General features: G+C 69.9%; 51 protein-coding genes, 1 tRNA gene and 1 pseudogene (1 of these 53 cut by a window edge). 30 read left to right on the top strand and 23 right to left on the bottom strand.

Annotation, left to right across the window (positions count from 1 at the left end; translation table 11 throughout):
* A protein-coding gene (locus ACFYQA_RS30840; protein WP_388924798.1) for a M6 family metalloprotease domain-containing protein crosses the window boundary here: on the bottom strand, positions 1-953 show its 5' portion. It extends 367 nt beyond the left edge of the window; only the first 953 of its 1,320 coding nucleotides appear in the window; its start codon is at positions 951-953; its stop codon lies beyond the left edge, outside the window.
* Positions 954-1,237: 284 nt separating this feature from the next.
* Here ACFYQA_RS30840 and ACFYQA_RS30835 point away from each other — a divergent pair, with 284 nt between their 5' ends.
* Together ACFYQA_RS30835 and ACFYQA_RS30830 are read left to right on the top strand one after the other, a co-directional pair.
* Positions 1,238-1,882: a TetR/AcrR family transcriptional regulator gene (locus tag ACFYQA_RS30835; RefSeq protein ID WP_388924795.1), complete on the top strand. Its 645-nt coding sequence runs from the start codon at positions 1,238-1,240 to the stop codon at positions 1,880-1,882.
* Between the two features lie 217 nt (positions 1,883-2,099).
* On the top strand, positions 2,100-3,647 hold the full coding sequence (locus ACFYQA_RS30830; RefSeq protein ID WP_388924792.1) for an MFS transporter: 1,548 nt from the start codon (positions 2,100-2,102) through the stop codon (positions 3,645-3,647).
* Between the two features lie 163 nt (positions 3,648-3,810).
* On the opposite strand, the gene ACFYQA_RS30825 is transcribed toward ACFYQA_RS30830, so the two are convergent.
* Positions 3,811-4,356 (bottom strand): MarR family winged helix-turn-helix transcriptional regulator, encoded by a 546-nt coding sequence (locus ACFYQA_RS30825; RefSeq protein WP_388924790.1) that lies wholly within the window; start codon positions 4,354-4,356, stop codon positions 3,811-3,813.
* Between the two features lie 148 nt (positions 4,357-4,504).
* On the opposite strand from ACFYQA_RS30825, the gene ACFYQA_RS30820 reads away from it, so the two are divergent.
* Positions 4,505-5,290 carry a dioxygenase gene (locus ACFYQA_RS30820; RefSeq protein ID WP_388924787.1) on the top strand — a complete coding sequence of 262 codons (786 nt, stop codon included), beginning with the start codon at positions 4,505-4,507 and terminating at the stop codon, positions 5,288-5,290.
* Between the two features lie 197 nt (positions 5,291-5,487).
* On the opposite strand, the gene ACFYQA_RS30815 is transcribed toward ACFYQA_RS30820, so the two are convergent.
* On the bottom strand, positions 5,488-6,000 hold the full coding sequence (locus tag ACFYQA_RS30815; protein ID WP_388924784.1) for a GNAT family N-acetyltransferase: 513 nt from the start codon (positions 5,998-6,000) through the stop codon (positions 5,488-5,490).
* A gap of 221 nt (positions 6,001-6,221) precedes the next feature.
* On the opposite strand from ACFYQA_RS30815, the gene ACFYQA_RS30810 reads away from it, so the two are divergent.
* The 5 genes from ACFYQA_RS30810 to ACFYQA_RS30790 all read left to right on the top strand — a co-directional run bounded on the left by ACFYQA_RS30810 (position 6,222) and on the right by ACFYQA_RS30790 (position 12,879).
* A complete protein-coding gene (locus ACFYQA_RS30810) occupies positions 6,222-7,220 on the top strand; it encodes an RNA polymerase sigma factor RpoD/SigA (protein WP_388924781.1) in 999 nt (332 codons plus the stop codon).
* 383 nt (positions 7,221-7,603) lie between these two features.
* Positions 7,604-8,368 (top strand): TetR/AcrR family transcriptional regulator, encoded by a 765-nt coding sequence (locus tag ACFYQA_RS30805; protein ID WP_388924778.1) that lies wholly within the window; start codon positions 7,604-7,606, stop codon positions 8,366-8,368.
* A gap of 428 nt (positions 8,369-8,796) precedes the next feature.
* Positions 8,797-9,558 carry a DeoR/GlpR family DNA-binding transcription regulator gene (locus tag ACFYQA_RS30800; protein WP_386400230.1) on the top strand — a complete coding sequence of 254 codons (762 nt, stop codon included), beginning with the start codon at positions 8,797-8,799 and terminating at the stop codon, positions 9,556-9,558.
* A complete protein-coding gene (pfkB, locus tag ACFYQA_RS30795; protein WP_388924775.1) occupies positions 9,555-10,502 on the top strand; it encodes a 1-phosphofructokinase in 948 nt (315 codons plus the stop codon). Before ACFYQA_RS30800 ends, pfkB begins: the two co-directional genes overlap by 4 nt.
* 166 nt (positions 10,503-10,668) lie before the next feature.
* A complete protein-coding gene (locus ACFYQA_RS30790; RefSeq protein WP_388924772.1) occupies positions 10,669-12,879 on the top strand; it encodes a fructose-specific PTS transporter subunit EIIC in 2,211 nt (736 codons plus the stop codon).
* A 682-nt stretch (positions 12,880-13,561) separates the two neighbouring features.
* Here the strand turns inward: ACFYQA_RS30790 and ACFYQA_RS30785 are convergent.
* Together ACFYQA_RS30785 and ACFYQA_RS30780 are read right to left on the bottom strand one after the other, a co-directional pair.
* Positions 13,562-14,317 carry a DUF6227 family protein gene (locus tag ACFYQA_RS30785; protein WP_388924769.1) on the bottom strand — a complete coding sequence of 252 codons (756 nt, stop codon included), beginning with the start codon at positions 14,315-14,317 and terminating at the stop codon, positions 13,562-13,564.
* Between the two features lie 349 nt (positions 14,318-14,666).
* The gene (locus tag ACFYQA_RS30780) at positions 14,667-15,692 is read right to left on the bottom strand and encodes a P1 family peptidase (RefSeq protein ID WP_388924766.1); all 1,026 of its coding nucleotides are present in this window, start codon (positions 15,690-15,692) and stop codon (positions 14,667-14,669) included.
* A gap of 97 nt (positions 15,693-15,789) precedes the next feature.
* Here ACFYQA_RS30780 and ACFYQA_RS30775 point away from each other — a divergent pair, with 97 nt between their 5' ends.
* Entirely contained in the window at positions 15,790-15,966 is a 177-nt protein-coding gene (locus ACFYQA_RS30775; protein ID WP_386400238.1) for a hypothetical protein, read from the top strand.
* Positions 15,967-15,993: 27 nt separating this feature from the next.
* Here ACFYQA_RS30775 and mscL read toward each other — a convergent pair whose 3' ends face one another.
* From mscL to ACFYQA_RS30745, 6 genes are all read right to left on the bottom strand, one after another.
* Positions 15,994-16,482 (bottom strand): large conductance mechanosensitive channel protein MscL, encoded by a 489-nt coding sequence (gene mscL / locus ACFYQA_RS30770; RefSeq protein WP_388924763.1) that lies wholly within the window; start codon positions 16,480-16,482, stop codon positions 15,994-15,996.
* A 141-nt stretch (positions 16,483-16,623) separates the two neighbouring features.
* A complete protein-coding gene (locus ACFYQA_RS30765; RefSeq protein WP_388924761.1) occupies positions 16,624-17,133 on the bottom strand; it encodes a hypothetical protein in 510 nt (169 codons plus the stop codon).
* Between the two features lie 372 nt (positions 17,134-17,505).
* Positions 17,506-18,348: an S-methyl-5'-thioadenosine phosphorylase gene (locus tag ACFYQA_RS30760; RefSeq protein ID WP_388924758.1), complete on the bottom strand. Its 843-nt coding sequence runs from the start codon at positions 18,346-18,348 to the stop codon at positions 17,506-17,508.
* A 78-nt stretch (positions 18,349-18,426) separates the two neighbouring features.
* Positions 18,427-18,765: an FmdB family zinc ribbon protein gene (locus tag ACFYQA_RS30755; protein WP_388924755.1), complete on the bottom strand. Its 339-nt coding sequence runs from the start codon at positions 18,763-18,765 to the stop codon at positions 18,427-18,429.
* A gap of 342 nt (positions 18,766-19,107) precedes the next feature.
* Positions 19,108-20,400 (bottom strand): MFS transporter, encoded by a 1,293-nt coding sequence (locus tag ACFYQA_RS30750; protein WP_388924752.1) that lies wholly within the window; start codon positions 20,398-20,400, stop codon positions 19,108-19,110.
* A 441-nt stretch (positions 20,401-20,841) separates the two neighbouring features.
* A complete protein-coding gene (locus tag ACFYQA_RS30745; RefSeq protein WP_388924749.1) occupies positions 20,842-22,368 on the bottom strand; it encodes a potassium/proton antiporter in 1,527 nt (508 codons plus the stop codon).
* A 245-nt stretch (positions 22,369-22,613) separates the two neighbouring features.
* Between ACFYQA_RS30745 and ACFYQA_RS30740 the strand changes: the two genes are divergently transcribed.
* Entirely contained in the window at positions 22,614-25,460 is a 2,847-nt protein-coding gene (locus ACFYQA_RS30740) for a penicillin acylase family protein (RefSeq protein ID WP_388924746.1), read from the top strand.
* Between the two features lie 82 nt (positions 25,461-25,542).
* On the opposite strand, the gene ACFYQA_RS30735 is transcribed toward ACFYQA_RS30740, so the two are convergent.
* Positions 25,543-26,190: a 5-formyltetrahydrofolate cyclo-ligase gene (locus tag ACFYQA_RS30735; protein WP_388924743.1), complete on the bottom strand. Its 648-nt coding sequence runs from the start codon at positions 26,188-26,190 to the stop codon at positions 25,543-25,545.
* 92 nt (positions 26,191-26,282) lie between these two features.
* Here ACFYQA_RS30735 and galU point away from each other — a divergent pair, with 92 nt between their 5' ends.
* From galU to ACFYQA_RS30700, 7 genes are all read left to right on the top strand, one after another.
* Positions 26,283-27,194, top strand: a complete 912-nt coding sequence (gene galU / locus ACFYQA_RS30730) for a UTP--glucose-1-phosphate uridylyltransferase GalU (RefSeq protein ID WP_388924740.1) — start codon at positions 26,283-26,285, stop codon at positions 27,192-27,194.
* A complete protein-coding gene (gene glp, locus ACFYQA_RS30725) occupies positions 27,191-28,513 on the top strand; it encodes a gephyrin-like molybdotransferase Glp (protein WP_388924738.1) in 1,323 nt (440 codons plus the stop codon). The genes galU and glp overlap by 4 nt, the downstream gene beginning before the upstream one ends.
* Before the next feature lie 84 nt (positions 28,514-28,597).
* A complete protein-coding gene (gene moaC / locus ACFYQA_RS30720; protein ID WP_388924735.1) occupies positions 28,598-29,161 on the top strand; it encodes a cyclic pyranopterin monophosphate synthase MoaC in 564 nt (187 codons plus the stop codon).
* Positions 29,158-29,700 carry a molybdenum cofactor biosynthesis protein B gene (locus tag ACFYQA_RS30715; protein ID WP_388924732.1) on the top strand — a complete coding sequence of 181 codons (543 nt, stop codon included), beginning with the start codon at positions 29,158-29,160 and terminating at the stop codon, positions 29,698-29,700. The genes moaC and ACFYQA_RS30715 overlap by 4 nt, the downstream gene beginning before the upstream one ends.
* Before the next feature lie 59 nt (positions 29,701-29,759).
* Positions 29,760-30,368 (top strand): GNAT family N-acetyltransferase, encoded by a 609-nt coding sequence (locus ACFYQA_RS30710; protein WP_388924836.1) that lies wholly within the window; start codon positions 29,760-29,762, stop codon positions 30,366-30,368.
* 180 nt (positions 30,369-30,548) lie between these two features.
* Positions 30,549-31,865: a gephyrin-like molybdotransferase receptor GlpR gene (glpR, locus tag ACFYQA_RS30705; protein ID WP_388924729.1), complete on the top strand. Its 1,317-nt coding sequence runs from the start codon at positions 30,549-30,551 to the stop codon at positions 31,863-31,865.
* An 81-nt stretch (positions 31,866-31,946) separates the two neighbouring features.
* A tRNA-Ala gene (locus ACFYQA_RS30700) sits at positions 31,947-32,020 on the top strand.
* 204 nt (positions 32,021-32,224) lie between these two features.
* On the opposite strand, the gene ACFYQA_RS30695 is transcribed toward ACFYQA_RS30700, so the two are convergent.
* The 3 genes from ACFYQA_RS30695 to ACFYQA_RS30685 all read right to left on the bottom strand — a co-directional run bounded on the left by ACFYQA_RS30695 (position 32,225) and on the right by ACFYQA_RS30685 (position 33,508).
* On the bottom strand, positions 32,225-32,470 hold the full coding sequence (locus ACFYQA_RS30695; RefSeq protein WP_388924726.1) for a hypothetical protein: 246 nt from the start codon (positions 32,468-32,470) through the stop codon (positions 32,225-32,227).
* On the bottom strand, positions 32,467-32,946 hold the full coding sequence (locus ACFYQA_RS30690; RefSeq protein WP_388924723.1) for a hypothetical protein: 480 nt from the start codon (positions 32,944-32,946) through the stop codon (positions 32,467-32,469). Before ACFYQA_RS30690 ends, ACFYQA_RS30695 begins: the two co-directional genes overlap by 4 nt.
* Positions 32,947-33,211: 265 nt before the next feature.
* Complete coding sequence (locus ACFYQA_RS30685; protein WP_388924720.1) at positions 33,212-33,508, bottom strand: GntR family transcriptional regulator; 297 nt, start codon at positions 33,506-33,508, stop codon at positions 33,212-33,214.
* A 158-nt stretch (positions 33,509-33,666) separates the two neighbouring features.
* On the opposite strand from ACFYQA_RS30685, the gene ACFYQA_RS30680 reads away from it, so the two are divergent.
* From ACFYQA_RS30680 to ACFYQA_RS30665, 4 genes are all read left to right on the top strand, one after another.
* Positions 33,667-34,023, top strand: a complete 357-nt coding sequence (locus tag ACFYQA_RS30680; protein ID WP_388924717.1) for a hypothetical protein — start codon at positions 33,667-33,669, stop codon at positions 34,021-34,023.
* Positions 34,023-34,397: a hypothetical protein gene (locus ACFYQA_RS30675; RefSeq protein ID WP_388924714.1), complete on the top strand. Its 375-nt coding sequence runs from the start codon at positions 34,023-34,025 to the stop codon at positions 34,395-34,397. Before ACFYQA_RS30680 ends, ACFYQA_RS30675 begins: the two co-directional genes overlap by 1 nt.
* A gap of 124 nt (positions 34,398-34,521) precedes the next feature.
* Positions 34,522-34,869 (top strand): hypothetical protein, encoded by a 348-nt coding sequence (locus ACFYQA_RS30670; protein WP_388924711.1) that lies wholly within the window; start codon positions 34,522-34,524, stop codon positions 34,867-34,869.
* On the top strand, positions 34,866-35,192 hold the full coding sequence (locus ACFYQA_RS30665) for a hypothetical protein (protein ID WP_388924708.1): 327 nt from the start codon (positions 34,866-34,868) through the stop codon (positions 35,190-35,192). Before ACFYQA_RS30670 ends, ACFYQA_RS30665 begins: the two co-directional genes overlap by 4 nt.
* A gap of 135 nt (positions 35,193-35,327) precedes the next feature.
* Here ACFYQA_RS30665 and ACFYQA_RS30660 read toward each other — a convergent pair whose 3' ends face one another.
* Positions 35,328-35,804 carry a GNAT family N-acetyltransferase gene (locus ACFYQA_RS30660; protein ID WP_388924706.1) on the bottom strand — a complete coding sequence of 159 codons (477 nt, stop codon included), beginning with the start codon at positions 35,802-35,804 and terminating at the stop codon, positions 35,328-35,330.
* An 80-nt stretch (positions 35,805-35,884) separates the two neighbouring features.
* Between ACFYQA_RS30660 and ACFYQA_RS30655 the strand changes: the two genes are divergently transcribed.
* Positions 35,885-36,694 (top strand): exodeoxyribonuclease III, encoded by an 810-nt coding sequence (locus ACFYQA_RS30655; protein ID WP_388924703.1) that lies wholly within the window; start codon positions 35,885-35,887, stop codon positions 36,692-36,694.
* Between the two features lie 259 nt (positions 36,695-36,953).
* Here the strand turns inward: ACFYQA_RS30655 and ACFYQA_RS30650 are convergent, their stop codons facing one another.
* Positions 36,954-38,396: a PLP-dependent aminotransferase family protein gene (locus ACFYQA_RS30650; protein WP_388924700.1), complete on the bottom strand. Its 1,443-nt coding sequence runs from the start codon at positions 38,394-38,396 to the stop codon at positions 36,954-36,956.
* 158 nt (positions 38,397-38,554) lie between these two features.
* Here ACFYQA_RS30650 and ACFYQA_RS30645 point away from each other — a divergent pair, with 158 nt between their 5' ends.
* Complete coding sequence (locus ACFYQA_RS30645; RefSeq protein WP_388924699.1) at positions 38,555-39,046, top strand: cupin domain-containing protein; 492 nt, start codon at positions 38,555-38,557, stop codon at positions 39,044-39,046.
* Positions 39,047-39,137: 91 nt separating this feature from the next.
* On the opposite strand, the gene ACFYQA_RS30640 is transcribed toward ACFYQA_RS30645, so the two are convergent.
* Positions 39,138-39,758 (bottom strand): MerR family transcriptional regulator, encoded by a 621-nt coding sequence (locus tag ACFYQA_RS30640; protein ID WP_388924833.1) that lies wholly within the window; start codon positions 39,756-39,758, stop codon positions 39,138-39,140.
* Positions 39,759-39,988: 230 nt separating this feature from the next.
* On the opposite strand from ACFYQA_RS30640, the gene ACFYQA_RS30635 reads away from it, so the two are divergent.
* From ACFYQA_RS30635 to ACFYQA_RS30620, 4 genes and pseudogenes are all read left to right on the top strand, one after another.
* Complete coding sequence (locus tag ACFYQA_RS30635; protein WP_388924696.1) at positions 39,989-41,533, top strand: flavin-containing monooxygenase; 1,545 nt, start codon at positions 39,989-39,991, stop codon at positions 41,531-41,533.
* Positions 41,530-41,778 (top strand): annotated as a pseudogene (locus ACFYQA_RS30630) (alpha/beta fold hydrolase); the annotation flags it as partial. The gene ACFYQA_RS30635 and the pseudogene ACFYQA_RS30630, both read left to right, overlap by 4 nt.
* Before the next feature lie 107 nt (positions 41,779-41,885).
* Entirely contained in the window at positions 41,886-42,845 is a 960-nt protein-coding gene (locus ACFYQA_RS30625) for an SDR family oxidoreductase (RefSeq protein ID WP_388924693.1), read from the top strand.
* Positions 42,846-42,925: 80 nt separating this feature from the next.
* The gene (locus ACFYQA_RS30620) at positions 42,926-43,111 is read left to right on the top strand and encodes a hypothetical protein (RefSeq protein ID WP_388924690.1); all 186 of its coding nucleotides are present in this window, start codon (positions 42,926-42,928) and stop codon (positions 43,109-43,111) included.
* A 58-nt stretch (positions 43,112-43,169) separates the two neighbouring features.
* Here the strand turns inward: ACFYQA_RS30620 and ACFYQA_RS30615 are convergent, their stop codons facing one another.
* A complete protein-coding gene (locus ACFYQA_RS30615; RefSeq protein ID WP_388924687.1) occupies positions 43,170-46,622 on the bottom strand; it encodes a S41 family peptidase in 3,453 nt (1,150 codons plus the stop codon).
* A gap of 273 nt (positions 46,623-46,895) precedes the next feature.
* Here ACFYQA_RS30615 and ACFYQA_RS30610 point away from each other — a divergent pair, with 273 nt between their 5' ends.
* Positions 46,896-47,495: a TetR/AcrR family transcriptional regulator gene (locus ACFYQA_RS30610; RefSeq protein ID WP_388924684.1), complete on the top strand. Its 600-nt coding sequence runs from the start codon at positions 46,896-46,898 to the stop codon at positions 47,493-47,495.
* Positions 47,496-47,652: 157 nt separating this feature from the next.
* Positions 47,653-49,929, top strand: coding sequence for an MMPL family transporter (locus ACFYQA_RS30605; protein WP_388924681.1), 2,277 nt, complete (start codon positions 47,653-47,655; stop codon positions 49,927-49,929).
* Positions 49,930-50,315: 386 nt separating this feature from the next.
* On the opposite strand, the gene ACFYQA_RS30600 is transcribed toward ACFYQA_RS30605, so the two are convergent.
* The 3 genes from ACFYQA_RS30600 to ACFYQA_RS30590 all read right to left on the bottom strand — a co-directional run bounded on the left by ACFYQA_RS30600 (position 50,316) and on the right by ACFYQA_RS30590 (position 54,730).
* On the bottom strand, positions 50,316-53,174 hold the full coding sequence (locus ACFYQA_RS30600) for a tetratricopeptide repeat protein (protein WP_388924678.1): 2,859 nt from the start codon (positions 53,172-53,174) through the stop codon (positions 50,316-50,318).
* A 49-nt stretch (positions 53,175-53,223) separates the two neighbouring features.
* Complete coding sequence (locus ACFYQA_RS30595) at positions 53,224-53,541, bottom strand: trypco2 family protein (protein WP_388924675.1); 318 nt, start codon at positions 53,539-53,541, stop codon at positions 53,224-53,226.
* Positions 53,542-53,839: 298 nt separating this feature from the next.
* On the bottom strand, positions 53,840-54,730 hold the full coding sequence (locus tag ACFYQA_RS30590; RefSeq protein ID WP_388924830.1) for a DUF4231 domain-containing protein: 891 nt from the start codon (positions 54,728-54,730) through the stop codon (positions 53,840-53,842).
* 212 nt (positions 54,731-54,942) lie between these two features.
* Here ACFYQA_RS30590 and ACFYQA_RS30585 point away from each other — a divergent pair, with 212 nt between their 5' ends.
* The gene (locus ACFYQA_RS30585) at positions 54,943-55,665 is read left to right on the top strand and encodes a hypothetical protein (RefSeq protein WP_388924672.1); all 723 of its coding nucleotides are present in this window, start codon (positions 54,943-54,945) and stop codon (positions 55,663-55,665) included.
* 54 nt (positions 55,666-55,719) lie between these two features.
* Here the strand turns inward: ACFYQA_RS30585 and ACFYQA_RS30580 are convergent, their stop codons facing one another.
* Positions 55,720-56,328, bottom strand: a complete 609-nt coding sequence (locus ACFYQA_RS30580; RefSeq protein ID WP_388924669.1) for a TIR domain-containing protein — start codon at positions 56,326-56,328, stop codon at positions 55,720-55,722.
* Positions 56,329-56,524 lie beyond the last annotated feature (196 nt).

Genomic DNA, 56,524 nt, shown 5'->3' with positions numbered 1-56,524 from the left:
CCCGGCTCGGCCAGCGGCGTCAGGGCGTACTCCCGTGTGCCCGTGCCCGCCGCGCAGTGCACCTGGCGTGGGTCCAGCCAGCCCATTTTCCATTTGTGCCAGCCGAGCAGGTCGTTGTTGGCGCCCCAGTCCTCGCTCATGATGTCCCAGTGGCCCACGGCTCCGCCGCCCTCGGCGGTGTAGAGGTCGGGCAGGCCGAAGACGTGGCCGTTCTCGTGCGGGAGGACCCGGTAGCCGGTGCGGTCCAGGGAGCCGGAGCCGTCGTCCTGGCGGGAGTAGACGAACGACGCGTTGGCGACCGGGACGCCGTCCGCGGTCGGGGCCTCCGGGTTGCCCGCGAAGGTGACCGACAGGACGGTGTCCAGGGCGGAGGGGCCCGCGTTCGGGGTCATCAGTACGTTCACCAGGTCGTACGACCGGAAGTCCACCTTCGGGTCCGCCGCCGCGACGAGATCGTCGACCAGCTTGCGGTAGCCGGGGTCGAACGGGGCGCCGCGCTCTATGCCGTACTCCCGGAAGGACTTGGGCATCCGCAGCCAGTCCGGGATCGGGCTCTCGGGGCGGTAGTCGAGGCGGCCGTACGAACTGGTGCGGAACCACTCCTGGGTCTGCGGGAAGAACTCCCGGTAGCGGTCGAGGGCCTTGCCCTCGCCGGGGGCGTCCGAGAAGTCGATCATGAGGGTGAGGGCGTGGACGGTACCGGTGGAGGGGACGTACCCGTCGATCGTCGGGATGCCCTCCGACATCTGGACCTCGCGGGCGCTGCCGATCATGCAGGGGCCGTGCGCGGAGGAGCGGGACAGAGCGCTCGGTCCGGCACCTGAGGTCGAGGGGTAGGGGGAGAGGCGGCCGTTGCCGGCCGATGGGGCGACGGCGAGGGTCAGGACGGTCACGGACGTCAGAGCGGCCAGTCGGCGCGGGGATATCCGGCTGCGGGTCGACTGCGGCTGCATGCGGGGGACCTCCGCGCTCCACACGGCAGCCACCGGTCTCCGGCTGCACCCTTTTGATCACCCTCCGTCGGGGGGTGCACGGGCGCGCGTTGGAGGGGCCGATCGTGCGAGCGGTCCGGCAGACACGCAGAGAACGTGACTCAGGTCACATGAAAAGCTTCCGATGGAGGGAAATAACCGGGGACTGCTTCCCCGTTTAGACCTGTGTTCACGCGAAACGGGGAATCCTTCCCCGGATCGCGACAGCAGCTGTGACAGCAGTAACAGTGACCTAGGAGTGCATCGTGCAGACCGCCGCTTCCGTATCGCCCAAGGCGTCCAGGCCCCGCGCCGATGCCCTGCGCAACCGGGAACGGATCGTCACCACCGCCCGGGAGATGTTCGTCGAGTTCGGCGCCGACGTGCCGTTCGACGAGGTCGCCCGCCGGGCCGGCGTGGGCAATGCCACGGTGTACCGCAACTTCCCCGATCGTGAAGCGCTGGTGCGCGAGGTCGTGTGCTCCGTGATGAACCGTACGTCGGAGGCGGCCGAGCAGGCACTCGCCGAGACCGGGGATGCCTTCGAGGCGCTGGAGCGGTTCGCGCACACGGCCGCAGAGGAGCGGATCAGCGCGCTGTGCCCGATGCTCTCCAGCGCCTTCGACCAGCACCACCCCGACCTGGAGGCCGCACGTGTACGAGTCGAGACGCTCGTCGCGCAGATCATGGACCGAGCGAGGGCGGCCGGTCAGCTCCGTGACGATGTGGGGTTCGGTGATCTGCTCATCGGTATCGCCCAGCTCAGTCGGCCGCCGGCCGGTACGGGCTGCCTGAGCGCAGACCGGTTCGTCCACCGTCATCTTCAGCTGTTCCTGGACGGGATGCGGGCCCCGGCCCCCAGTTCCCTGCCGGGTGCGACCGTCACCGTGGAGGACCTGCGCGCGAGCTGAACGATCCCTGACCAAGATCCCGATACCGATCCCGATCCCGATCCCGATTCAGATTTCGATCCACCCCGAACCACTTCAACAACTACCTCAGTAACGACTTCAGTAGCCGGCCCGGCGGCCGTCCCCTGGGCGAGTCGTTCCGTCACGACACCGTTTTTCATCGCAAACTGCGAATTTTTCCGTCATGAAATCCCGAAGTCCCGAAGTGGGTACCCCCATGTCTGAAACAGCCTCAAAAGCTCCCGGCGTACCGGATACCAACCGCTGGAAGGCGCTCGTCTTCATCGCGCTCGCCCAGCTGATGGTCGTCCTGGACGCCACCATCGTGAACATCGCCCTGCCCTCCGCCCAGCAGGACCTGGGCATCTCCGACGGCAACCGGCAGTGGGTCGTCACGGCCTACGCCCTCGCCTTCGGCGGACTGCTGCTCTTCGGCGGGCGGATAGCCGACCTGTGGGGCCGCAAGCGGGCGTTCGTGCTCGGTCTGGGCGGCTTCGCGGCGGCCTCCGCGCTGGGCGGCGCGGCCACCAACGAGGTCATGATGTTCGGCGCGCGTGCCCTGCAGGGCGTGTTCGGCGCGCTGCTCGCGCCGGCCGCGCTGTCCCTGCTCGCGGTGATGTTCACCGACGGCAAGGAGCGCGCCAAGGCGTTCGGCATCTACGGCGCGATCGCCGGTGGCGGTGGCGCCGTCGGCCTGATCCTCGGCGGCTTCCTCACCGAGTACCTGAACTGGCGCTGGACGTTCTTCGTGAACATTCCGTTCGCCGTCGTCGCCGCGCTCGGCGCGTACTTCGTCATCCGTGAGCCGCGCGGCGGCCGCAACCGTTCGCCGCTGGACGTGCCCGGCGTGGTGCTGTCCACCCTCGGTCTGGTCGCCCTCGTCTACGGCTTCACCCGTGCCGAGTCCGAGGGCTGGAGCGACTCGCTGACGATCGGCATGTTCGTCGCGTCGGCCGTCCTGCTCCTGGCGTTCGTCCTGGTCGAGTCCCGGGTCGAGGCGCCGCTGCTGCCACTGCGTGTGGTCACCGAACGCAACCGCGGCGGGGTCTACCTCTCGCTGGGCCTGGCGATCATCGCGATGTTCGGCCTGTTCCTCTTCCTCACGTACTACCTGCAGATCGTCCAGGACTACTCGCCGGTGAAGACCGGGTTCGCCTTCCTGCCGATGGTCGTGGGCATGATCACGGGTTCCACCCAGATCGGTGCCCGGCTGATGACCAGGGTCCCGCCCCGGCTGCTGATGGGCCCCGGCTTCCTGGTCGCCGCCCTCGGCATGCTGATGCTGACCCGGCTGGAGGTCGACACCTCCTACGCCGCCGTGTTGCTGCCCGGCATGCTGCTGCTCGGTCTCGGCATGGGTACGGCGTTCATGCCGGCCATGTCGCTGGCCACCCTGGGCATCGAGCCCCGGGACTCCGGCGTCGCCTCCGCGATGGTCAACACCTCGCAGCAGGTGGGCGGCGCGATCGGTACGGCCCTGCTGAACACGATCGCCGCCTCGGCCACCACGTCCTACATCGCCGACCACATCGGCGGCGCCGCGAGCCGGTCCCAGCAGCAGTTGGTTCAGCTCGAAGGCATGGTGCAGGGCTACACCAGCGCGATCTGGTTCGCTGTCGGGATCCTCGTCCTGGCCGCGGCCATCGCCCTGACCCTCATCAACGCCGGCCGCCCGGGGAGCACGGTCACCGGCTCCTCCGACGATGGCTCCAGGGTCGCCGGGGGTGCCGAGGAGGACGTGGCGGTGCCGATCATCGCCCACTGACGGCCGGCCGCGCGGCCTTCACCAGCCACTGGCCTTCACCGCCCACCGCCGGCCCTCACCGGCCCTCACCGGCCCTCACCGGCCAGTACCTTCGGGCCACCCGTACGGAGGGGGAGGGGACGCCTCCTCCGTACGGCTTCCAGGACCTGCCCCGGTTCCGCGCTCAGCGGAGCCAGGGCAGGTCCGCACCCGCTTCGCTGGGCTGCAGACCCTCGGCGACGATCTCCATGATCTCGCCGAGGACCTTCTGCTGTCCGGGGGTGAGCCGGTCGAGGAACGCCTGCCGCACGGCCTCCACATGGCCCGGCGCGTTCCGGCGCAGCACCTCGAACCCTTCGTCCGTCAGTACGGCGAACTGGCCCCGCTTGTCGGACGGACAGTTCTCGCGACGCACCCAGCCGCTCTTCTCCAGGCGGGCCACGGCGTGCGAGAGCCGGGAGCGGGTGATCTTCGCCAGCATCGCCAGTTCGGTCATGCGCAGCCGCCGTTCCGGCGCCTCGGCGAGCTTGACCAGCAGACTGTAGTAGAGGTGCGGCATGCCCGCGTCCCGCTGGAGCTGGCGGTCGAGGTGGTCCTCCAGGAGGGTGCTGGCCTCGATGTACGAGCGCCAGACGCGCTGTTCCTCGGCGCTGAGCCAACGGGGTTCGTCGGTGCCTGCCGGGCCGGGTGCCGAACCCGGTGCCGCTGCGGAAGTGAGTGCCGTCGTCATGTACTCCACTGTAAAGCCCTTCTCCTTGAATGTTAAACAAAATTGCGCTAGGGTCTGGGGCATAGGTTGAGGTTTCAAGTAAAAAGCTTCATCCGCCCACCAGCCAAGCCAGCCGGATCTGCACCGATCGCCGGAAGGAGTCGCAGCCATGACCGCCGCCACTCAGGAACGCATGCCCGCCCTGTACCTCAGCCATGGCGCCCCGCCCCTGGCCGACGACCCCATCTGGCCCGGTGAGCTGGCCGCCTGGTCCGCCGGCCTGCCCTGCCCGAAGGCGATCCTCGTCGTCTCCGCCCACTGGGAGGAGGCCCCGCTCGCCCTCGGCGCCACCGAGACGGTCCCCCTCGTCTACGACTTCTGGGGCTTCCCCGAGCACTACTACCAGGTGAAGTACGGCGCCCCCGGCGCTCCCGCGCTCGCCGACTCCGTACGCAAGCTGCTGCGTGCCCCCGGCATCCCGGTCCAGGACGTGCCCGACCGTGGGCTGGACCATGGCGCCTACGTCCCGCTGGTCGAGATGTTCCCCGAGGCCGACATCCCGGTGCTCCAGGTCTCCATGCCGACCCTGGACCCGGTGAAGCTCATGGACATCGGACGCAGGCTCGCACCGCTGCGCGACGAGGGCGTACTGATCGTCGGCTCCGGGTTCTTCACCCACAACCTGGCCGCGCTGCGGCAGGGCGGCATCCCCAGGTGGTCGACCGAGTTCGACGACTGGGGGCACCGGGCGCTGGACGCCGGTGACGTGGACGGGCTGCTCGACTTCACCCGCAAGTCCCCGGCGGGCATGCTCGCCCATCCGCGTACCGAGCACTTCGCACCGCTCTTCGTGACCATGGGCGCGGCGGACGCCGCCGGTGACCTGGACACGCAGAAGTCGGTGATCGACGGGTTCTGGCTGGGGCTGGCCAAGCGGTCGGTGCAGTTCGGCTGAGGACACCGGGGCCAGGCCGGGCCCGGCTGGGCCGGGGTCTGCGCCCGGTCCTCGGACGGCCACTGGCTCCTGGACGGCCGTCGGCTCCCGGACGGGACGACCACCGGCTCCCGGACCGCTGCCGGTTCCCGGACGGCCGTCGGCTCTCGCGTGCCGGACCCCCGGCGGCCGCCGGCCGTGGCGCCGGCGGCCGCCGGCTACAACTCCTTCTCGTACCAGGCCACGTCCCAGTAGCGGCCGAACTTGCGGCCCACCTCGCGGTACGTGCCCGTGTGCCGGAAGCCGAGGCGCTGGTGCAGCCGGGTGGATGCCTCGTTCGGCTGGGCGATGCCCGCGTAGGCGCGGTGCAGGTCCTCGCTCGCCAGGGCCTCGAGCAGGGCCGTGCAGAGCAGAGTGCCGATCCCGCGGCCTCCGGCGTCCGGGGCGACGTGGACCGTCGTCTCCACCGACGTCGCGTAGGCGGGCTTCGCCCGGAAAGCGCTGGACGTGGCGTAGCCCAGAACCCGCTCGGAGTTCCCGGTTGTGGTCGCGGCCGTGGCAACCATCAAGCGGTACGGGCCGTCTACAGGGTGGGAGAGCAGCCAGGGGCGGCGTTCTTCAGGGGTGAGGACCGTGGTGTCGAACGTGATGGCCGTCTCGCGCGCGTACTGGTTGTACAGATCGGTGAGCGCTGTCAGATCACCCTCGGACCCTGACCTGGGCCTTCGCATACTCCGACGCCATCTCGCCCTCCTGCGGCTCGACAGGATACTGCATGATCAGAAAATTCGAGGGTCGGGTGGGGAATTCTGTCCGGATTCCAGTCGTTGTTTCCAACAGATGCCGGGCACCCGAGCAGAGTCCGAAGTGAGAGATCGAGACCCTGGACCTGACGTACGTGCCGGGCATCCGCAGAACCGCCCGCCGACCTCATCACCGTAAGGGAGCAAGCATGGCAACCCGTGCCGTCGCCCGTCGTAAGTCCGCCTCCGGCGAGACGGCCGACTCGGCAAGCAGTGTTCGCGCCCATCGTGGCGAGATCGCCGACCGTGACCTGGTCGGTATGTACCTCGACGAAATCGCGCGCACACCGCTGCTCGACGCCGCCAAGGAGGTCGAGCTGTCCCAGATCATCGAAGCGGGTGTGTTCGCGGGGCAGATCCTTGATGGCACCGAGGAGAACAAGGTGGGGGCCACCACCGAGGAGCTTCAGAAGCTGTACGACGCGAGCGAGCTGGCCAAGGACGTCTTCATCCGCTCCAACCTCCGCCTGGTCGTCGCGGTGGCCCGCCGCTACCCCCGCAGCGGTCTGCCCCTGCTCGACCTGATCCAGGAGGGCAACGCCGGCCTGGTGCGCGCGGTCGAGAAGTTCGACTACCGCAAGGGCTTCAAGTTCTCGACCTACGCCACCTGGTGGATCCGTCAGGCCATCACGCGGTCGATAGCCGACCAGTCCCGCACCATCCGCCTGCCCGTCCACCTGGTGGAGGAGCTGGGCCGGATCCGGCGCGTGCAGCGCGAGTTCAACCGTGAGCACGGACGGGACCCGGAGCCCGGTGAGATCGCCGCCGAGCTCGGTTCCACACCGGAGCGGGTGACGGACGTGCTCGACTGGGCCCGCGACCCGGTCTCGCTGAACATGCCGGTGGACGACGAGGGCGAGACCCAGTTCGGCGACCTCCTCGAGGACACCTCGGCGGTGTCGCCGGAACAGTCGGTGCTGACGCTGCTGCGCAGCGAGGAACTGGACGACCTCATCGGCCGCCTCGACCAGCGCACGGCCTCCATCATCAAGATGCGGTACGGCATCGATGACGGCAGGGAGCGCACCCTGACGGAGGTCGGCAAGCAGCACGGCCTGACCCGCGAACGGATCCGCCAGATAGAGAAGCACGCGCTGATGGAACTGAAGAAGTTGGCCCGCGACACCGGGTTCGACGCGGCGGCGTAGAGCCGATGCGGGGCCGGTGCAGGGCCCTTGGGGGCGCCGGGTGACGAAATACGGCGCAAACATGACGTCCTGACACCGCTTCAATCCGCTGGGCCAGGGAACAAGAATGCAGAGCGCAGGAATTCGGGTTACGAGATCCGGGGACGGAAAATCTCCGTCGGAAGATCTCCGGGTCTCGGCCTCCTGGACGACTCTCCTGAACCACGTCCCGTCGCACCACCCCCCCGGCGCCGGGACTTCCCAAGCCGGGTCCGGCACCCTCCCCCCGGGTGCCGGACCCGGTTTTCCCTTGTGCGGGACGGGAAAGCGGGCCACCCCGAACCTGAACCCCGGGGTGGCCCGCCAGATGGCAGATTGTGCCACATGGGCATACCCTGCCGGGCGTGAGCAGCAGCACCCCACCGTTTCCTCCTGTCTCGTTGACCGAGCGGCGCAAAGCCGAGACCCGGATGGAGATCGCCCGCGCGGCGGCCGGTCTCTTCGTCCGCCAAGGGCTGAAAGCCACCCGGGCCGAGGACATCGCACAGGCGGCGGGCATCGCCCCGCGCACCTTCTACCGGTACTTCGCAGCCAAGGAAGAAGCCGTCGTCCCGCTCTACGAGGCCGGCGCCCGGCGCTGGGTGGAAGCGGTGCGGGCGGCGCCGCCCGGGACGTCCGTACCGCAGGCCCTTGAGGACGCCGTGCGGTCCACGCTGAGGCCGGGTGCGGGGATGTCGTCGGATTCCTGGGTGTGGGCGCGCACCCTGATCCGGCTGGCCCACTCGAACCCCTCCCTGCGCAGGGTGTGGGCGGAGGTCTGCCAGACGTCGGAACGCGCGCTGGCGGAGGTCCTGGCGGCACGGGTGCCCGTCGGCGCGGCAGCCGGCGACAACGATGCCGAGCATGCCGACCGCGCAGCGCACGTGGACGACGCAGGTAGCGCCGACAGTGCCGACAGTGCCGACAGTGCCGAGCGGGTCGACGGTGCTGCCGTGGACGCGCGACTGCGCTTTGCCGCCGCCGTCGCGATCGCCGCCGTACGCGCGGCCGTCGAGGCCTGGGCGGCGGACGAGGGTACGGGCGAGGACCCGCCGGGGCCGGCGGAACTGGCCGTGGCCAACCTCGCGGCGCTGCGGGACTTCCCGTGGGACGCTCTGACGGAGTCCTGACGGTTTCCGGATGACGTCCTGACGGGACGGCCGCTGCCGCGCGCCCTGGAGGCCGCCCGGCAGCGGCCCCTTCTCATGCCGCCCGAGCATCCCTGCCCGCCCGAGCCGTCCTCATGCCGCCCACTGACCGGCCCGAACCGCCCGAACCGCCCGGGGTGCCCGAGTCGCCGAAGTCTGCGGACTTGCCGATGGTGGAAAGGGGTGGGTCGAACTCGTGTCCTACTTGAATTCAGGCCTTCCTGTTCGAACCCTGCTCGAATCCTGGCCGCGCTGGCCGCGCTGGTAGGCGCGCCGGAGGGAAAGGGTGTCGAGCGCGGCCCAACGTCCGTTCATGCCCGATTAGGCCCGTTCTTGTTTACTTTCCGGGGTACTCGTCGTAACCTTCAAGGAAAGCCACACGTTCGGGCATGCTTCGGAGGTGAGTGGACATGTACGCACCAGAGCGACAGCAGGAGATTCTGCGGCTCGCCCGGGACGGCGGCCGGGTGGATGTGGTTTCGCTGGCCGAGCAGTTCCAGGTGACGGCGGAGACGATCCGCCGGGACCTGAAGGCCCTCGACCGCGCGGGAGTGGTCCGCAGGGTGCACGGCGGGGCCATCCCGGTCGGACGCCTGGACTTCGAGCCGGACCTCGCCGAGCGCGAGACCACGGCCGCCGGTGAGAAGGACCGCATCGCCAGGGCCGCCCTCGCTGAGATTCCGAACGAGGGCACGATGATCGTCGACGCCGGTTCGACGGTGGCGTTGTTCGCCGCCGCCCTGCCGGTGGAGTTCTCGCTCACCGTCGTCACCCACAGCCTGCCCATCGCTGCCCGGCTCGCCGACCACCCCGGTATCCAGCTGCACTTGGTCGGGGGCCGCGTACGGCACCGCACGCGGGCCGCCGTGGATGCCTGGGCGCTGCGCGCGTACGGCGAGATCCGCGCGGACGTGCTGTTCGTCGCGGCGAACGGCTTCTCCACCGGACACGGCCTGACCACCCCCGACCTCGCCGAGGCGGCGGTGAAGCGCGCGGCCATGGCAGCCGCCCGCCGTGTGGTGCTGCTCGCCGACTCCTCCAAGCACGGCCAGGAGCACTTCGCCCGCTTCGGCGGCCTGAACGACGTGGACCTGCTGATCACCGACAGTGGGCTGAGCCCCGAAGACGCCCTCGCGATCGAGCGCGGCGGCACGGAAGTAGTGCGTGCATGATCCTCACCGTCACCCCCAACCCGTCCCTGGACCGTACGTACGAGGTGCCCGCGCTGGAGCGTGGCGAGGTCAACCGGGCCACCGGCGAACGTGTGGACCCGGGCGGCAAGGGTGTCAACGTCTCCCGCGCCGTCGCCGCGGCCGGCCGGCGCACCGTCGCCGTGCTTCCCCTGGGCGGCGCACCGGGCGCCGTGGTCGCCGAACTGCTGGACGCGCAGGGCATCGAGGTCGCGCCGGTGGCGGTGGCCGGGGCCACCCGGTCCAACATCGCGCTCGCCGAGGCGGACGGCGTCCTGACGAAGATCAACGCGCCGGGCCCGGAGCTGACCGCGGCCGAGCAGGAGCTGCTCCTGGAGACCGTCCACCGGCAGTCGCGGGGCGCCGACTGGATCGCCTGCTGCGGCAGCCTGCCGCGCGGCCTCGCACCCTCCTGGTACGCCGAGCTGGTCGAGCGGGCGCACACCGCGGGCGTACGCATCGCCCTGGACACCTCCGGGCCCGCGCTGGTCGCGGCGCTGCGCGAGCGGCCCGACGTGGTGAAGCCGAACGCCGAGGAACTCGCCGAGGCCGTCGGGTGTCGGCTGATCACCGTGGGCGACGCGGTGAAGGCGGCCGAGGAACTGCGCGGGATGGGCGCCCGGACCGTGCTCGCCAGCCTGGGCGCCGACGGCCAGGTGCTCGTCGACGAGCACGGCGCCTGGTTCGGCACCGCCCGGGTGGACGTCGTCCGTAGCAATGTGGGTGCGGGCGACTCCTCGCTCGCCGGATTCCTCATCGCCGGCGGGCGCGGTCCGGAGGCGCTCGCTTCGGCGCTCGCCCACGGAGCGGCGGCCGTCCAGACCCCCGGCAGCGTGATGCCAGCGCCGGGAGACCTGGACCCGACCGCGGTGACGATCACGGCAAGGGTGCCGGTGGACCGCGTATTGAAGGAGCCGGTCACATGAGCACCGATGTTCGTACCGCTCCGCTCCTCGCGACCCTCGTGACCTTCGCAACCCTTTCAGCTCCCACAGACCCCACAGACCCCACAGACCCCCACCGCAGCACCGTCCCCATTCCCCCTTCCGCCCACCCCACGTCAAGGGCGATACGCGTGCAAAGGAGCCCGCGATGAGCGAGATGATCACCGCGGATCTGGTCGACCTCGACCTGTCCGCAGACACCAAGGAAGCGGCGGCGCGAGCCCTCGCCGAGCGGATGGTGACCCTGGGCCGGGTGACCGACCTGGAGGGCTTCCTCGCCGACGTGGCCGCCCGTGAGGCCCAGATGCCGACCGGCCTCGACGGCGGTATCGGCATCCCGCACTGCCGCAGCGAGCACGTCACCGAGCCGACGCTGGGCTTCGGGCGCAGCACCGCCGGGATCGACTTCGGTGCCGCGGACGGGCCCGCCGACCTGATCTTCCTGATCGCCGCCCCGGCCGGCGCGGACGACGCTCATCTGACGATCCTTTCCTCGCTGGCGCGGAAGCTGATGAACGCCGAGTTCACCGACGGGCTCCGGGCGGTCGGCGACGCCGAGGGCGCCGCGGCGCTCATCCGCGGGGACGAGCAGCCGACGGCCGACGGGACCGGGACCGCCACGGCGGACACGGCCGGCTCGGGGGCCTCCGAGAGCCCCGACAGCCCCGAGGGCTCCGGCGCCACCACGAACTCCACGGACTCCGTGGTGGCGCCGGTGGCGGCCTCCGCCGGTGCCACCACGGGTACTACCGGCGCAGCCTCCACGGGGGCAGCCTCTACGGGCGAAGGAACCCCGGATGCGGGCGCGTCCGACACAGGCGCCTCCGACGAAGGTGCGTCCGGTGAGGGCGCGCGTCCCTTCCGGATCGTCGCCGTCACCTCCTGCCCCACGGGCATCGCCCATACGTACATGGCGGCGGAGGCGCTGGAAAACGCCGGCCGGGAAGCGGGTATCGAGATCGCGGTCGAGCCGCAGGGCTCGGGGGGCTTCACCCGGCTCGACCCGGCCGTGATCGCGGCGGCGGACGGCGTGATCTTCGCCCACGACGTGCCCGTCCGGGAGAAGGAACGCTTCGCCGGCAAGCCGACCGTCGACACCGGCGTCAAGGCGGGTATCAACCGCCCCGCCGAGCTGATCGCCGAGGTCCGGGGGAAGGCCGAGCGCGGTGAGGCAACCGCCGCTGCCGCATCGGGCGACACACCCGTGGACCGCACCGGTGAACCCGGTGAGGGCTACGGCACCAAGCTGCGCAAGTGGCTCATGTCCGGCGTCAGTTACATGGTCCCGTTCGTCGCGGCGGGCGGTCTCCTCATCGCCCTCGGCTTTGCGATCGGCGGCTATGAGATCAACCAGGCGCCATCGGTGATGGAACACTTCGTGTGGACCCAGGCCGACAGTTGGGGCGCCCTGCTCTTCCAGATCGGCGGCGTGGCCTTCGGGTTCCTCGTCCCGGTCCTGGCCGGCTACATCGCGTACGGCATGGCCGACCGGCCCGGACTCGTGCCCGGCTTCGTCGGTGGTTCGATCTCCCTCACCATCAACGCCGGGTTCCTCGGCGGTCTCGCGGCCGGTCTGATCGCCGGTGCGGTCGTGCTGGCGATCCAGCGGGTGCGCATCCCGGTGGCGTTGCGCGGCATCATGCCGGTGGTGGTGATCCCGCTGATCTCCTCGGCGGTGGTCGGCTTCCTGATGTTCGTGGTGATCGGCAAGCCGATCGCCGGGGCGCAGAACGCCATGACCGACTGGCTGAACGGCCTCACCGGCACCAACGCCATCCTGCTCGGCACCCTGCTCGGCCTGATGATGTGCTTCGACCTCGGCGGCCCCGTCAACAAGGTCGCGTACACCTTCGCCACGGCCGGTATCGCGGTCGCCAGCCCCAGCGACTCCGCGATGAAGATCATGGCCGCGGTGATGGCGGCCGGAATGGTCCCGCCGCTGGCGATGGCCCTGGCCACCACGGTCCGCGGCAAGCTCTTCAACCGGACCGAGCGGGAGAACGGCAAGGCCGCCTGGGTCCTGGGCGCCTCCTTCATCTCCGAGGGCGCGATCCCGTTCGCGGCGGCCGACCCGCTGCGCGTGATCCCCGCCTCGATGGTGGGCGGCGCGGTCACCGGAGCCCTGTCGATGGCCTTCGGCGCCACCCTGCGCGCTCCGCACGGCGGCATCTTCGTGGTCCCGCTGATCGGCAACCCACTGCTCTACCTGGTCGCCATCGCGGCGGGCGTCTGTGTCACGGCGGCTCTGGTGATCCTCCTGAAGGGCCTGCGCAAGACGGTTCCGGGAGCACCCGGCACGACCAACGGCGAGGGCTCGGCGGCCTCGGCAGCGGAATCGAAGCAGCCGGTCGCCGCGTGACACGGGAGCCGGCAACACGGACGTCGGTAATACGGACGTCGGTAATACGGACGTCGGCAACGACGAAGGACGGTACCGACGGAAGACGGTAATGACGGCGAACTTCCTCAATGGGCATATGTGGGACTTTCGCAGGCAAATGAGCTAACTGCGATATAGATCACGTTCATCACGGTCCGGGACCAAAGTCCCGGGCCGTGATGTGTACTGGGCCCATGCCTGAGCACGACTCGATCTTGAGAGTGACGGGCGCCACCGCCCTCACCCTGGTGGCCGCGGCCTGCACAGCGGGCCTGGCCGGTGTCCTACGGCGGGACCGCAGGCGGGTGCGGGGGAGTGGCGTCGGCTTGCGGGTGCGGACGCGGATGCGGGCGCTGGCCCGAGCGGGAGCGTATTGGGGGGACAGGGGGCCGGGACGGCGGGATGAGGGCGTCGGCCCCCACCCGGATCAAAAGCCGGATCAAAAGCCGAGTCGGCATCCGGGGCCGCATCCGGGGCGTGGTGTTCCGGGGCCGCAGGAGTTGCGGGCCCTCCGGACGATTCCGTCTCAGCGGCGAACGGGCCCCCAGGCGGAGCAGGTGCGGCTCACTCCGGCCGAGCGTGAGGCGTTCGCCCTCCTGATGCGGGGCTTCGCCGGTGGCCGGGAGGAGTGATGGCGGCGGATCGGGCGGCCTGGCTCTGCTCAGGAAACCTGGTTCGCACGCTGCTCCATCGCGTCCCGGGCGGCTTCGTCGGTGACGTACACCTCGCACATGTGCCGCCCGTCGGGCGTGGCCGTGTGCTCCACCTCCCAGAGGGAGACCTCCGCACCGTCACGCAGCAGGAACGCGTGCTCGTACAGCGAGAAGGACGGCCCCGAGCGCCCCGGCCCGCCCGCGGCGGACGGGCGGCCGAAGGCCTGGGTGATCTGGTGGGCGGATGCCGTGGACAGCAGCGCGGCCGTCCGAGGCCCCGGACGGTCCGTGTTCTCCGCCCGGCGCAGTAAGCGGCGCGCGTGGTCCGCCGAAGCGTCGGGGACATAGACGGGCAGGGGTGCGGGGATCCGGGACAACTGCACCACCACCGGCAGTTCGAAGTCCGGGGTCTCCGGAGGCAGCGGCAGCCGGGCGGTGGCGACGCCCAGTTCCTCCTCGTCCGCGTACACCTCGTGCTGGGGCTCGCTGCCCGGGGCCGTGTTGTGGACCAGCTCCCAGAGTGTGAGCGCCGAGCCGTCGGCGAGCAGCCAGGTGTGCCGGTACGTCTCACGGTGCAGGCCCGCACTGTGGTGCGCGGAGTGCAGCGAACTGTCGTGCGCCAGTGCACAGTCGAGCAGGCGTATTGCCTCGTCGGGCAGTTCGAAGGAGTTCAGGGCACGGCCGAGTAGTCGCGCGAGATGCTCCTCAGGAGACTCGGGCGAGTCGGCTGGTTCGTACGCTGCCGTCTCGTACGGAACGCTCAAGGCTTCTCCCGGCGTTGCTGCATGTCACCTTGTGGGTGCATACCGTAGCCTCTCGGGCGGACATCATGTCCGGGAACTGAGAAAATGTATGGCGTCAAAACGAACCGACCGCGCGAAGAATTCCCGTCCGTCCCCGGCGGACCTCCGTACCCCCTGCTCAGGCGCCACTCCTGGTGCTTCCGGCCGGGCCGGCGGCCGCTGATCACGCAGTCCGCCCAGCGGTCGGCTCCCTCCGCTCACCGGACGTCCCCGCTGCCCTGCCTGGCTCCCCGACGCTTCCCCGTCCGGGGCGCCCCACGCCTCCCTGTCCGGTTCGTCACACAACTACCCGTACGGCTTACCCGTGCAGCTATCCGTACAGCTCCTCGTACGACGGCCAGACTCCGCCCGGTCCGTCCACCGAATCGGCCGCGCGCAGGGCCCGTACGATCGCGCGGGTCACCAAGTCGGCGCCCGCAGCGAGGATCTCGTTCAGGGCGAGAGGGTTCGCGGTGTCGAGCGGGCGGGTGGCCGTGGCGAGGGCGAACACCGTGTCCCCGTCGTTGAGCAGATGCACCGGCCGTACCGCCCGCGCGATGCCGTCGTGCGCGGTGCCGGCCAGCTTCTGCGCCTGCGCCTTGGACAGGTCCGCGTCGGTGGCGACCACCGCGAGCGTGGTGTTGAGCGGCTGCGGCCCGTTCCGCTCCGCGAGGCCGGCGAGCCGCCGGAGCGCCGCCTCGTGTACCTCCGGATCGGGATGGAATACCCGGCCGCCCCGGAACAACTCGCCGTACAGCGTCCCCGTTTCCGGGTCCAGTGCCGAGCCCGCCGCATTGGCCACGACCAGCGCGGCCACCGTGATCCCCGAGTCCAGCATCGTGCTCGCGGTGCCGATCCCGCCCTTCACCGCTCCGACCACGGCCCCCGTGCCGGCGCCCACACACCCCTCCGGTACCCGTTCCCCCGGCGCGGTCGCCGCTGCCGCCTCGACCGCCGTGCGCCCCGTGGCCGCGTCCGGCCGGGCCCGGAAGTCCCCGCCCCGGCCCAGGTCGAAGACGCAGGCGGCCGGCACCACCGGCACCACGTGCGCGGGATCCGGGCCGACGCGCACCCCGCGCCCCCGCTCCTCCAGCCAGGCCATCACCCCGGACGCCGCGTCAAGTCCGTAGGCACTGCCCCCGGTCAGGACGACCGCCTCGACCCGCTGCACGAGGTTGCGGGGATCGAGCGCGTCGGTCTCCTTCGTACCGGGACCGCCGCCACGCACATCCACGGCGGCCACGGCCCCGCCCTCGGGCGCGAGCACCACCGTGGTGCCGGTGAGCAGGCCGTCTCCGGTACGGGTCGCGTGCCCCACGCGCACACCGGCCACATCGGTCAGAGCGTCAACAGTCATGGCGTCAGTCTCGCGCGGTCACCGCCGGAGCAAGGAGTCGCCACCAGGGAACAGTCGCTGTCGGGGGTAGGTTCCGCCGGAGCCGTATTCTGGTCGTATGAGCACTGCCCCCGATCCCCGGCCGCGCGAGCCGAAGCCCGCGCTGGTCTTCGACGACCCGCTGGACCAGCAGTCCACGGACGACACGGACCGGGGGTGGGGCGACCGTCCGTCCGGCGACAGTGCGTCGGACCTGAAACGCTTCCTCGACGAGAAGCCGCCCCACCACATCTGACCCGGGAGCCGTGCAGGCCGGTGCCGGCTATCGCTCGCCGTACCCCGGGCCCTGGCCACGACCCGAGCCGCGCTGCGCGACCAACTCGTCGCGGATCTCCTTGAGCACCTCGAGCTCGGAGATCTCGATGATCTCCTGCGCGCCTTCCTTCGCCTTCCTGCGGGCCTCGACCCGGGCCAGGTACCGGGCCATCGGCATCACCATCAGGAAGTAGACGACCGCAGCCGTGATCACGAACTGGAGCGTCGCGCCGAGTACCGAACCCCACAGGATCTTGACGCCCGTCGCAGCATCGCCGGTGCCCTTGCAGGAGCCCTTCAGACACGAGCTGTAGCTGTCCAGGTTCTGCGTGCCGAAGGCGCCGACCAGCGGATTGATCATGCCCTTCACCACCGCGTTGACGATGTTGGTGAAGGCGGCGCCGATGACCACGGCGACGGCCAGGTCGATGACGTTCCCACGCATCAGGAAGGCCTTGAAGCCCTGCCAGACGCCGGTTTCGTTCTTCTCGCTCAACCCGGAGCTCCATCTTGTATGGGTGACGTGGGGGATCAAACGCTCCGCAACCTATGTCAGCGCCCCACCGGACGGTCCACTTGGGTCCTTCGAACGAGGTACTCGACACGACACCCGCGAAATCGGCAGAGAAGGAACCGCTCACCACAGGGTCACCGCCAGCCGTGCTGTGGCGCTCGCGCCGACGAGGTCGGCCGCGGCGGCCCGCGGAACCGACAGCACCACCAGGGCCCCGCCCGTGCCCATGTCCTCCAGGGTCTTCGGCACCTCGGTGACCCGCGCCCCACGCGCGACCACACGGGCCTCACCGCCTGTCACCCGCTCCTCGGCGGCGATGACATCGACCCGGTCGCCCGGCCGCAGCAGTCGCACGGTGGCGGCGTCGGCGATCCGCACCGGCGCCGTGACACGCGCTCCCGCGCGCCGTGCCCGTGCGACACGGTCTCCCGTGGACACCGCCGGCCCGGCATACGTGCTCGAAGCGCTCTCGGGATGCCCGCGCGACCGGTCTGCCTCCCGGGGGCCGCCCGCCGCCACCAGTGCCACTGCCGTGACGGCGAGACCGGCCGCCGCCACCCGCCTCCGGTGCCGGGCCGCCCGGGCCGACCGCAACAGTCCGCCACGCACCCGCACCGGTGCGAAGTGCGGCACCTCGCACCGTGGGGGGACACCGGCCCCGGGCGGGTACGGAACTACGGCGGGGCGGGAGGGGGAAGCCGAGGGAGTCGGCGAGGGGGCGGAGTAATAGGGGGAGGAATGGAAGGTGGACCGGGCGGAGGAGGGAAGGGGCCGGAGCGAGGGCTGACGCAGAGACGGGGGAGGGAACGACGGCGGAAACGACACGGGAGCACCACCTGCGACGAGGGATCGGCTTGCGGACCCCACGATGGGGCTTCCCGCCGTTCTCCGCCGGAGCCTGTGGACAGACCACGGCCTGGGGAAAACTCCCTCACCCGGTCGTGCGCCGCGACCCGGCCGTGCGTCGCGACCCGGCCGTGCGTCGCGAGCCCCGCGGCGGCAGCCCTACGGCAGCGCGAACCCCGGATCCATCCCGCCCAGCGCGGAGGCGCACAGGCAGTCCCGTTCCTCGGTCGCCGGCAGCGCCGCCACCGCGTCGAAGAGCACGTTCCGCAGCCGGTCCACGTTGTCCGCGAACACCCGCATCACCTCGTCGTGCGAGACGCCCTCGCCGGCCTCGGCACCGGCGTCGAGGTCGGTGACCAGGGTCAGGGACGTATAGCAGAGCTCCAGCTCACGGGCGAGCGCCGCCTCGGGGTGGCCGGTCATGCCCACCACCGACCAGCCCTGCGCCTGGTGCCACAACGACTCGGCGCGGGTGGAGAAGCGGGGCCCCTCGACCGCGACCAGCGTGCCGCCGTCCACCGGCTCCCAGTCCCGACCGCGCGCCGACTTCAGGGCGGCGGCCCGGCCGGCGGGACAGTAGGGGTCGGCCAGCGACACGTGCACGACGTTCGGGACGGTGCCGTCGGGCCGCGGCAGCCCGTCGAAATAGGTGCCCGCCCGGGACTTCGTACGGTCCACGAGCTGGTCCGGGACCAGCAGTGTCCCCGGCCCGTACTCGGGCCGCAGTCCGCCCACCGCGCACGGCCCGAGCACCTGGCGCGCGCCGACCGACCTGAGCGCCCACAGGTTGGCCCGGTAGTTGATCCGGTGCGGCGGCAGATGGTGGCCGCGTCCGTGCCGGGGGAGGAAGGCGACCCGTCGGCCGGCCAGTTCACCGAGGAAAAGGGAGTCGCTGGGCGCCCCGTAGGGGGTGTCCACCTGGACCTCGGTCACGTCGTCGAGGAAGGAGTAGAAACCGGAGCCGCCGATCACGCCGATCTCGACGTTCGCCTTGTTCGCCATGCTCCGCACCCTAACCGGCCCCGGAAACGCCGAGGACCCCGTCGTCCGACGACGACGGGGTCCCGTAAGGATTCGGCCTCAGGCGGCGGTACTGCCGGCGGTGCTGCTGGAACTGCCGGACCCGGACGACGAGCCGGAGCCCGAGCTCGAGCCGGAGCCCGAGGAAGAAGACGAGGAGTCCGAGGAGGAACTCGTCGACGAACCGGACGCCTTCGACGCCGGGGTGCTGCTCGACGAGGAGCCGCGGCTGTCGTTGCGGTAGAAGCCGGAGCCCTTGAAGACAACGCCGACCGCCGAGAACACCTTCTTCAGGCGCCCCTGGCAGTCCGGGCACTCGGTCAGAGCGTCATCGGTGAACTTCTGCACCGCCTCGAGGCCCTCGCCGCACTCGGTGCACTGGTACTGATAGGTGGGCACTGTCTTCCTCCTGGCACTCTCACTCGATGAGTGCTAACGATCGCCAATGGTAACCCGTGCCGCAAGTGATCGGCGTAACGTGCGTCACCCCGCCACGGGCGGCAGCCGGAGCGTGACCCTCATGAGGACGGGCCTCCGTACGTGCTCGGCGCGTGTCCCGGACGCGCTTTGCGGCGTGGCTTCCCAGGCGGGGAGCCGCATCGGTGGTGTTGTCACGGCTCCGCGCGTGTGCCTGGGTAAACCCGGCGGGCCTGTGCGACGGCCTGTGCGGCGGTCTGCGAGTGCGTCACATCTCACTGATCACATCTCGCATCTCGCTGCTCGCATCTCGCTGCTCACCGATCACCGATCGCTGATTGCGACGGGATCGCGCCGGGCCGCGCCGCGCGTGACCTCGCGGGTCGCCCGGGGCGGCACCAGCCGTGACCGAAGGGTCAGCAGTGTCACCAGGGCGAGCACCGTGCCGCCCATCGGCACCAGGAACCCGGCACCGGACCAGAGATTGTCCTCCAACTGCCCGGAGACCGTGACCGCGGCGGCCTGGCCGAGTGCCACCGCGCCGGTCAGCCAGGTGAAGGCCTCGGTGCGGGCACCGGCCGGGACCAGGTCGTCCACCAGTGTGTATCCGGTGATCAGGGCGGGCGCGATGCACATGCCGACCAGCAGGCCGAGCCCACCGAGGAGCAGCGCGGAGTGGGCGGTCCACAGGGCGGAGGCGGTCACCGCGAGCGCCACGTATCCGATGACCAGGCGCCGCTCGGGGGCGGCCTTCCAGACGATGGCGCCGCAGGCGATGCCGGAGAGCATGTTTCCCGCGGCGAAGACGCCGTACAGGACGCCGTTCAGTCCGGGTTCGCCGATCGACTCGGTGTACGCGGCCAGTGACACCTGCATACCGCCGAAGACGGATCCGATGCCCAGGAAGATGACGATCAGGACGCGTACCCCGGGGACGCGGAGCGCGGGAACGTGTTCCACGCGCGCGTGCCCCCGGGCGGCCACCTCGGGCTGCGTGCCCTTCTGCGCGGCGAACAGCAGGCCGCCGACCAGGGTCAGCGCCGCCTCGGTCATCAGGCCCGCCGCCGGGTCCACGGCCGTGCACAGGGCGGTGGCCAGCAGCGGTCCGACGACGAAGGTCAGCTCGTCGGTGACGGACTCGAAGGCCGCCGCCGTGGTCATCAGCGGGGAGTTCTTGAGCTTCACGCCCCAGCGGGCGCGCACCATGGGCCCGACCTGGGGCACCGAGGCGCCGGTGGGCACAGCGGCGGCGAACAACGCCCACAGGGGGGCGCCGTTCAGCGCCAGCGCGGTCAGGGCCAGTCCGGACAGGGTGTGCACCAGGACGCCGGGGACGAGGACGGCGCGCTGTCCGTAGCGGTCGGCGAGCCGGCCGCTGTAGGGCGCGAACACGGCCATGGAGACGCCGGTGACCGCCGCGACGGCGCCGGCCACGCCGTACGAACCGGTGGTGTGCTGCACCAGCAGCACGATGGAGAGGGTGAGCATCGCGAACGGCTGGCGTGCCGCGAAGCCGGGGAGCAGGAACGTCCAGGCGCCGCGCGTGCGCAGCAGTCGGCCGTATCCCGGACGGGAGGTGGCCGCAGAGTCCTTCGACGTGGTGACCGTGGATGCCACGGCCCGTGCCTTTCTGCCGCCTGGTGGCGCGTGGGCCCTTGATGTCGGGCGCGCCGAGAGCTGTCCTCTTGCGCTGACTGCGGTAGATGCCGGTGCCACAGCTCAGGGCGCGCCGGCCGCCATACGGTCGCGCCAGCTCTGCGTCAGGCAGAGTTGGTTCGATCTGGGTACCGTTCGCATGGTACAGGCGCTTCCAGGTATCCACAGGTGTCAGGTGCTTGTGACCCTGTGAAAGCGGGCACAGGGAGGCCGTGTCCCTGTGAATGGTGGATCGTGACCCGACCCGACCCGACCCGACCCGACCCGACCCGACCCGACCCGACCCGACCCGACCCGACCCGACCCGCACACCGCAGCGCGAGAGGCGACGTGGGAGTCGGCGTGAAGGCGACGCGAACGACGCCGGAAGCGACGTTTCGGCCCCTGGTTCCGCCCGTCCGGTCACCCCCCGGGCCGCGCCCCGTCCGTCCCCAGCCAGCCGGCCAGTTTGCCGCCGCGGCCCACCGCGCGGAGGCGGCGTTCGGCGGCGTCCCGGACCGGGTCGGTGGCGACGACGAGGAGTTCGTCCCCGCGCCGCAGCATCGTCGTCGGCCCCGGAACGAACGAGGTGCCCCCGCGCACGACGAGCGTGACGGCCGCCCCCTTCGGCAGCCGCAGTTCGCCGACCTCCACACCGTGCATCCGCGACCCCTCCGGGATGCCGACCGACAGCAGGTGTCCGCGCAGCCGCTCCAGGGGCGCCGACTCGATGCCCAGGTCGGCGGCCTCCGCGTCCTCGCCGAGGCGCAGCTTGAGGGCCAGCCACGGCAGCGTCGGCCCTTGGACGAGGGTGTAGACGACGACCAGGATGAAGACGACGTTGAAGATCGACCGGCTGCCGGTGACGCCCTCCACCATCGGAATCGTCGCCAGGATGATGGGCACGGCACCGCGCAGCCCCGCCCACGACATCAGCGCCTGCTCCTGCCAGGGCACCCGGAACGGCGCCAGGCTCAGGACGACGCTCAGCGGGCGGGCCACCACGGTCAGCACCAGCCCGATGATCAGTGCGGGCACGATGTCGTCGCCCAGTTCGTGCGGGGAGACCAGCAGGCCGAGCAGGACGAACATGCCGATCTGCGCGAGCCAGCCGAGCCCTTCGGCGAATCCGCGCGTGGCGGGCCAGTGCGGCAGCTTGGCGTTGCCCAGCACCATCGAGGCGAGATAGACGGCGAGGAAGCCGCTGCCGTGGGCCATGGCGCCCGCGGCGTACGCGGTGACGGCGATGGCCATGACGGCGATCGGGTAGAGGCCGGAGGCCGACAGCGCCACGTGCCTGAGCCCCAGGGAACCCAGCCAGCCCACCGCGATTCCGATGACGGCGCCGATGGCCAGTTCCAGGGCGATCTCGCCGAGCAGGACGTACCAGTGCTCGATCGGACCGGCCGTGGAGAAGGCGAGCACCAGGATGACCACGGGAGCGTCGTTGAAGCCGGACTCGGCCTCCAGCGTGCCCGTCACCCGCGAGGGGAGCGGAATGCGCCGCAGTACGGAGAAGACGGCCGCCGCGTCGGTCGAGGACACCACCGCGCCGATGATGAGCGCCTGTTGCCACTCCAGCCCGATCAGGAAGTGCGCGGCCGTCGCGGTGACACCGACGCTCGCCGCGACACCGACGGTGGCGAGGGCGGCGGAGGCGGGCAGGACGGGTTTGATCTCCGTCCACTTGGTGCCCAGGCCGCCCTCGGCCAGGATCACGACCAGGGCCGCGTATCCGATGACCTGCGTCAGCTCGGCGTTGTCGAACTGGATGTCACCGAGGCCGTCCTGGCCCATGGCGACGCCGATGCCCAGATAGACGAGCAGGCTGGGGAGCCCGCTGCGCGAGGAGATCCGGACCGCCGCGACGGCGACGAGCAGGACCAGCGAGCAGACGAGCAGGAGCTGGTTGAGGTGGTGGACAGTCGTGGACGTTCCCTTCACTGGCACCCGCGCGGTGCACCCGAGCTCCTGTCCGGGGCCCGGGTGACCGGCGCGTTCACGGCAACTGCTTCGTTACCTTACCTAAGTCTTGACGCCTTCTTGACGCGTGCCCCTGGCATCATCGAACGTCAGTCCGTGCTGGTACCCGACTCCGCGTCAAGTGGCGGAGGGCCCTGCGCCTATCGTTGCTCCAGCGCTCAGTTAAAAGCACAGCCCGCCCTGCCGCTCGCGTAAGGACAGCAAGGACAGCGATGCCCCCCAATACCACCGCCTCCACGGGTCAGCAGCCCGGCAAGTCCGGCAGGAAAAAGGGGCGCAAAGCCCGCCTGATCGTGTTCGTCCTGGTGCTGGCACTGATCGGTGGTGTCGTCTACGGGGCGTACTGGTCGGTCAGCACCGTGCGTGCCTCCTTCCCGCAGACCAAGGGCTCGATCACCCTCGAAGGCCTGGCGGGTCCCGTCGACGTCAAGCGTGACGGCTACGGGATCCCGCAGATCTACGCCTCCTCCGACGAGGACCTGTTCATGGCGCAGGGCTACGTCCAGGCGCAGGACCGGTTCTACGAGATGGACGTCCGCCGGCACATGACCTCCGGGCGCCTGTCGGAGATGTTCGGCAAGAGCCAGGTCGAGACCGACGAATTCCTGCGCACCCTGGGCTGGGACCGGGTCGCGAAGGAGGAGTACGAGAAGAAACTCTCCCCGGCGACGAAGAAGTACCTCGACGCCTACGCCAAGGGCGTCAACGCGTATCTGGAGGGCAAGGACGGCGCCGGCATCTCCCTGGAGTACGCGGCGCTGGGCTTCACCAACGACTACAAGCCCGGCGCGTGGACGCCGGTGGACTCCCTGGCCTGGCTGAAGGCGATGGCCTGGGACCTGCGCGGCAACATGCAGGACGAGATCGACCGCGCCCTGATGACCAGCCGCCTGGACCCGGAGCAGATCGCCGACCTGTACCCGGCGTACCCGTACAGCCGGAACAAGCCGGTGGTGCAGGAGGGCCAGTACAACGAGCTCACCGGGACCTACGAGTCGGGCGGCGGGGAGAGTGGCAGCGGCACGGGTGACGGCACCGGCGTCGACCCGGGCACGGGCGCCGGCACGGTGGACCCCGGCACCGGCGTGGAGGGCGCGTCCGGAGCGGGCACGGCGGACGGAACCGCGGGCACCGCAGGCGGCACCGCCGGCACCGGGAGCGGTCTGGAGGGCCAGATGACGGGTCTCCAGCAGGTCCTGCAGGACCTCCCGACCGCCGTCGGCGTCAACGGCGACGGCATCGGCTCCAACTCCTGGGTCGTCTCCGGGCAGCACACCATCACCGGTGAGCCGCTGCTGGCCAACGACCCGCACCTGTCGCCCGCACTGCCGTCCGTCTGGTACCAGATGGGCCTGCACTGCCGCAGCGTCTCCGCCACGTGCCAGTACGACGTCTCCGGCTACACCTTCGCGGGCCTGCCCGGCGTGATAATCGGCCACAACGCGGACATCGCCTGGGGCCTGACCAACTCCGGGGTCGACGTCACCGACCTCTACCTGGAGAAGATCACCGGCGAGGGCTACCAGTACGGCGGCAAGGTGGTCCCGTTCAAGTCCCGCGAGGAGACCATCAAGGTCGCCGGCGGTGACTCACGGAAGATCGTCGTCCGGGAGACCAACAACGGCCCGCTGCTCTCCGACCGGTCCAAGGACCTGGTGCGGACCGGCAAGAAGGCCACCGTCGACTCCGCCGCACCCGACCGGGGCGACGGCTACGGCGTCTCCCTGCGCTGGACCGCGCTGGACGCCGGACGCACCATGGACTCCGTCTTCGCGATCAACCGCGCGAAGGACTGGGACGGCTTCCGCGAGGCGGCCACCCTGTTCGAGGTGCCCTCGCAGAACCTCGTCTACGCGGACACCGAGGGCCACATCGGCTACACGCTGCCCGGCAGAATCCCCACCCGCGCGGAGGGCCACGACGGTTCCATCCCGGCACCCGGCTGGAACCCCGAGTACGAGTGGACCGGCTGGATCGAGCAGGACGAACTGCCCTACGAGTTCGACCCCGACCGCGGCTACATCGTCACCGCCAACCAGGCCGTGGTCGATCCCGACGCGTACCCGTACACCCTGACCACCGACTGGGGCTACGGCGCCCGCAGCCAGCGGATCAACGATCTGATCCAGTCGAAGATCAAGGACGGCGGCAAGATCTCCACCGACGACATGCGGCAGATGCAGCTCGACAACAGCAGCTCCATCGCCAAGCTGCTCGTGCCCGAACTGCTCAAGATCGACGTCAAGGACCCGGCCGTACGCGAGGCGCAGAAGCTGCTGGAGGGCTGGGACTACACCCAGGACGCCGACTCGGCGGCGGCCGCCTACTTCAACTCCGTCTGGCGCAACACCCTCAAGCTCGCCTTCGGCCACAAGCTGCCCAAGGAAGTACGGGTCAAGGGCCAGTGCCTGTGGGTCGACCCGGTCGACCCGGTCGGCCCCGCCGAGGAGCGCGTCAAGGTCCGCGAGTGCGGTCTGCGCGAGGCGGACCAGGCCCAGCCCGACGGCGGCGACCGCTGGTTCGAGGTGGTCCGCACGCTGATGGAGGACGAGGACAGCGACTGGTGGACGACCCCGGAGTCCGGCACCCGCGAAGCCGCGGAGAACCGTGACGAGCTGTTCAGGCGTGCCATGGTCGACGCGCGGTGGGAACTCACCGCCAAGCTCGGCAAGGACATCGACACCTGGAGCTGGGGCAGGCTGCACCGCCTGTTCCTGAAGAACCAGACCCTGGGCACCGCCGGCCCCGGCTTCGTGCAGTACGCACTCAACCGCGGCCCCTGGAAGCTCGGTGGCGGCGAGGCCACGGTCAACGCCACCGGCTGGAACGCCGCCGGCGGCTACGGGGTGGTGTGGGTGCCGTCGATGCGGATGGTGGTCAACCTCGGCGACCTCGACAAGTCGCGGTGGATCAACCTCACCGGCGCCTCCGGCCACGCCTACAACGCCCACTACGTCGACCAGACGGACAAGTGGGCCGACGGCGAACTGCTCGAGTGGGCCCACTCGGAGAAGGCGGTCGAGAAGAGCACCGAGGACACCCTGCTGCTCAAGCCGTGAACGGGCGCTGAGCCGACCGCTCGTTCGATACGTGAAAGCGGCCTCCACACACGCGTGGAGGCCGCTTTCACGTGGGCCGCTCTCAGGTGGAGGCCGCTTCCCGTGGGCCGGCTCGGCCGAACCGCCGTACCCCCGACGGCGTCACCACCGCGTGCACCGGACGGTCGTGGGGCTCCTCGGGAACCCGTTCCACGACCTCCGTGTCGTACAGCAGCACCACCAGTGCCGGGTGCGCGTCCGCGCGTTCCAGCCGGGCCAGCACCCGGTCGTACGAGCCCCCGCCGCGTCCCAGCCGCATCCCGCGCGCGTCGACGGCCAGGCCCGGCAGCAGCACCACGTCCGCCCCGGTCACGGCGTCCGGCCCGAGGCGTTCCCCGGACGGCTCGAGCAGCGTCATCCGCCCGCCGCCGTGCCGCACGCGCGTGAGGGACTCCCCGCCGGTGTACGGGCCCCAGTCCAGGTCGTTGTCGGGGAGCAGAGCCGGCAGCAGTGCGCGTACGCCCCGGGCGCGCAGTGCGTCCAGGAGCGCGGAGGTGCCGGGCTCACTCCCCACGGAGACGTACGCCGCCACCGTGCGCGCGTGCGACAGTTCGGGCAGCCCGAGCGCCCGGCCGGCCAACGCGGTCGCGGAATCCCGTACGTCATCCGCCGTCAACTTTCCCCTCGCCAGGAGGATTTCCTGTCGCAACGCCCGCTTGCCACGATCGTCCGCACGTTCGTTCTGTCTCAACTCTGTCCCCGTACCGTCTCAATATGCTCATATGATCATTAAATGTGCGGAGCCCCATATTCTCTGTGAAGGTAGCGGATATGGTGGCGGGCATGATTCAGTCGCACCCTCGGCTCACCAAGGCTGTCATCCCCGCAGCAGGCCTCGGTACCCGGTTCCTGCCGGCCACCAAGGCCACTCCCAAAGAGATGCTGCCGGTCGTCGACAAGCCGGCGATCCAGTACGTGGTCGAAGAGGCCGCCGCCGCAGGTCTCGATGACGTCCTCATGGTGACGGGCCGCAACAAACGCCCGCTGGAGGACCATTTCGACCGCAATTACGAACTGGAGTCGGCCCTCAACAAGAAGGGCGACGCCGCTCGCCTCGCGAGGGTCCAGGAATCCAGCGACCTCGCGACGATGCACTACGTCCGCCAGGGCGACCCCAAGGGCCTCGGCCACGCCGTCCTGTGCGCCGCCCCGCACGTCGGCGACGAGCCCTTCGCCGTCCTCCTCGGTGACGACCTGATCGACCCGCGCGACCCCCTGCTCCGGCGCATGATCGAGGTCCAGGAGCAGCACGGCGGCAGCGTCGTCGCGCTCATGGAGGTCGCCCCGGAGCAGATCCACCTCTACGGGTCCGCCGCCGTCGAGACCACCGCGGACTCCGACGTCGTCCGGGTCAGCGGCCTCGTCGAGAAGCCCGACCCCGCCGACGCCCCCTCCAACTACGCCATCATCGGCCGCTACGTCCTCGACCCGCACGTCTTCGACATACTGCGGAAGACCGAGCCGGGCCGCGGCGGCGAGATCCAGCTCACCGACGCCCTCCAGCAACTCGCGGCCGACGAAACGGTCGGCGGCCCGGTGCACGGCGTGGTCTTCAAGGGCCGCCGCTATGACACCGGCGACCGGGGCGACTACCTGCGTGCCATTGTCCGACTCGCGTGCGAACGTGAGGACCTGGGCCCGGACTTCCGGACCTGGCTCCGCCGTTACGTCACCGAGGAGATGCAGCAGCCTTGAGCACCGCCGCGCCCCGCACCGCAGGCCCGGACCACCTCTGGTCGGTGGACGAGCACCTGGACGACATCCTCGCCACCGTCCGCCCCCTGGAACCCATCGAGCTGCAGCTCCTCGACGCCCAGGGCTGCGTCCTGGTCGAGGACGTCACGGTGCCGGTGTCACTGCCGCCGTTCGACAACAGCTCCATGGACGGGTACGCGGTACGGGTCGCGGATGTCGCGGGCGTGAGCGAGCAGTACCCGGCGGCCCTCGAGGTCGTCGGCGATGTCGCGGCCGGCCAGACCGACCTGCTCCAGGTCGGTCCCGGCCAGGCCGTACGCATCATGACCGGCGCCCCGCTCCCGCCCGGCGCCGAGACCGTCATCCCCGTCGAGTGGACCGACGGGGGGCTCGGCGAGGGCCCGGTCGCCGGGATGCGGGCCCGCAGCCTGTCTCCCGAGGGCGCCGCCGGGCAGGTGCTCGTGTACCGCCCGGCCGGGGCACGCGCGCACGTGCGCGCCAAGGGCAGCGACGTGCGGGCCGGCGACCGCGCACTGGAGGCCGGTACGGTCCTCGGCCCGCCCCAGATCTCCCTCCTGGCCGCGATCGGCCGCGGCTCCGTACGGGTGCACCCGCGCCCGCGCGTGGTGGTGCTCTCCACCGGCAGCGAACTCGTCCAGCCCGACGAGGAGCTGAGGGCCGGTCAGATCTACGACTCCAACAGCTTCTCCCTCACCGCCTGCGCCCGCGACGCCGGCGCCATCGCCTACCGGGTGGGCGCCGTCGCCGACGACGCCGACACCCTGCGCGACACCATCGAGGACCAGTTGGTGCGCGCGGACCTGGTGGTCACCACCGGAGGCGTCAGCGTCGGGGCGTACGACGTCGTCAGGGAGGCGCTGTCGTCCGTCGGCGACGAGGACGAGCCGGGCAGCGGCATCGACTTCCGCAAGCTCGCCATGCAGCCCGGCAAGCCGCAGGGCTTCGGCTCCATCGGCCCCGACCACACCCCGCTGCTCGCCCTCCCCGGCAACCCGGTCTCCTCGTACGTCTCCTTCGAGCTGTTCGCCCGCCCCGCCATCCGCACCCTGATGGGTCTCACGGACGTCCACCGGCCGAGAAAACGCGCCACCCTCACCGCGGGCGGGGCGCTGACCTCGCCGAAGGGCCGCCGTCAGTTCCTGCGCGGCCGGTACGCCGACGGCGAGGTGACCCCGGTCGGCGGCGCCGGATCCCACCTGGTGGCCGCCCTCGCCCAGGCGAACGCGCTGATCGTCGTCCCCGAGGACGTCGAGTCCGTCGCCCCCGGCACCGACGTCGAGGTGATCCTGCTCGGCTGACCCGCGCGGGTTGGCGGTACCGTGTCGCGCACAGCAGGCCCGTGCGCCGCACCGCGGCGGGCCCGGACCGGGAGCGCCACACTCATGACCGTGCCTTCCCGGGGGGACACCCCCGGACCTTCAGCGCAGGACGACCGTACGCAGGACGGAGCCCAGGACCGTACGCAGGGCCGTACGCCGGACCGCCTGACGCATCTCGACGAGGCGGGCGCCGCCCGTATGGTCGACGTCTCCGGCAAGGACGTGACCGCGCGCACCGCCCGCGCCACCGGCCGCGTCCTGGTCTCGCCCCGTGTGGTCGAACTGCTGCGCGGCGAGGGGGTCCCCAAGGGGGACGCCCTGGCCACCGCGCGGATCGCGGGCATCATGGGCGCCAAGCGCACTCCCGACCTGATCCCGCTGTGTCACCCCTTGGCGGTGTCCGGTGTGAAACTGGACCTGTCGGTCGCGGACGACGCCGTGGAGATCACGGCCACCGTGCGGACGACGGACCGTACGGGCGTCGAGATGGAGGCGCTCACCGCGGTCTCGGTCGCCGCGCTCACCGTGATCGACATGGTGAAGGCGGTCGACAAGAAGGCGGTCATCACGGACGTGCGGGTGGAGGAGAAGACGGGCGGCAAGTCGGGCGACTGGAGCAGGGCATGACACTCGACGCATCCGTCGGCGGCGCGCTGCTCGCGCCGTACAGCGCCCTGGTGGTCACCGCCTCCAACCGGGCCGCCGCCGGCGTCTACCAGGACACGGGCGGCCCGCTGATCGCCGAGGGCCTGCGGCGCTTCGGCTTCGCCGTCGACGGCCCCCAGGTGGTTCCGGACGGCGACCCGGTGGAGGCCGCGCTGCGCGCGGGTACCGAGGCCGGGTACGACGTCATCGTGACCACCGGCGGCACCGGCATCTCGCCCACCGACCGCACCCCCGAGGCGACCCGCGCGGTGATCGGCCACGAGGTGCCCGGCATCGCGGAGGCCATCCGGGCGTACGGCCGGGACAAGGTGCCGACGGCCGCCCTCTCCCGGGGCATCGCGGGGGTCGCGGGCGGCGGGACCCTGATCGTCAACCTTCCGGGGTCCAGGGGCGGGGTGAAGGACGGTCTCGCCGTCCTGGAGCCGCTGCTGAGGCACGCGGTCGACCAGTTGCGCGGTGGTGACCACCCCGGGTCGAGGGCCGGCGGGGGTGCGAGCTGAACGGCGCGGCCTGGCCCGTGGAGCTGGCGGTCGGCGACGTCGTCCTCCGGCCCATAAAGATGCGCGACCAGCGGGCCTGGCGCGAGGCCAACCGCCGCAACCGTGACTGGCTGCGGCCCTGGGAGGCAACCATCCCGCCGCCCACCCCCGCCGGCCCGGTCGTGCACCGGCCGACCTACCGCCAGATGGTCCGTCATCTGAGGGCCGAGGCGCACGCGGGCCGGATGCTGCCGTTCGTCATCGAGCACCAAGGGCGTCTGGTCGGCCAGCTGACGGTCGCCGGGATCACCTGGGGCTCGATGTGCTCGGGTCACGTCGGCTACTGGGTGGACGAGGCGGTGGCCGGCCGCGGAGTGATGCCGACAGCCGTGGCGATGGCCGTGGACCACTGTTTCCGTACGGTCGGGCTGCACCGCGTCGAGGTGTGCATTCGCCCCGAGAACGGGCCCAGCCGGCGGGTCGTGGAGAAACTCGGATTCCGCGCGGAGGGGCTGCGCCCGCGTTATCTGCACATCGACGGAGCCTGGCGCGACCATCTCGTCTTCGCGCTCACCGCGGAGGAAGTGCCCGAGGGGTTGCTCGGCCGCTGGCAGCGGGAACACTCCCGGCGTGAGCGGCCGGAGGACGAGCGGCGTCATCCCGGAATCCCGCACAGCCCCGGTAATTGAATAAATGTTCGAATTTCATCGCCTGATGATCGTCCGAAGCCCGTGAAGGCAGGGAATTTCGCGTCTCGAGTGGTCTGCTGATCGTATCGGTCAAAAAAAGTTCGAGATATCAGCCGGATCGTGCGACACACCGGCTCAATTGGCGGATGGCCTCACTCAAACCCCTCTACCGTGGGAGGCGTGAGCAGCAGCGGCCTCATCTACGCAGTCATTGTCGGGGCCTGGGCCGCCTACTTGGTGCCGATGTGGCTCCGTAGGCAGGACGAGCTGAACGAAGCCCGTCCGACGGAACGCTTCAGCACCGCCATCCGATTGTTGTCCGGACGGGCGGGAATGGAGCGCCGGTACGCCAAGGACCTGCGGGCGCGCTCCACCGACGAGGAGGAGCGGAGCGCCCACGACCCGGACGCGGTCACCGATTCGGTGGACGTCCGGGCCTTCGCCGTGTCCCACACCCGTCCGCAGGTGCAGGCACCCGTACAGGAGCAGCCCGCCCAGCGGCCGGACCGGCGCGGCCCCGAACCCGGCCCCGAACCCGGTCCCGCGCGCGAGCGCGTCCCGTCCGCCCGCCGCGAACGGGCCCCCCGACGGGCACGGCCCCAGCACCCCGGGCCGCTCCCGCCCCCGCCCTCGCTCACCGCCCAGCAGTCCCGGTCGGCGCAGGCCTCCGCGGCGCGCGCCCGGCGCTCGAAGGTGCTCGCGCGCCGCCGGCGCACCACCACCCTGCTCTTCGTCGCCTTCACGCTCGGCGCGGTCGTCGCGGCCATCGGCGGACTCGCGTTCCTGTGGGCGCCCGGAGTGCCGGCCGTGCTGCTGAGCGTCTACATCGCGCACCTGCGCTCCCAGGAGCACCGCCGGTTCGCGTACCAGATGGACCGCCGCCAGGCGGAGGTCGCGGCGCAGCGGCTGCGCGAGCGCCAGCCGCGCCGCCGCCCGTCCGTCGACGACGCGGACACCGGCGAACCGGAGGGACCTGGACAGAGCTTCGAGCCGGCCGTCGAACCGGCCCAGGAGACCGACCCCGGCCTCCTGGCGCTCGCCGCCGACCGGCGGGCGCTCGTGGAGCAGACCGACCATGCCGAGTGGGTCGACCAGCAGCGCGAGCGCCAGCGGCGCCCCGGCCAGGGCGGCGACAGCTGGGACCCGGTCCCGGTCCCGCTGCCCACGTACGTGACAGCCCCGGTCGCCCCGCGTGCCACCAGCGACGTGGACCTCGGCGCCCCGGACGCATGGAGCTCGGCCCGCTCGAGCTCCATGGCCCCGGGCCCGGAGGAGACGGCGGGCTCCGCCGACGACGCGGAGCCCGAAGGGGCCCAGAGCGGTACGGAGGAGCGGGCCGAAGGCGACGAGCGCACCGACGCCCTCCCTCACGCTCGAAGGCGCTCGCGCGGGGGGACCCCCACGGCGGCCTCGGCCCGCCGGGCGCGCGAGCGCGGCCGCACCCCGCTGTTCGACCAGTACGAGGACGGCGACCGCCCCCGCGCCGCCAACGAATGACCTCCGAAACCGCAGGTGACCCCCACCCGCAACGGATTTCCGAGCACCCCGATCGGGATGCTAAGGTTTCTCTCGTTGCAAGGGCCTGTGGCGCAGTCTGGTAGCGCACCTCGTTCGCATCGAGGGGGTCTGGGGTTCAAATCCCCACAGGTCCACCGCAGCTGAGAGCCCCCGCCGGGAAACCGGCGGGGGCTTCTTCGTGTCGTGCGAAGCCCGAGAAGCCGGGGGCCGGCCGTCACTTCGTCTCAACGGCGGTCCGTGGCGCGTGGATGCCCTGTGCCGGCAAAGGTGATCCAGCATGTTTCCCGGGCTGCGTCCAGGAGGTACCGGACGCGACCGCCACCGGTGACCTCGATCTGTCACTGCTCGCAGGTCTGCCCGCGGTGAGTGCCATGTGCCAGGCTGCCCTTGAGCCGGTGGTGCCGGGGTGTTTCCGTGGTCGGCCCGGGTGCGGTACGCATCGTGACCCAAGCGCGGTAGGTGTTCTCACGGGCCTGTCGGGCGAGGTTCTCCCAGCCCTTGGCGGAGGCGGCGTCCGCGAAGCGGACCTCCCCGTGCCCCTCCGCGGCCGGAGGCGCGGCTCGGTCGCCGCGGCCCGCCGTCACTCGGCATCCCGCGGGTCCGGTACGGGACCGTAGTCCTCTGCGTGGTCCCTGGTCAGGGCAGCCAGCAGTTCGGGGTCGGAGTGAACCTCCGCGGTGTGCTGCCAGGCGATGAGCAGTTGGGCGACGGAGGCGCTGTTGCCGAGTGAATCAGCGGCGCGCATGGTGTCGACCAGTTCGACGGCGAAGGCGTGGAGATCGGGCTCGGGCAGGAAACGGACCCACGGGAATGCGTCGGGCAGTATGTCGAGGAGCAGTTCCATGCTGCCGGGCTCCCGGCGCGCCATCGCGGCCAGCATCCGGGTGGCTGCCGACACCACGGTCTGGTCCTGCTCGGCCCGCGCCGCGGTGGTGAGGACCAGGTCCTCGCCGTCTCTGCGGTGCAGAAGCAGTCTCGGCGATTCCTGGAGCCGGGCAAGCGTCTGCTTGTTCTTGTTCACCAGCTCGGAGAAGTTCACGGCGGCTCTCTCGGTACCCATGACTTTGAAACTACTTCGAAACTCACCCCGACGCCATCGCCCGCAAGAGGGGCGCAGAGCAGCGGACCGGTCGAGGCGTGGGCGACTCCCGGGTACTGCGTCCGGTGCCGGGCACGGCGACGATGTGGCCGGTCGGCCGCGCCGACGGCCCCGAGGGCACCTTCGCCCCACGCATCCTGCGGCTCGGCTGAGAAACCGCCGTCGTCGGGCGGGGTGAGCAGGCCGAGGTCGCCGAACGGCGATACGGCGAAACAGGACGGGACCGTCAGTCGGCGGTTCCGTCCTCGCTTGTGGGCGCGCTGGTCGGAGGCTGCTCCACCACGAAAGAGCCCTTGCCGCGCACGGTGACGATGAGTCCTCGTTCGCGGAGTTCCTGTGCGGTCCGGCGGGCGGTGAGTCGTGCCACTCCGTACTCGTCGGCGAGATGGTTCTCCGAGGGGATGGGTCTGTCAGGCGCGAGCTCCCCCGACTCGATCTTCTTCGCGATGACGTCGGCCAGCTGAACATAGAGCGGTCTCGCGCTCATCGGGTCCAGAGCTGTCGGGTGCTGTGTATCGCTCATATGTCCAACATAGGTGTGCCCCGATCTGCACGTTCGGGTAGATCCCTCTCTACTTGTATGCAGAGGGCTGTGCATCGGTGTAGTTTCAGCAATGCAAAGACCCCGGCGAGGTGGCTAGACCTCCCGGGGCACGGCCAACGCTGCTTAGGAGCGTCAACATGCGCAACCTTATCCACCGTATCGCCCATTGGCTGAGCCTTCTTTTCGGCCCCGGTACCGGAATCCGCCGCGCAGGCGCCCTCCGCCACCGCGCCCAGCGCCCCACGCACCACACCCCGCGCACTCCGCACCTTGCCGCCCTCGCGCCCCGCCTCCCTCTCCCCCGCTCCCCGTACTGCCGTCACCTCCCCCTCGACGGCACCGCCTCCCGCCTCGTCCGCCCCTACCTCACCGCCCACGAACAGGAGCAGGCGCTTCGGCGGCACCGTCGCCGGGTCGTCGTACTCGCCGCCGGCTTCGGTGCCGACCTCGACCTCGGCCAGTACACCGTCGGCGCGTGGAAGGCGGCCGCGTGATGAACTCGCTCACCGCGCTCCGGCTGCTGCCCTGGCTGTCGGCGGAAGGCAAGCCCTGCTTCCTCGTCCCCGGTGAGGGGGAAGGGATCGTGTCCCGGCTCGCCGACGAGACGGAGGCCCGGCAGCTCGCGGACGGGCTGGACGTTCTCCGCTCCGCCCGCCGGGTGCTGGACGACGTCCTGACCCCGAACGCCGAGGTCCGCTACACCGCGATCCGGCTGGCCGAGTGCCTGGCCGACGCGCTGCGCGTGGCGGAGTCCCGCGGCCGACGCCTGCCCACGGCCGACGACGATGCCGACGACGGGGAGGACGACGCCACCGATCATGAGACCGGCAACGGGACCGGTGACCGCGATTCGGGAGCGTGCTCATGAGCCCCGCGCCGGGTACCTGGACCGGCGTCCGGGCTTCGGGGACGAACGGGTCATTCGGCCCGACGAGACGGACTATCGTCGTAGGCCCGGTGCGCCGAAGGAGCGAAAAGGAGTACGTCCGGTCATGACCGCACACGCCCCAGAACCCACGCCGGTCGTTCCGCCCATGCCCGAGCGGAACCCGAAGGCACTGCGTGCTGCCATCGCCCAGCACACCCCCCAGCTTCTTCCGGACTTCGACGACCACTGGAAGTGGGCCGTCGCGGACGCGTACGACATCAGTACCGTGCCCGCGTTCATGGCCCGCTGGTGGGGTGAGTACGCGGTTGCCCGGGACTCGAAGCTCGACGCGCACATGGCTGATCTGCATCACCGCGCGGCAGAGGCCACCGACCTTGCCGAGGCGAAGGCGCTTCTCGAAGAGGCCTCCCACCTGCGATACGAGGCACAGCGACTGGAGCCCGGCCTGTGACCGACGACGGGCTCATGGGACCGCCCTGGCAGATGGACTGGACACTCAAGGCCCAGGCTGCCCGCGACGCCCTGCCCGAGCAGGTGCGGAAGACCGTCGACGCGGCACGCGCCGAACTGGTCACGGCGAAGGATCCCTACTACCGGGGAATTGACGCGGATGCGGACCTTCCCGCAGGTATGAAGGTCCTGCCGGCGCGGTCCGATCTTCCGAAGGGTTCTCGTATCTTCCACTTCGACCACGGGCACGGCTGGCTGCGTTACACCTTCGTGCCGCGCACCGAGGACCCCCAGATCATCGTGGAAGAGGTCTTCTGGCAATGACCGACGGTCACTGACTACGGTCCGAAGCCGATCGCGTCAGGTGACGACCGGCCCCCTGGGCATCGCTCGCGGCCCCGCCCTGCTGGGTTGGCAGGGCGGCTCGTTTCCGTTCCGCCGGCTTTTCCGGGTGCGGGTCTACAGGGCCTTCGCGTAGCAGCGGCTGTTGTCGTGGAAGCGGTAGTAGCCGAACTTCTCGCAGGGCTCGTAGCCGCTGGAGGTGTACAGGGCGATGGCCTCCGGCTGCTGCGTGCCCGTTTCCAGGACCATGCGCAGGCGGCCGGCCGCGCGGGCGTCGTCCTCCAGGGCGGTCAGGACGCGGCGGGCCAGGCCCCGGCCACGCATCTGCTCGATCACGTACATCCGCTTCAGTTCGGCGTCCCCGTCGCGGTTGCCCTCGCCGTTGGCGTTCTGGACACGCCAGCCGCCGGAGGCGACGGGGCTGTCGTGCTCGTCGTAGGCGATCAGGTAGACGCCGTTCGGCGGCCGGAAGTCGGCGGGGTCCATGGGGGTGGCGTCGCCGCCGTCGCCGTAGCGGACGTCGTACTCGGCCTGGACCTCGTCGTTCAGCTTGACGGCGTCGGGGTGGTCATAGGGGACGTGGCGGATATTCATGCGAAGTAAGGTATATCAATCCGGGAGGGGTGGGGGATCCGTTTTTCGGACCCCGTCCAGTGTGCCGGTATCGTGCCCTGATGCTCACTGTGACCTCCGTCAACGTCAACGGACTGCGCGCCGCCGCCAAGAAGGGCTTCGTGGAGTGGCTCGGCCGGACCTCCGCCGATGCGGTGTGCCTGCAGGAGGTGCGCGCGGAGCCGCAGCAGCTGCCCGAGCACGTCCGCGAGCCCGAGGGATGGCATGTCGTGCACGCGCCCGCCGCCGCGAAGGGGCGCGCCGGGGTCTCGCTGTATACGCGCCGTACGCCCGACCGTGTCCAGATCGGATTCGGGTCGGCCGAGTTCGACGGCAGCGGGCGGTACGTGGAGGTGGACCTGCCCGGGGTCACCGTCGCGTCCCTGTACCTGCCCTCCGGCGAGGTCGGCACCGAGCGGCAGGACGAGAAGATGCGCTTCATGGGGGAGTTCTTCGCGTATCTGAAGGGCCTGCGGGAGCGGGCCGCCGCCGACGGCCGCGAGGTCGTGGTGTGCGGTGACTGGAACATCGCGCACCGGCAGGCCGACCTGAAGAACTGGCGCGGCAACACCAAGAACTCCGGGTTCCTGCCCGAGGAGCGGGAGTGGCTGGGGCGGGTCCTCGACCCGGCCGACGGCGGGTACGTGGACGTCGTACGGGCGCTGCATCCGGACGTCGAGGGGCCGTACTCGTGGTGGTCGTACCGGGGGCGCGCCTTCGACAACGACACGGGGTGGCGGATCGACTACCACATGGCGACCCCCGGGCTCGCCGCCCGCGCGGTCAAGGGCTACGTCGAGCGGGCGGCCACCCATACCGAGCGCTGGTCGGACCACGCGCCGGTGACGGTGGTCTTCCGGCCGCGGGACTGACGAGTTCGCGCGGCCGGGCGACGCGTGGTCACCGGTCGGCGCTCTCGTCGAGCCGCTCGGGACAGGAGCGGCACGCCACCGCCCGGACCCGCGCTGCCGGCTCCGGCCGCGTCACCTCGTGACCCGGATGCCGGGACGAACTCAGGCCGGGGGCTTTCAAGGCGCTCGTCTCCTTCGGCCCGATCTTCACCCTCGGCATTCGGGGCCGCACGGCCCGAGTGCTGCCGAGGGACTGTGCGCCTTCCCGCCCGGGTGGCCGTCAGTCCCCGTCGGGCGGGGGAGGCAGAATGCCGCAGAGGGCGTCGAGCGCCGCCCCGAAACCGTGGTCGGGGGGTGCGGCGTAGCCGACGACCAGGCCGTCGTGCGCGGGCATGTTGGCGGCCGGGTGCCGGAAGCCGGCGAGCCCGTCCACGGCGATGCGCTCCCGGGCCGCGGCCCCGGTCACCGACCGTTCGGTGCCGGGCGGCAGTCCCAGCACCGCGTGCAGCCCGGCGGCGATGCCCGTGAGCGTGATGTGCGGCGCCCGGTGGGCGAGGAGCGCGACGAGACGGTTCCTGCGGTCCCGGTAACGTTGCCGGGTCCGGCGGATGTGCCGGTCGTAATGGCCCGACTCGATGAAGTCGGCGAGTGTCAACTGGTCCGTGACACCGGACCACGCCTCGCGTTCGCCCTTGACGCGCAGCACGGGCTCCACCAGGTGGTCCGGCAGGACCATCCACCCCAGCCTCAGCGCGGGTGAGAGGCTCTTGCTGAGCGAGCCCAGGTACACGACACGCTGCGGATCGAGGCCCTGGACGGCGCCCACCGGCTCCCGGTCGTAGCGGAACTCCCCGTCGTAGTCGTCCTCCAGCAGTACGCCCCCGCTCCCGCGCGCCCAGTCCACCGCGGCGGCCCGCCGCTCGGCGTGGAGCGGTCCTCCCGTGGGGAACTGATGGGCGGGAGTGAGCAGCGCCGCCCGTACGCCCTTCAGCGCGAACAGCTCGGTGGTGAGCGCCCCTTGCCCGTCCAACGTCAGAGGCACGGTCCGCACGCGCGCGTCCCGCAGGATCGACCGGTGGAACGGCAGTCCGTAGGACTCCACCGCCAGGGGGCCGCGCAGCACCTTCCCGCCGAAGAGGAGCCGCAGGGCGGACGCGAAACCGGAGCACACGACGATCCTCTCGGGGTCGGTGCGTACGCCTCGCGCGCGGGACAGGTATGCGGCGAGGGCGCGTCGCAGCTCGGGCCGGCCACGGGGATCACCGGGCCCGAACGCGTCGTGGGGCGCCGCGTTCAGCGCCCGCCGCGCGGCGGCCAGCCAGGCGGTACGGGGGAAGGAGGCGAGGTCCGGCAGGCCCTGCCGCAGGTTGTGGGCGGGTGGTCGGGGGCGCGCCGGCGTCGGTTCGGGCACCCGCGGGGAACCGACCGGCTTCGCTCTGGGCGCCACCCGCGTCCCCGACCCCTGGCGGGCGACCAGCCAGCCCTCGGCGACGAGTTCGGCGTAGGTCTCGGCGACGGTGTTGCGGGCCAGCCCGAGGTCGGCGGCGAGCGACCGGTAAGGAGGGAGCCGGGTGCCCGGTGCCAGCCGTCCGTCCCCGATCGCCTCGCGCAGCGCGCGACCGAGCGCGGCACGGCGGCCACGGCCTCCGGCCATGTCCGGCTTCAGGTCCAAGTGCAGGTCGCTGCCGACGTGTTCGGCCGAATTGACCCATGAATCAGACACGGGAATGCACCCTACACAGGGTCTTTCGAGTGCATAACGTAGTCATCAGGAAGTGCGGGGACCCGACGGGACACCGGGGCCCGGACACGGTCCGAGGCCGGCTCGTGCGGTCCCGCTTCCGCAGTTCCACCGACCCGACCGCACCGGAGGAGAACCCCGTGAACGCGTCCGCCCAGCCCGTCCTCGTCCGTGCCGGTTCCGCCGAAACACTGCAGGACGGGCCCACCAGCCTCATCACGCTGCTCGCCGACTCCGCCCGGACCCAGGGTGCGTTGACGGCCAACCGGGCCACCCTGCGCAAGGGGTCTCCGGGTGCTCCCGCCCACTTCCACACCAAGGCGACCGAGATGTTCTTCGTGCTCGGCGGCAGCCTGCGGGTGCTGCTGGGCGACCGGATCGTCACCCTGGAGACCGGCGACTTCGTGACGGTGCCGCCGCGGCTGCCGCACGCCTTCGCCCCGGCCCGGGGAGAGGAGGCCGACGTGCTGGTCGCCTTCACCCCCGGTATGGACCGCTTCGACTACTACCGTCTGCTGGAGCGTGTGTACCGGGGCGAGGCCACTGTCGAGGACATCAAGGCCGGCTCCGAGCGGTACGACAACCACTACTACGTCAGCTCCCTCTGGCAGGCGGAGCTCGCCGACGACTGACCGGCCCGACGACTGACCGGCCCGACGACTGACCGGCCCTGGGCCGGGTCCGCCCGCGGGCAGTCCTGTCCGCGGGCGGTCCTGCCCGCGGTCAGCTCTGCTTGTTCAGCCGGCGGTCCATCGACAGGGAGAGTTCCGCGTCGACCACGCTGCGGGCCAGGGGGCGCAGGCGGTGCACGGCCTCCTCGGGGGCGTGGCGCAGGATCAGCTCGGCGAAGAGGCCGGCCATGGCCTCGGTGTGGGTGCGGACCTCCCGGCCCGCGCGCAGCACCTCCGCGAGCGGGATGCCCTCGCGGACCAGGGCGGACGAGACGTCCAGCAGACGGCGGCTGATGTGGACGATCTCCTCGCCGTCGATGCCGAGGTAGCCGAGGTCCATCGCGGCGGCCAGGTTCTCCGGGGTGACGTCGCCGGCGAAGTAGTCGGCGAGTTCCTCGGGGGTGAGGCGGACGGGGGTTTCCTCGGTGGGGATGTCCATGCCGAGGAGCTCCCCGACGTCGCGGCCGTGGTCGAAGGCCTCGGCCAGTTCCGCTATGCCGTTGAGGGTGTGGCCGCGTTCCAGCAGCGCCGTGATCGTGTTCAGCCGGGCCAGGTGGTGGTCGTCGTACCACGCTATCCGGCCTTCGCGGCGGGGCGGCGGTATCAGCTTGCGTTCGCGGTAGAAGCGCAGCGTGCGCACCGTGATGCCGGCCAGGCGGGCCAGCTCCTCCATGCGGTACTCGCGCCGCTCGCCCTGGGGTTCTGCTTCCTCTGCCACGGCAGCAGCCTAGGGCCTGCTGTCGAACTCACGGGTGCGCGGCGAGCGCGGCCCCCGAGGGCGTACCGGCGGTAACTTTCCTTGCGTGCCCCCTACCCATCAGTAGGAGACTGCCTTACTCTCCCCATTGCGCCAGTGGTCACTGGCAAGGTTCTCGGCGGTGCGTAAGGACTGGAGGCTTCGGGATGGCCGAGCACGAGCACGAGCACGAACACGAGCACGAGCATGTGCGGGTCGCTGTGGTGGGGTCCGGGTTCGGCGGGCTGGGAGCCGCCGTGCGGCTGAGGCGCGAAGGGATCACCGACTTCGTCGTCCTGGAGCGGGCCGGCAGCGTCGGCGGCACCTGGCGGGACAACAGTTATCCGGGGTGCGCGTGCGACGTGCCGTCCCATCTGTACTCGTTCTCCTTCGCGCCCAACCCCGACTGGCCGCGCTCCTTCTCCGGCCAGGAGCACATCCGCGCCTACCTCGAGCACGTCACCGACGTCTTCGGACTGCGCCCGCACATCCGCTTCGACTCGGAGGTGAAGCGGATGATGTGGGACACGGAGCGGCTGCGCTGGGACATCGAGACCAGCAGCGGCAGCCTCAGCGCGGATGTGGTCGTCTCCGCGACCGGGCCGCTGTCCGATCCGAAGACCCCCGACATCCCGGGGCTCGACACCTTCCCCGGCAAGGTCTTCCACTCCGCCCGCTGGGACCACGACCACGACCTGCGCGGCAAGCGGGTCGCCATGGTCGGCACGGGCGCGTCGGCCATCCAGATCGTGCCGGACATCCAGCCGCAGGTCTCCCGGCTGACTCTCTTCCAGCGCACCCCGCCCTGGGTTCTGCCCCGTGTCGACCGTCCCATCGGCGGCGCCGAACGGGCCCTGCACCGGGCACTTCCCTTCACCGCCCAGCTGCGCCGCGGACTGCTGTGGGGCGTGCGGGAGTTGCAGGTCCAGGCGTTCACCAAGCACCCGGGCGAGCTGGGCTTCGTGGAGCGGGTGGCCAAGCACCACATGGCCCGCGCCATCAAGGACCCGGCTCTGCGCGCCCGGCTCACCCCCGACTACCGCATCGGCTGCAAGCGCATCCTGCTGTCCAGCACGTACTATCCGGCGCTCGCGCAGCCCAACGTGGACGTGGTCGACGGCGGCCTGAGCGAGGTCCGGGGATCCACGGTCGTGGCGGCCGACGGGACCGAGGCCGAGGCCGACGTCATCGTCTTCGGGACCGGGTTCCACGTCACCGACATGCCCATCGCCGAGCGGGTCGTCGGCGCGGAGGGCAAGACCCTCGCCCAGACCTGGGCGGGCGGCATGGAGGCGCTGCGCGGCGCCTCGGCCGCCGGGTTCCCCAACTTCATGACGCTCATCGGGCCCAACACCGGCCTCGGGAACTCCTCCATGATCTTCATGATCGAGTCCCAGCTGAACTACCTGGCCGACTACCTCCGCCAACTCGACGTCCTCGGCGGCCGGGTCGCCCTCGACGCCCGCAGGAGCGCCGTCCGCGTCTGGAACCACCGGGTGCAGGAGCGGATGAAGCGCACGGTGTGGAACACCGGCGGCTGCACCAGTTGGTACCTGGACGCCAACGGCCGCAACACCACCGTCTGGCCGGGCACGACCGCCGAGTTCCGGCGGGCCACCCGGCGCGTGGACCTCGCCGAGTACGCCGTCCTGCGGGCGGTGTCCGGGAAGAAGGCCGCCGCACCCCACGGGAGCACCGAGGCGATCGCGTGAGCCGGCCGGCGCACGTTTCCGCCGGGCCCCACGCCCCGCCCGTCCCCGCCCGCGAACTCGCCGCGGTCTCCGCCGACGGCACCCGGCTGCACGTCGAGTTGCACGGGCCCGGCGGGGCGCCCGCGGTCGTCCTCGTCGCCCACGGCTGGACCTGCTCGACCGACTTCCGGACGGCCCGGATCCGCGAACTCACCCCCGACCAACGGGTGATCGCCTACGGCCGGCGTGGCCACGACCGCACCCCGCGAGCCGGGGCCGCGGCGCCCGCGGCGCCCGTCGTACGCGTGGCACCCGCCGCACCCGCCGCACCCGTCACATCCGTTGCACCCGTCGTGCCCGCCGAGGAGAGCGCATGAGTGGACAGCGCACGAGCAGGGGCCGTCTCGAAGGGCAGGTCGCCGTCGTCACCGGAGCGGCCCGCGGGGTGGGGGAGTTGCTCGCCCGCAAGCTGTCCGCGCGCGGGGTGAAGGTGGCCCTGGTCGGGCTGGAACCGGACGCGCTCAAGCGGGTGTCGGCGCGGCTGCACAGCGACAGCGACCACTGGCACGCCGACGTCACCGACCACGAGGCGATGGCCCGGGTCGCGGCGGAGGTGAAGGAACGGTTCGGACGCATCGACATCGTGGTCGCCAACGCCGGTGTGGCCAACGGCGGTCCGTTCGCCGACTCCGACCCGGAGTCCTGGCGGCGCGTCATAGAGGTCAACCTGATCGGCTCGGCGGTCACCGCCCGCGCGTTCCTGCCGCTGCTGACCGAGAGCCGCGGCTACCTGCTCCAGGTCGCCTCGCTCGCCGCGATCACCCCGGCGCCGATGATGACCGCGTACTGCGCGTCCAAGTCCGGTGTGGAGGCGTACGCGCACAGTCTGCGGGCCGAGGTCGGACACCTGGGGGTGCGGGTCGGCGTCGGCTATCTGTCGTGGACCGACACGGACATGGTGCGCGGCGCCGACCAGGACGAGGCGATGCGGGAACTTCGGCAGCGACTGCCGTGGCCGACGAACAAGACGTACCCGCTGGGTCCCGCGGTGGACCGGATGGTGGCCGGGATCGAGCGGCGCTCCAGCCATGTGTACGGGCAGTGGTGGCTGCGGGGGATGCAGGGCGTACGGGGTTACCTGCCGGGCGTGATCGGCACCGTCGGACAGCGGGAGGTGCGGCGGTTCGCGGACCGGTTCGCCGGCATGCGGACGGGGCTGGTCGGAGCCGGAGGCAACGCCGACGAACAGCACCGGACCGGGATGGCAACGGCGCCGGATCGGGCGGGAGCAGCGCCGGGACCTGCGGGAACGACCTCGGAACACGTTGCGTGACTGATCGAGATGCGCAGGGTGACCGCCCGTGTGAATCTGGTCGGGCAACAGCCCCCACACCCCCACGGGAGTGAACCCACATGGGTATGAAGGACAAGTTCCAGGACAAGGCCGAGCAGATGAAGGACCAGGCCAAGCAGAAGATGGGCGAGGCAGGGGAGCAGTCCCAGAAGCGCGGCCGCAGCCGTCAGGAGGACCCGGAGGACCCGCAGCGCCGGCGGCAGCAGGAGTCCGAGGAACGCCGTCACCAGGACTACGACGCCTGACGTGACGTCGTGACGTACTGAAGCGAGAAGGGGCGCCTCCCCTGGTAGGCGCCCCTTCTCACGTCGCCCGCGGCGGCAGCTTCGGGCGGGAGCGGTCGGGGACGTCGCTGTAGGTCGGGGGAGTGGCCGGGGGCTCGGACTCCAGGAGTTCCAGGGCCAGTCGGACCGCGTCGTCCAGTACGGCGTGCCGGCCCTCCGCCCAGTCCAGCGGGGTGCGCAGCGCCTCCAGGTCGGGGGTGACGCCCTTGTTCTCCACCGACCAGCCGTAGGCGTCGAACCAGGCCGCGTTCATCGGCACCGTGATCACCGTGCCGTCCCCCAGTCGGTGCCGGCCGGTCATGCCGACCACTCCGCCCCAGGTGCGCTGTCCGACCACCGGCCCCAGCCCCAGCAGCTTGAACGCGGCCGTGATCATGTCGCCGTCGGAGCTGGTCGCCTCGTCCGCGAGGGCCACCACCGGCCCGCGCGGGGCGTTGGCCGCGTACGAAACGGGCTGGGCGTCGCGGGTGAGGTCCCAGCCGAGGATGGTGCGGGTCAGTGTCTCCACGACGAGTTCGCTGATGTGGCCGCCGGCGTTGCCGCGGACGTCCACGATCAGGGCCGGGCGGGACACCTCCATGCGCAGGTCGCGATTGAACTGGGCCCAGCCCGAGCCGCCCATGTCGGGGATGTGCAGATAGCCGCATTGGCCACCGCTCAACTCCCGCACCACCGCACGCCGTTTGGCCACCCAGTCCTGGTAGCGCAGCGGGCGCTCGTCGATCAGCGGGACCACGGCGACCCTGCGGGGCGGGCCGGTGCCCTCGGCCGGGGTGAACGTCAGCTCCACCGTTGTGCCGCCCGCCCCCGCGAGCAGCGGGTAGGGCCCGGTGACCGGGTCCACCGGACGGCCGTCGACGTGGGTGAGGACGGCGCCCTCACGGATGCCGGTGCCGGCCAGCGGGGAGCGGGCCCTGGAGTCCGAGGAGTCGCCGGGGAGGATCCGTCGGACCGTCCAACCGTGCTCGCGGGACACGAGGTTGGCGCCGAGGAAGCCCTGACGGCGCTGGTAGTGCGGCGGGCCCTCGTTGCGGCGGGCGGCGGTGACGTAGGCATGGGAGGTACCGAGTTCGCCGAGGAGTTCGCGCAGCAGGTCAGTGAACTCGTCCGGGGAGGCGACCCGTTCGACCAGTGGACGGTACTGGGCGAGCGCCGCGTCCCAGTCGATGCCGCACATGCCGGGTTCCCAGAAGTAGGACCGGGTCAGCCGCCCGGCCTCCTCGTACGCCTGCCGCCACTCGGCCCCCGGGTCGGCCTCGTGCAGGATGCGGCGGACGTCGATCCACACGGTGGAGTCGCTGTCGCCCGGCTCGGTCGCGGGCACCGCGCGCGGTTCGCCCTCGTTCGCGACGACCAGCCGGGTGCCGTCGCCGCTGACCGCGAAGAAGTCGAGGTGCTCGACGAGTTCGGACTTCTTCGCCCTGCTGATGGTGAAGTGCTCCAGCGTCGGCCGGCCGCTGGTGTCGTCCGGGTTGGCGAAGGTCTCGCCGAGCGCGCCCGAGATCGGCCAGCGCAGCCAGACCAGCCCGCCGCCCGCGACCGGGTGCAGCGCCGAGTACTTGGAGGCGGCGACCGGGAAGGGGGTGACCCTGTTCTCCAGGCCCTCGGTCTCGACGGTCACCGCGCCGCTGTCGGCGAGGTCCTCGGTGTCGTCGGCCTCCACCGGGTCGAGACCTCCGGCGGCCGGCCGGCCCTCGGGACTGAGAGCGAAGGGGGAGGGGGTCGCCGACGACAGCGGCACCAGGTACGGGCGGCACCCCAGCGGGAAGGACAGGTCGCCGGTGTGCACGTCGTACACCGGGTCGAAGCCGCGCCAGGACAGGAAGGCCAGGTAGCGGCCGTCCCGGGTGAAGACCGGATTCTCGTCCTCGAAGCGGCCGTTGGTGACGTCGATGACCAGCCGGTCCTTCATCCGGGCCAGTTTGATCTGCCGCAGCGACCGCCCGATGCCGGGATGCGACCAGGTGAGCCAGCCGCCGTCGGGCGAGAACGCGAGGTCGCGCACGGGGCCGTTGACGGACCGGATCAGCTCGGTGACCCGGTGGCCGGGGGCCGCCTCGCCGCCGGCACCCTCGCCGGCGCCACCGCCTTCACCGCTCCCGGAGTTCTCGGCCTCCGTCTCCTCCTCGGCCTCCGTCTCCGCCGCCGCCCGCTCCGCCGCCTCGGCCTCCCCGCCGGTGTCGACGAGCAGCAGGCGCCCGTCATGGGAGGCGACGGCCAGCCGCCCGCCGTCCGGGTCGGCGACCATCTCCAGCACCCGGCCCAGCCTCCCCGAGGCCAGCCGCCGCGCGGGGCGGTGACCGCTGGCCCGGGGCAGGGAGGCGATCTCGATGGCGTCCTCGCCGTCGGCGTCCGTCACGTACGCCACTTGGCCGCCCGCGCCGAGCATCTCCGGCAGCCGTACCCGTACGCCCGGGGTGTCGGCGAGGGTGCGGGCGGGGCCGTCGCGGTGGGTGAGCCAGTACAGGCTGCCGCGTACGACGACGGCGCTGGCCCGGCCCGTCTCGTCCACGGAGATGCCGTTCAGGTGGTGGGCGGCGGGCACCTGGTAGCGCCGCCGCCCCGCGCGCGGCCCGCTCAGCGTGACGTCGAGCCGGCGCGGCACGGAACCCGGGGACAGGTCGTCGACGATCCACAGGTCACCGGCGCACTGGTAGACGACCCGGTTGCCGTCGCTGGACGCGTGACGGGCGTAGAACGCGCCGTGATCGGTGTGACGGCGCAGGTCGGAGCCGTCGTACGCCACGGAGTACAGGTTGCCGACGCCCTCGTGGTCGGAGAGGAAGGCGACCCGGCCGCCGACGAACATCGGGGAGTGCAGATGCCCGTCGATGCCGCCGGCACCGCCGGCCCCCTCGACGGTCCCGTCCGTCCCGTCCGTCCCGTCCGTCCCGTCCGTCGTCCCGTCGAGCAGTCGTCGTCCGTGCAACCACAGCCTGCCCGTCGCCCCTCCCCGGTACCGCTTCCAGGAGGCCGGTTCGTGCGGTGGGGTGCCGGTGAGCAGCAGGGTCTGCCGTTCCCCGCCGACGTCGGCGACCTGGAGGTCGGACACCGGGCCCCAGGGCAGTTTGCGGCCCGGACTGCCGTCGGGGGAGAGCTTGTAGGACCAGGTGAAGTACGAGAACGGCTCGCTGTGCGAGGCGACGGCGAGGATCTCTGCGCCCACGTCCCCGTCCCCGTTCGGAGGGGCCCAGCCGCAGACCCGGGTGTCGGAGGTGCCCCAGTAGGTGAGCCGGCGCCCGGGGCCGCCGTCCACCGGGACCAGGTGGACCTCGGGGGCGAGGCTGCGCCAGCTCGTGTACGCGATGTGGCGGCCGTCGGGGGAGAAGCGGGGGTGGCCGAGTTTGGCGCGGTCGACGGTGAGCCGCCAGGCCCGGCCGCCCGGCGCGTCGAGCGGAGCGAGCCAGAGGTCGTCCTCGGCCACGAAGCACAGCAGGTCACCGTTGAGGTGGGGCAGGCGCAGATAGCTCACCCTTCCATGCTTTTCCGGGGGACGGACCGCAGCAACTCGTGCGAGGGCGGGGCACATTTTCGAACGTGACCCAGCGCACGTACGAAACGGTTTCGTTCTCATAGGGTCTTGGGTATATTCGTCATGTACGAATCCGCGCACGAGGTCGCATGCGAAACCGCGTAGGCGACGGCGGACGTGCGGCACTATGTGTACTGACGCATGTGTACCGACGCGTGTCGTGTGACGCGGTGGTACTTCCGACAGGGACCAAGGAGCGGGAAGGTGAACGGGATGACCGAGGTCGCGACCGTGCGGCGCAGCCGGATCACCCCCGAGCGCGAGGCCGAGCTGTACGCGGCCGTGCTCGACCTGCTCCGCGAGGTCGGGTACGACGCCCTCACCATGGACGCCGTGGCCGCCCGCACCCGGTCCAGCAAGGCCACCCTCTACCGCCAGTGGGGCGGCAAGGCCGAGCTGGTGGTGAGAGCCATGCGCCACCAGAAGCCCGGCAGCATCGGCGACGTCGACACCGGTTCCCTGCGGGGCGACCTGCACAGCATCATCGGCCGCGAGGACGACTGCGTCATGGAGCAGAACGCCGCCCTGATGCGGGCGCTCGCCATGGCGGTGCACATGAACGACGACCTGCGGCGGGCCTTCAAGGACCTGCTCGTGGAACCCGAGGTCGATGAGTTCCAGAGGATCGTCCGGCGTGCGATCGAGCGCGGCGAGGTCCCGGCGGACAACCCGGCGTTGGACTACATGGTGCACATGCTCGTCGGCGCGTTCGCCACGCGGACGCTGATCGACGACCTGCCGCCCACGCGGGAGTTCCTCATTTCGTACATCGACGCCGTGGTGCTCCCCGCCCTCGGCGTGTCCCCGCGCTGACCGGCACACCCCGACGGTCGGCGATCACCACCCGTACCACCCCCCACCTCGGCACCACCATCCCCATCACCCCCACCTGACGGACGCCACCGCTCACGTCGTCGGGCTGATCTTCCCTGCCCTGAAGAATCCACGACCTGACCGGGAGTACTCCCACGTGGCCACTTTGCTCTACCGACTCGGCCGTTTCGCCTTCAGGCGACGGCATTTCGTAGCCCTCTTCTGGGTGGCGCTGCTGGCGCTCGCGGGCGTCGGCGCGGCCGGCGCACCCGTCGCGGGCAACACATCGTTCTCCATTCCCGGCACCGAGGCCCAGAAGGCCTTCGACGTGCTGGAGGAACGCTTCCCCGGCGCCAGCGCCGACGGAGCGACCGCACGCGTCGTCTTCAAGGCGCCCGCCGGCGAGAAGATGACCGACGCCGGCAACAAGGCGATCGTCCAGGACACCGTCGGGGAACTCTCCGACGGCTCCGAGGTCGCCCGCGTCACCGACCCGTACAAGAGTGGAGGCGTCAGCGAGGACGGCACCGTCGCCTACGCCTCGGTGAGCTACCAGGTCTCCGGCATGGAGCTGGAGGACTCCTCGCGCGACTCCCTCGAGGCCGCCGCCGACGGAGCCCGCGACGCCGGCCTGACCGTGGAGATCGGCGGTGACGCGCTCCAGGCCGTCCCGGCGACCGGTGCCACCGAGATCATCGGTATCGGCGTCGCCGCGGTCGTCCTGGTCATCACCTTCGGCTCGCTGGTCGCGGCTGGCCTGCCCCTGCTCACCGCGCTCATCGGCGTCGGCATCGGCGTCGCGAGCATCACCGCGCTGGCCTCGACACTCGAACTCGGCTCCACCACGTCCATCCTGGCCACGATGATCGGCCTCGCCGTCGGCATCGACTACGCGCTGTTCATCGTCTCCCGCTACCGCGCCGAACTGGCCGAGGGCCGGGAATGCGAGGACGCGGCGGGACGCGCCGTCGGCACCGCGGGCTCCGCTGTCGTCTTCGCCGGTCTCACGGTCGTCATCGCCCTCGTCGGCCTGTCGGTCGTCAACATCCCGATGCTCACCAAGATGGGCATCGCCGCCGCCGGCACCGTCGCCATCGCCGTCCTGATCGCCCTCACCATGATCCCGGCGCTGCTCGGGTACGCGGGCCGCAGGGTCCGCGCGACCGGCGAGAAGGGCAAGCGGCACGGGCGCGAGGACGAGGAGAAGGAGAAGGAGAACGGGACCGCGCAGCAGAAGGCGCAGGAGAAGGCGCAGCGCCCGAACATGGGCACCCGCTGGGCGCGCTTCGTCGTACGGCGCCCCGTGGCCGTCCTCCTGCTCGGCGTCGTCGGCCTCGGCGCGGCGGCCATCCCGGCGTCCTCCCTGGAACTGGGCCTGCCCGACGACGGCTCGCAGTCGACGTCCACCACCCAGCGCCGCGCCTACGACCTGCTCTCCGAAGGCTTCGGCCCCGGATTCAACGGCCCGCTCGTCGTCGTGGTCGACGCCAAGAACAGCGACGACCCGGACGCCGTCTTCCAGCAGACCGGCGACGACATCAAGGCGCTCGACGACGTCGTCTCGGTGAGCCCCGCGGCACCCAACAAGGCCGGTGACACGGCGACGATCACCGTTGTCCCGGACTCCAAGCCCTCGTCCGTGGCGACCGAGGACCTGGTCCACGACATCCGGGACGCCGGAGCGGACATCAAGGACGACACCGGCGCGGACGTCCTGGTCACCGGTGCCACGGCGATGAACATCGACGTGTCGCAGAAGCTCAACGACGCGCTCGTCCCGTACCTGATCCTGGTCGTCGGGCTGGCGTTCCTGCTGCTGATCGTGGTCTTCCGGTCGATCCTGGTCCCGCTCAAGGCGGCCCTCGGATTCCTCCTCTCGGTGATGGCCGCGCTGGGCGCCGTGGTCGCGGTCTTCCAGTGGGGCTGGTTGTCCGGCCTGATGGGCGTGGAGGAGACCGGCCCGGTCATGTCGATGATGCCGATCTTCATGGTCGGCGTGGTCTTCGGACTGGCCATGGACTACGAGGTGTTCCTCGTGACCCGGATGCGGGAGGCCTACGTCCACGGCGAGAAGCCGGGCCAGGCCGTGGTGACCGGCTTCCGGCACGGCGCCCGCGTGGTGAGCGCGGCCGCGGTGATCATGATGGCGGTCTTCGCCGGCTTCATCGGCTCCAGTGAGTCGATGGTCAAGATGATCGGTTTCGGTCTCGCCATCGCCGTCTTCTTCGACGCGTTCGTCGTCCGCATGGCGATCGTGCCCGCGGTCCTGGCCCTGCTGGGCAAGAAGGCCTGGTGGCTCCCGAAGTGGCTGGACCGTGTCCTGCCCAACGTGGACGTCGAGGGCGAAGGCCTGCGCACCGACGCCGACGCCGACGCCGACGCCGGGAAGAGGGGCGGCAGCCCGGACGACGACCGGGACCTGGTCCGCGCCTGACAGCCGCACCACACCGCAGAACCAGCCGGTGAGGGCCCCGTGGGGACGGGGAGCCCTCACCGGCTTCCTCGTACGCCCACCGGCCGGGCCGACGGAGCCCGGGCCGACGGGGGCCGTCCGCCCCGCAGCCAGGCCGCTACCGCGCCCCGCACGACGAAAGTGCCCCTGAGCTCCGACGGCTCCACAGCCCTCGCCCCCGTCGCCGCCCTGCGGGAGCCGTCGGTCAAGCGCTGCTCATGCAGTAATAATCTCGCTGTTCAAGGGAGTTGAGGAGGCTACTTTCGTATGTGTACCGGGTTGGTCACCCATCGGCGTGCGCTGGTTGATCGCGCGCGACAAGAGAAGCTGGTTTGGGCGTGAACGTCGCTGCTCGCAGTTGGAGCGGGTCAAGCGTTGGTCGATTTCGCGTAGGTGAGGTTGGCACTGACCCTACGAGTGGTGGGGTGGTCTTCGCCCAGGACCTGTAGGCAATCGGTGAGGGTCTGTTCAAAGAGCGGGATGGCTCGGTTGAGGTCCCCCGCTGCCTGGTAGGCGCGCGCGAGGTTGTTGCGGGAGGTGAGCGTGTCGGGGTGGTCTTCGCCCAGGACCTGTAGGCAATCGGTGAGGGTCTGTTCAAAGAGCGGGATGGCTCGGTTGAGGTCCCCCGCTGCCTGGTAGGCGTACGCGAGGTTGTTGCGGGAGGTGAGCGTGTCGGGGTGGTCTTCGCCCAGGACCTGTAGGCAATCGGTGAGGGTCTGTTCAAAGAGGGGGATGGCCCGGTCGTGGTCCCCCGCCGTTTGGTAGGCGCTGGCGAGGTTGTTGCGGGACTTGAGCGTGGAGGGGTGGTTCTTTCCCAGGGCCCGCTCTCGGTCGGTCAGGGTCTGTTCAAAGAGCGGGATGGCCCGGTCGAGGTCCCCCGCTGCCTGGTAGGCGTACGCGAGATTGTTGCGGGAGATGAGCGTGGAGGGGTGATCTTCGCCCAGGACCTGTAGGCAATCGGTGAGGGTCTGTTCAAAGAGCGGGATGGCCCGGTCGAGGTCCCCAGCCGCCTCGTAGGCGCTGGCGAGGTTGTTGCGGGAGTTGAGCGTGGAGGGGTGGTTCTTTCCCAGGGCCCGCTCTCGGTCGGTCAGGGTCTGTTCAAAGAGCGGGATGGCCCGGCCGAGGTCCCCCGCCGCCTCGTAGGCGCTGGCGAGGTTGTTGCGGGAGGTGAGCGTGGAGGGGTGGTCGGGGCCGTGGAGGCGGGTGGACGCGTCCAGGGAGCGCCTCTTATAGGCGATGGCCTGGGTGATCTGGCCTTGGCCTTGCAGGTAGATGGCGGTTTGGTTGAGGAGGAGGTCGGTGTCCTCGGTGTCGTGGGCGGGGTCGACGGCGGTGAAGAGGGCTTCAGCGTGCGGGAGCAGGGTGCGCCAGACGGGCCATCCGGCCACGTTCGTCTCTGGTTCGTCGGGCAGTACGGTGCGCAAGAGGGCGGTGGCATGGTGGCGGGCGGCAGTGATGCTGTCCGGGGTGCGGTGGGGATCGGCGTCGTCTGTCGTGGTGGGGTCGGGGGTGCGGGCGACGGTCTGGATGAGGCGGTGGACGCTGAGAGTGCCGGCGTCCAGGATGATCATGTTGTACGCGGCGAGCTGGCTGAGAACTTGGGCGTAGCTGACGGGGCCGTCGGCCAAGGGGGCGAGCAGGGTGCGGGGGATGGCGGTGGGGGCGAGCCAGGCCGCGGTGCGCAGGATGTCGACGGCCAGGGGGGTGTCGCGGTGGAGGGCGTCGAGGGTGATGCGCCAGATGCGGGCCATGGTGCGTTGAGGGTCGCTGCCCGCGGGGGCGGTGCTGGTGGTCTGGGCCGTGTACTGGCGGAGCATGTCCCGGTAGGCGCTGACGGTGATGTGGCTCTCGGCGATGAAGGCGCCAGCTTGTTCGAGGGCGAGGGGGAGGTGCCCGAGTTCGTCGGTGAGGAGGCGTGCGTGGTGCTGGTTGTCGGGGTCGGTCAGGCCGGTGAGACGGGTGAGCAGATCGAGTGAGGCATCCGGGGTGAGGAGGGGGAGGGCGAGGGGTGCGGTGGGCCAGCCACGCACGAAGCGGCTGGTGATCAGATGGCGTCCTGTGTGGTGCAGCTGGCCCAGCAGATGGCGGACGGTGTCGGGGTGTTCGGCGTTGTCGAGGATGAGGAGCCAGCCAGGGTGAGCTTGGAGCCATCTGATGGCCCACCCGGCGTCCTCGGCCGTAGTGCGGCCGGTAGCGCTGCCATGGATGCTTGTGGTCAGAGCGGCGAGGCCGGTGGTGATCTGTTCGGGGGTGTCGGCGCGGATCCACCACACCAGTTGGTAGGACTCCCGGTGGGTGTGGGCGTAGTGCAGGGCCAGGGTGGTCTTGCCGACACCGCCGAGTCCCTGGATGGTCTGCGTGATGGCTTTGGAGCCCTGCTCCATGGCGCTGGTCAGGCTGGCCAGGGCGTTCTCTCGGCCGACGAACACTTCGGTGGGAAGGCCAGGAAGATTATGCAGACCGGAAGGCGCGTCAATGTCGTACGGCCCTGAGGAATAGTCGCTGCCGGCAGGGATCGTGATGTCTTGGAGTGTCAGCAGATTGCCTGCAGCCTTGATGGTGGTGGTGAAGTCGGGGCGTGCGGCGAGGGTGGCCAGGGGGACGGCGATGAGCTGGTCGCCCGTGTAGTTCCTCGCGCGGTCGGTGGTCAGGACCCCGGTCAGCAGATCCCCGCAGAACAGGGCGGCCCCGGATGCTCCGGACCAGGACGATGCTGCACCCGTCGTGCCCGGGGTGGCGACTTCATCGAGGTGGGCGGTGATGAGGCCGGATTTCAGGCCGGTCAGGGTCTCGATGTGCCCGCGAATCTCCTTGGTGTCCCGCTCGCCGTCCCGCTGCTCGGCCTCCGGGAACCCCACAGCGACACACGCCACTCGCGTCCCGACGACACTAAGCGACGGGACGGGCATTCGCCCCCAATGCACCGCCTTCGCAAAAGTGGGAGGCTGCCAGGCCGAGTCGGTGATCAGCAGCAGGGCGGCATCGGTGTGTGGGTCCTGCTCGATGTCGGGTGGCTGATCCGGCCACAGCACCTCAGCTGACGCCCATACGGTCTGCCGCTCCCCGTGTAGGGCCAGCTGCCGTACCTCTACGGCCCGCTCATAGGCAGATTTGGCGTGCTGGATGTTGTGGTAGGCGGTCAGGACCAGTCGGTCCGTGATGAGGTAGCCGGTCCCGGCGATCCGTCCCGTTGGGTCCCAGACCTCCATCACCCGTAGCACGTCCACGTGCACACCCCCCGTTCTCTACAACTCACCGAGCAGGCGTCAACCGGCGCTACTTGGGGCGTTGCGGGCTTTTGGCACCGATGTTCTGGTCCTGGCCGTGCTCGTCGACCGGCTGCAAGGTGATCTTCAGGCGGGATGTGGTGCCGGCCGCGTATCCGGCTTTTGCCTCGGCGCTGGCGCTCCAGGGCAGGATGGACACCTTCGCGCCGGTTTGGGCGTCCTTCTTGACGTCCACGGCGAACTCCATCTCCACCGGTCCGGTGCGGAACTGGATCGTGTGCCCGTGGCCGTCGGTCATGGCCTGCTCCAACTCGGCCCGGATCGCGCTGATGGCCTCGGACAGTCCTGCCCACGGCTCCTGCGGCATGATGGTTCCCCCTGATCTCACGAGGTGACGTTCAGATCCGCAGGGTAACGGCACCCAGCCGCTGAAATGACCCAGAATGACGAACTGTCACATAGTCAGGGCGCCGCTGCGACAGGGCACCGCCACAGCGGTCCTTGTGCTCCTTGGTCCAGGAATGGCGCCGCTTCAGGAAGTCGGTGAAGAAGTGACCTAGAGATGCAAGCGGCTTACGCCCCAGATATCGGAAAAGCAGCTAAAGCCCACTGACTATGCCTTCAAGCGTCCTGTAGGCGCGTCATTAAGTTCTGACACGCCACACCTAGAACGCATTGCGTGCACCAGATCTCTTTGCGAGCCACATGGTATGTTCTCGACTAATTCCCTGCTCGGCAGAATGCACGTACGTAGACCATGATTGCTCAGTGGAAACCTCAGCGACAGAGTGCCGTATAAGAGATAGTTCCAGGGATGTCAAAGCATAGGCCTCGGCCACTGAGTCGAATTGGCGTACTTCTACCCAGGCGACACCGGCTATGATTAGGGCTGCTAACACGCCGCTAAAATCCAAGAACGAATAATCCAGGAGAACCAGCAGTGCTGTAACTAGACCCAGCGCTTCCAGTAGAAGTAAGAGAATTTTCCAACGCTTAGCTGCCCGCTCAGATTTATTGGAATTATCGGCGTACCATACGCACTGTGCGTCAATCCGATACTTTATGTAACATTCCATTCGCTCACTCAGGCTAGATGCCCGTATGGCCGCCATGTTCTCTGTCACGAGCGGATCTACATTGGACATTAACCTCACCGAGTGCAAGGAAAGCAACTCGCGGAGCTTTCTTCTGAACAGTCTTTCAGCCTCGTCAAGCTGCATTTCCTTAGGGAATGGTGCGGAGCAGACGGAAAACCTCCAGGCGAGGGTCTTTATAGACTCTGCGAGGGCTCGACCGCCGTACCAAGAGCGGTCAGGACGTTCTTTCAGTAGGAGAATCTCGGCGACTAGAGCTCCTGTGAAGAATGCTATGGAGAAGGACGCGTAAATCCGCCTCGAACCTGGAGATATCGAACTTGTCGTCGATAAGGTTCCCGCAAGAGCAGCCAGTATAGCCATACTCAATCGTAGTCTTGTGAGACGGATGTGAGTTTTTTGCCCTCGGCGGGATGTGTCACTCGCCGCCCTATAAAGGCCGGGGAGATCATTCCTGGCCATTCCCAGAGCCGCCACTAGCTACTACCCTCCCGGAACCGTGGATCACCTACAGCTACCTATCCACAATGAGGAAGGTTTACGCCCTGGATGGCCAGCCGTAATGTCAGGCAATATCGGGACATCTGATTATTTTACTATCCTATCGACTGCAGGAGTGTGATCGTTTCTGTCTTCTCCACACGTGGCATCCGCCTGACATATAGGATCCTCGCATGCTCAAAAGGTTTATGTACCTCGACACCAGTGCACTCGCTGACTACGTGAGCGCCCTAGAGGATGGCGTTCGCAGTTCGCTTGAGCGTCAAGACGAGAAGGAAAAGGCGACCTTCTCTGACACGCCGCAAGCGCAATTCGAGAGGCTTCTGTCCCTAGCGAAATCCGAAACGGATCTGGCGGGTTGGTTTCCGATCGGAGTGGAAACTGACTTGAGTGAGGTCAAAGTCGGTCATCTGGTTGACACGGAATGTGATATTTATATTCCTGATCTAGTGAAGGCGCTATCGCCGCGAGGTGGTTTGGCCGACGCTTTGAACTTGATGGAATCGATCGGGCCGGCGATGTCTGTCTTCGGTGTTGACGGGATGGGTGATCTTCCAAGCCGCGAGCAGCGCGATGCAGTCAAGCTTTTCTCCAGCACTCTCGGTGGAAGTCAAATCGCTGTTGGCGAGTTGGAGGATTGCGAATGGCGACTGGCGGGTCAGTTGGCTCCGGAGTACATCAAGTCGGATGTTGAAGGGCCGGCTCGCTTGATCGGAAAAGTGTCAAGTGTCTGGCAAGCGGGGCAGTGGAAGCCTTTTCTTGCACTCCCCGGAACATCGCTGATCCCAAGAGCAGAGCGCAGAAAAATGGAGCGTAAAAAGCCAGCTGAAAATGAGCGAGATCATTATCTTGAGGGTCCGGCATTCATGCTGGATATTCTTGCAATTTACCGGTAGCTGCCGAGCCTGCCAGCCTCTACAGTCCCCTTATAGAGGCTGGCATTGAATCAGCTAGATGGAAGCCTCGAAATCACCCACGGTGTGCCAATCGACACCCATCATGCTCACAGCGCAGCCGGCGCTGAGCAAGCGTTGGGCCAATTCCTGCCGTCGTGAAGTTGAGTCGTTCATTCGAATCATGTGACGTCCTGCGATATCGCTGAATGGCCTAACCACCCCTAGTTCTACAAGGATCGTCCTGTTTGGATCCCGACCCATGGCCATTCCGGCTTCGAAAAGGACATTTGGCCTTGCCTGCCCTGTCGGTTCAGTTTCGTGGGCAGGCTCATGGGATCCGCGATATTCCTCTCTTAGTGAAGCGCTGTCATCCGGAGTCATCAGAACTAGGACAGCTGCGGCTTGACTGAATGCAAAATCCAGGATTTCGCCAACGTAAGGTGACGGCTTTCCCGTTGCGAGACTGGCCTCGTTCCACTCAACTGGACTCAAAGATAGGGAGCGGAGGAAAGTAAACATGGCGTTGCGTGCTTTGAGGTTTCTCCCATGAACGACAAAGACGCGACGGGGATCCATTGTGCTCTTGCTATTCCTTTCTTCCGCATTTCTTGAAATCGTAACTGCCTCGCGACCGGGCGTTGACGTGATGTATTTTTCGGTCACTTCTTCGCCGTATGCCGCAATGTAGTAGTCATCGCCACGAAGAGTTATTACGCTCGAGTGTGCCCGCTGATCTCGGACAATGGGGAGGATTTGGGCTGCTGGCAATGGCCATGAGTTAAGCCGTGTGGGGTGTGAGCTGGTGGAGCACGATGGTGCGGGTGACTCGGCGGGTGCCGGGGTCGGTTGAGCTGCGGGT

It is taken from the genome of Streptomyces sp. NPDC005774 (assembly GCF_042871645.1).
Classification (GTDB): domain Bacteria; phylum Actinomycetota; class Actinomycetes; order Streptomycetales; family Streptomycetaceae; genus Streptomyces; species Streptomyces pratens.
Note: the sequence above shows the minus strand (reverse complement) of the source record. Positions and strands in the feature narration are given on the sequence as shown.

Bases quoted from the DNA above. Each gene is read 5' to 3' on its own strand.
- ACFYQA_RS30830 (WP_388924792.1), top strand. From the start codon at position 2,100: ATGTCTGAAACAGCCTCAAAAGCTCCCGGCGTACCGGATACCAACCGC.
- ACFYQA_RS30825 (WP_388924790.1), bottom strand. From the start codon at position 4,356: ATGACGACGGCACTCACTTCCGCAGCGGCACCGGGTTCGGCACCCGGC.
- ACFYQA_RS30820 (WP_388924787.1), top strand. From the start codon at position 4,505: ATGACCGCCGCCACTCAGGAACGCATGCCCGCCCTGTACCTCAGCCAT.
- ACFYQA_RS30815 (WP_388924784.1), bottom strand. From the start codon at position 6,000: ATGCGAAGGCCCAGGTCAGGGTCCGAGGGTGATCTGACAGCGCTCACC.
- ACFYQA_RS30810 (WP_388924781.1), top strand. From the start codon at position 6,222: ATGGCAACCCGTGCCGTCGCCCGTCGTAAGTCCGCCTCCGGCGAGACG.
- ACFYQA_RS30800 (WP_386400230.1), top strand. From the start codon at position 8,797: ATGTACGCACCAGAGCGACAGCAGGAGATTCTGCGGCTCGCCCGGGAC.
- pfkB (WP_388924775.1), top strand. From the start codon at position 9,555: ATGATCCTCACCGTCACCCCCAACCCGTCCCTGGACCGTACGTACGAG.
- ACFYQA_RS30790 (WP_388924772.1), top strand. From the start codon at position 10,669: ATGAGCGAGATGATCACCGCGGATCTGGTCGACCTCGACCTGTCCGCA.
- ACFYQA_RS30780 (WP_388924766.1), bottom strand. From the start codon at position 15,692: ATGACTGTTGACGCTCTGACCGATGTGGCCGGTGTGCGCGTGGGGCAC.
- ACFYQA_RS30775 (WP_386400238.1), top strand. From the start codon at position 15,790: ATGAGCACTGCCCCCGATCCCCGGCCGCGCGAGCCGAAGCCCGCGCTG.
- ACFYQA_RS30760 (WP_388924758.1), bottom strand. From the start codon at position 18,348: ATGGCGAACAAGGCGAACGTCGAGATCGGCGTGATCGGCGGCTCCGGT.
- ACFYQA_RS30740 (WP_388924746.1), top strand. From the start codon at position 22,614: ATGCCCCCCAATACCACCGCCTCCACGGGTCAGCAGCCCGGCAAGTCC.
- galU (WP_388924740.1), top strand. From the start codon at position 26,283: ATGATTCAGTCGCACCCTCGGCTCACCAAGGCTGTCATCCCCGCAGCA.
- moaC (WP_388924735.1), top strand. From the start codon at position 28,598: ATGACCGTGCCTTCCCGGGGGGACACCCCCGGACCTTCAGCGCAGGAC.
- ACFYQA_RS30715 (WP_388924732.1), top strand. From the start codon at position 29,158: ATGACACTCGACGCATCCGTCGGCGGCGCGCTGCTCGCGCCGTACAGC.
- ACFYQA_RS30710 (WP_388924836.1), top strand. From the start codon at position 29,760: ATGCGCGACCAGCGGGCCTGGCGCGAGGCCAACCGCCGCAACCGTGAC.
- ACFYQA_RS30690 (WP_388924723.1), bottom strand. From the start codon at position 32,946: ATGGGTACCGAGAGAGCCGCCGTGAACTTCTCCGAGCTGGTGAACAAG.
- ACFYQA_RS30685 (WP_388924720.1), bottom strand. From the start codon at position 33,508: ATGAGCGATACACAGCACCCGACAGCTCTGGACCCGATGAGCGCGAGA.
- ACFYQA_RS30680 (WP_388924717.1), top strand. From the start codon at position 33,667: ATGCGCAACCTTATCCACCGTATCGCCCATTGGCTGAGCCTTCTTTTC.
- ACFYQA_RS30675 (WP_388924714.1), top strand. From the start codon at position 34,023: ATGAACTCGCTCACCGCGCTCCGGCTGCTGCCCTGGCTGTCGGCGGAA.
- ACFYQA_RS30670 (WP_388924711.1), top strand. From the start codon at position 34,522: ATGACCGCACACGCCCCAGAACCCACGCCGGTCGTTCCGCCCATGCCC.
- ACFYQA_RS30660 (WP_388924706.1), bottom strand. From the start codon at position 35,804: ATGAATATCCGCCACGTCCCCTATGACCACCCCGACGCCGTCAAGCTG.
- ACFYQA_RS30655 (WP_388924703.1), top strand. From the start codon at position 35,885: ATGCTCACTGTGACCTCCGTCAACGTCAACGGACTGCGCGCCGCCGCC.
- ACFYQA_RS30640 (WP_388924833.1), bottom strand. From the start codon at position 39,758: ATGGAGGAGCTGGCCCGCCTGGCCGGCATCACGGTGCGCACGCTGCGC.
- ACFYQA_RS30635 (WP_388924696.1), top strand. From the start codon at position 39,989: ATGGCCGAGCACGAGCACGAGCACGAACACGAGCACGAGCATGTGCGG.
- ACFYQA_RS30625 (WP_388924693.1), top strand. From the start codon at position 41,886: ATGAGTGGACAGCGCACGAGCAGGGGCCGTCTCGAAGGGCAGGTCGCC.
- ACFYQA_RS30620 (WP_388924690.1), top strand. From the start codon at position 42,926: ATGGGTATGAAGGACAAGTTCCAGGACAAGGCCGAGCAGATGAAGGAC.
- ACFYQA_RS30610 (WP_388924684.1), top strand. From the start codon at position 46,896: ATGACCGAGGTCGCGACCGTGCGGCGCAGCCGGATCACCCCCGAGCGC.
- ACFYQA_RS30595 (WP_388924675.1), bottom strand. From the start codon at position 53,541: ATGCCGCAGGAGCCGTGGGCAGGACTGTCCGAGGCCATCAGCGCGATC.
- ACFYQA_RS30590 (WP_388924830.1), bottom strand. From the start codon at position 54,730: ATGGCCAGGAATGATCTCCCCGGCCTTTATAGGGCGGCGAGTGACACA.
- ACFYQA_RS30585 (WP_388924672.1), top strand. From the start codon at position 54,943: ATGCTCAAAAGGTTTATGTACCTCGACACCAGTGCACTCGCTGACTAC.